Here is a 56966-nt window from a genome sequence, read left to right on the forward strand (position 1 = left end):
GCCAATATAACGGGAATGATGATGAGGTGTCAAGCGGTTGAAGAAAAAAAGTTTTGAAAACGGATAAGAGGCTTACTGTGTGGGGCTCACAGGTACTTTAAAGTAGGTTGGCGTGTAAGCATGTACGTGAGCGCACGCTATGGGAAGAAGATTTCTTGCTAGCCAAAAGGTAAGGGCAGAGACCAGGCGTAACAGTAGAGACGAAATTCGGGTAGTACCAACGCTGTGATACCGATTATTAGTGCCTGCCATCTTAATTGCAGTTCAACTGTATAGAGGGCAAAGCTGACGAATGGAAATTTGAGAAGCTCAGGAAGTAACCTAACAGTGAAGGCAAGGGTAAAAAGTTGGGGTAACTGAGAGAAGAGACTTCCGCAGTTCTGTTTGTAACAGGAGACAGTGATCGTGGCACAGCAAAAAGTGATCGCTGAACTGAAGATACAGGCAATCAGTGCGTAAGGTATGATCTTTTGGTCACGCATGGTAGGAAATTCTTCAGACCAACAACTGGGTTTGCTGTAGCTTGGCAGGTAGATAATAGTTGAGTACGTTTTGTACCATCTAGGGTCTGACCAGTGGAAACTTCTATAGGTGTTTTGCCACCCTTTCTAGTGTTAGATCAACTGCTGCAAGGTTGGTTACTGGAAGATATTGGGCGGGGCGATCGCTCGACCTCTCCCCTGTTTATTAATCAAGCGCCCACCGATAGAGCGGAGTGGGTTGCGAAAGAAGCTGGCGTGGTTGCTGGACTCCCGATCGCCGCTAGAGTCTTCAAGCTTTTGAATGAGCAAATCCGCTTTGATGCGAAGGTGGCTGAGGGAGAAGTGGTAGAGAAGGGGCAAACGATCGCGCTAGTCGAAGGTGCTTTGGATGCGTTGCTCACAGGGGAACGGGTGGCGCTGAATCTAGCGATGCGACTGAGTGGGATCGCAACTTTGACGCATCAATATGTAGAGCGGATTGAGGATTTGCCAGCGCAGTTAGTTGATACGCGCAAGACAACGCCGGGGTTGCGGGTATTGGAGAAGTATGCAACCCAGGTAGGCGGAGCGATGAACCATCGGATGGGATTGGATGATGGTGTGATGCTTAAGGACAATCACATTGCTGCGGCTGGAGGAATTGGGTCGGCAATTGCCCTTGTTCGTCAAGCGGTGCCGTACCCACTCACGATCGAAGTGGAAACAGAGAGTCTAGAACAGGTTAATGAAGCCCTACAGCATAGAGCAGACATTATCATGCTCGACAATATGTCCCTGGAAATGATGAAGGAAGCGGTGCAAATCATCCGAGAGGCAAGCGATCGCGTCAAAATTGAGGCGTCTGGTAATGTCACGCTAGAAACGATTCGGTCTGTTGCGGAGACGGGGGTGGACTATATTTCGAGCAGTGCGCCTATCACGCGATCGACGTGGCTAGATATCAGTATGCGAGTAACAGGTTCTCATTAGACGAGCGGCTTACAGTCCATTTGGAAGCCCTGATGGACTGCCTTTAATGCTGGTGACGATTCTGCCCCAGCCTGCTTCACCACCTTGATCCCAGAAAATACGCTGCATCGTGTCGTAGCTGTAGGGATCAAACGCGCCACCAATGCCGATATCGTAATTGTCGCTTGCACCGTGACGGGTTCCATAGGGATCATGGACGAGCCAGACTTTATTGATAGGATCATGTCCAACAATGATGCAGATGTGCCCGGAATACTTGTAAGCAAAGCCAGCGATGACTGGAATACCTGCTTTGAGGGACAGCAAAACATCTTTTGCAGAAAGAGTGTAGCTGAAATAGGATTCAATCCCTAATTCTTTTAGCGCTTTTGTTTGAGCGTCGTGGTCAGTTGTGTCGCCATACTTTGCCACAACTCTCATATAGACCGACTCCGGTTCTGAAAATCGTTGTTCTTTGGCTTTATTTGTCAAATCACCCTTGAGCAAATAGTTTGCCAGCATCGTGTTGCTAGTGGTATTGCATTGCCGCCAATCGTACCAAACTTGCCCATCTCTAACAATTTGTTCGTTTCCTAACTGGCTGGCATAGGCGACATTTAATTTGATGCTTTGGGGTACATCGTCACTTTCAATTTGAATGTGCGGTTCGTAGGCGTAGACGGTCTGTAGCTTTGTGACACCATCTTTAGCCGTTAAGGGAGAGGCTGGTTTGAGAAAAACGTGCTGGTTGCGATCGGGTGCCACTTCAGTCGCTAAAAAACTGCTGCCTTTTGTCACGAAAAGCTTTTCAGCATCTGCTAAATCGGCTGCGCCTAAAACTCGTTTTTTGAGAAAGGTGTCAGCTTTGATAATTACTTTTGGCATAATAATAGACCTTCGATAGACTCGTTCAGTTGTAACAATTAACCACTCAAAAACTGCCGTTTCTTTAGCGCGTGAATTTGAACGTACAGCACTTGCAGTTGATTAAAGGCTGGCTTGAAGCGATGCAACACTCTTGCAGTGCTCAGGTAAAGTGCGATTACTCTTTTAGAGAAGCACGATGAAGCTCGCACATATCTCTATAACGTATCAGGAAGTGCCTTTTAATCGTTGCGAACAGCTTAAAGTTTAATTGCTTGACGCATCCACTCAGGGTTAGCTGATAGAAACCGCTGCTTTAACGTTCCCTGGTTTTCGTGCTGAGCAACAATGAAGGTTTAGACTTTCTGAGCGTGCGTGGTCGTACCAATACCAGCTCATGCTCTTACAAGGACAAACGGGAAAGTGATTGGCGAAAAATGCGATTGGACAATGCGATCGAGTGTACAAGCAGAGTACGCTGAGGGAAGATTGCCATGTTTGGCGCTTAGATTCTGTTTTCTTCTCTATGAATTTTACGATCGCTCAATTGAAAGACCGCTTCGAGCAAGCGTTGACTGCTGCCTTTGGTGCTGACTATGGATCGGTTGATCCCCTTCTTGTGCCCGCTAGCAATCCCAAATTTGGTGATTATCAGGCGAATGTGTCACTGTCGCTGGCGAAACCGTTAGGTAAAGCACCGCGCGCGATTGCGGAGCAGGTTGTGCAGCAGCTTGATGTGGCTGATCTATGTGAAACGCCAACGGTTGCAGGACCCGGGTTTATTAACCTGACGCTGAAAACGAGCTATTTAGAAGCGCAGATCAAAGCGATTCAGTCTGATCCGCGGTTGGGAGTGGCACCGATCGACCAACCACAGCGCGTGATTGTGGATTATCCCAGTCCCAACATTGCGAAAGAGATGCATGTTGGGCATTTGCGCCCAGCCATCATTGGAGACTGTCTTGCTAGCATTCTAAAGTTTATCGGGCATGATGTTTTACGCATTAGTCACGTAGGCGACTGGGGAACCCCCTTTGGGATGCTGATTGCTTATCTACGCGAAGCTTATCCTGAAGCGTTGACAGCAAATGAGTCTCTCGATTTGGGCGATCTGTCCACGTTTTATCGGCAGGCGAAACAGCGGTTTGATGCGGATGAAGAGTTTCGTGAAGCGGCGCGGTTGTCTGTCGTACAGCTTCAGGCTGGCGATGCGGAAACGTTGCGTGCCTGGAAAATTGTGTGTGAACTATCCAGCCGTTCCTACCGCGTCATCTATGATCTGATGAGCATTGCTCACGTCCTTGAGCGGGGGGAGTCGTTTTACAATCCTCTATTGGAAAGCGTGGTTGAAGATCTGAAGGCAACGGAACTATTGGTGGAGGATGACGGCGCACAATGCGTGTTTCTGGAAGGGTTTACCAATAAGCAAGGTAAGCCACTACCGCTAATTGTGCAAAAGTCGGATGGTGGCTACAACTATGCAACAACGGATTTAGCTGCCATTCGCTATCGGGTGAAAGAGGACAAAGTACAACGGGTGATCTACCCAGTTGGGATGGAGCAAACCAATCATTTTGCTCAAATTTTCCAGGTTGGGCGACGGGCAGGCTGGATTACAGAGACAGTGGAATTCATTCACGCGCCATTTGGTCTAGTGCTGGGCGAAGACAACAAAAAATTGAAGACGCGATCGGGTGAAGCGGTTCGGCTTCAGGATTTGCTGGATGAAGCGATCGCTCATGCCCGTGCTGACCTTGAAGCGCGACTGAAGGAAGAAGGTCGTCAAGAAACGGAGGAATTTATTGCCCATGTTTCTCAGGTGATCGGGATTAGTGCGATCAAATACGCTGACCTAAGCCAAAATCGTATGAGCAACTACGTTTTCAGCTATGACAAAATGCTGTCATTACAGGGCAACACAGCGGTCTACATGCTTTATGCGTATGTCCGCCCTCAAGGGATTAGCCGTAAAGGTCAGATCGATTTTGAGCAGTTGGGAGCTAATGCTGCGATCGTGCTGCAAGATGAATCGGAGCTAACGCTGGCAAAACACATACTGCAATTGGATGAAATTCTGGCACAGATTGATCAGGATTTACTACCAAATCGCCTTTGTCAGTATCTCTTCGAGTTAAGCCAGAAGTTCAATCGGTTCTATGAGCAGTGTCCAATTTTGGATGCAGAGGAACCATTGCGAACCTCACGGCTGATTCTGGCTGACTTAACAGCACGGACATTGAAACTGGGACTTTCTCTCCTGGGCATTCCAGTGTTGGAACGAATGTAAAGATGAGGAAGTCGGGAGTCGGGAGTCGGGAAAGAAAGCTAAAAGAAGGCAAACGATCAAAGACAGCATCAAGTCAGATAACGGAGACGATCGATGACTGACCAATCACATAGCCAACCCGATCGCTCACTTGAGCAAACAGTTGCGGAACACAGCCGCGCCATTGCTCAGATTGATGCCATTCTCTTAGTGATCGCGAGACAGCAGCAGGTGAATGCACAGCAAATTGCTGCCAATGCGGAAGGAATCGCTGAGTTAAAAGCCATTCTGCGCGATCGCTTTAGCAACGAGCAAGCGCCGTAAAGCCATACATCGTTCTTATTGTAAGAGGCTATAGTGATGAACAGCGCGAGCGCCCTTCACTTTAGCGTTGATTCAAACGGTTAGGAGAGAAAGGTTGGATCGGTTTCGCCGTTGAGTTTCTTAGCCCGCCGTTAGGGCTGTTAGGAACCAGGAAACTACCAGAAGCATTAATCGCTCTACCATTCGTTGTGATGCGGCTGCCATCTGGGTAGTAATAGGTGTTGGAACCGTTTGCACCTGGAACGGTAACGCTGGGATTAACAACCGTTCCCGTAGGGGTCACGATCGCGCCGCCCTGATAAATCCGTGTGCCGGATGGGTAATTGAGCAAATTGCCACTGTTACTGGAACTAGCACGGCTGGGAGACATTTGGGCGCTCACCGCTTCTGTCGTAGCGATCCCAACCAGCAAACCAACGAAACTACGCAAAATCAGAGCTTTCATTGCGGAATCCTGTTGAACCACGTTGATCTTAGATCAAACGCCGCATCTACGTCTGTTTATCCAAAGTCAGGGTTACAACCAATCCGCATTCATCGTTTGACGTAGGCGAAAAAACTATGACTGATACATCGTCGCTGAATAAGTACACAACGACTGTAAGCAAGCCCGATTCGTATCCAAACTACTTTCAACTTCAACGTCAGCTTCGATCGCTCATTGACCACTACCTTTCTACCGAACATCTCTACGATCGCCTGCAAGAATTACCCATTCAATTTGCCAATCCACAACCCCGCCCCTGGCAGTCCATCAATTGGCATGCGATCGAGCGTCAGCAAATTGTGGGCATTGATCCTGATGTCTTTTTGGCAATTCTTGTTGGGGCGATCGAGACTGAAGCTCCCATTCGGCAATACACCCAGACCAGTCGGCAATACTTGGAAGCCCTGCATCCTCAGCTTGCACGCTTTGTAGGAGGCACGATCGCGGCGGACGGGTCACTGCTAGAACCTGGTTTGTGGGAGAAAGAAGAACGCCAGCATACTCCAGCACTGCTCAAAATCTATGCTCAGCTTACAGGTGAGAAAATTACTCCCACTCCCCACGAAGCGCGATCGTACCAGCCATCTGGCGATCCCCGCATAGCGCTCTATCGTCACGGATTGCATCGCATTGCCACTGAATATGGCGCAACCTGTCTCTATCTTTGGCTGATGGCACATACGACTGGAGCGTTACAGGCTGTACTGAAAGAACTGACGCGGGACGAAATCAACCATATGACAAAATTCTGGGGATTTGGTCTGTGGGCGTACCCTGAAACGTCGCCACTGCAACTTTGTCGCACTCTGCTACAAACAACTAAAAAGCCATCCTACAGCCGCGATCGCAGCAGTCTCATTGGCACCTTACAGCGCATGACAGGCGTTCTCCACTGGCAAGATTGGATGTGGACAAACCGCGCCACCTTCGCCTACACATGCACTCGAATCTTGCAACGCTTGTGGAGTTGGAGCAACAGTCTAACACCGGAGTATTTGGAAGGGCTGTTTGGGGAGAGGTTTTGAGGTTTGAGTTGAGCAGAATTGTGGCATTTATGGCTTTAGAGCTTTGAGTAAGGGAAGTCCGTAACGTCGAATAGCAGTTAAGCGGCTCAGTGCACAAGTAATAAAAGCCTTTTGAGGATTCTTATGGAACGTTCAAAATTATAGTGATTGGGAGATATTGATAGAGCATAAAATCTACAACTCTTTTTAGAGTCTGGGGAAAGAATGAAGGTAGAAAACGTTCCAGAAGATTTATTCAGTCCTGTTTACTTCCGTGCTAAAGAAACACAGCGACCCAACGGCATCATCAAAGACTCTCTAGCAGTCAAAATTGTAGAGCAGATGTCACCTAATTGCTTGGTTGTAGATGATTGGGCGATTCAGTTTGGTATTGCAATACATACATTGATTGTCGATGATATTGTTAAACAGTTTTTACAGCAACATCCCAATGCAGCCATCGTCATACTTGGAGGTGGACTTGCTACTCGACCACTTTTAATGGATAACAATCGGGCTGAGTGGTTTTGCGTTGATGCTCCATACGTTGAACTATTTTGGAGTCAACTGGTCGGAGAATCGCAACGTAATCACTTCATTGCTTCGGTCGTTACAGATTTAAGCTGGATGAATCAAATTTCTGAGGCAGGGCGAGCAGTATTGTTTGTAGCCGAAGGGATATTCCTATATCTGACAGAAGCTGAGGTTAAGCAAGTCATTTTTTCGCTACAACAGAGATTTCCAAATTCAGAAATTGTAATAGAAGTCATTGGTAAATTTATTTTAAAGAGCACTCAATTTTTTCGCTCTAAAGCCGTTCCTGGTGGTCGATTTCAGTGGGGAATTAATGATTGTAGCGAGATGGAAACCTGGAGTTCAGGGATTAAGCTCATCAAAGAGTATTTCTGTTATGACTACTACAAGGAGCGACAAGGAATTATGAGATTTCTTCCGTATTTAGTCGGTGGAAAACAGAAACTACTGAAGGTTGCCCATTTTCGTCTTTTCAAATAAGCAATTTATTCTAAAACGAGTAATAGTTAAGTCGTCGATGTCGTGTGCTGAATCGCTATATGACAATCCTGCTGAAGTAGAACAAACTAAACTGTTGTTGAAGTATAAGCGTCATCTGCGTCCGATGGGCAGGAACGTTAACAGCTATTGGCTATTTGGGTCAGCCTCGATCGCCCCTCGCCATCGATAGGTGCGGAGGTTGATGCGTCCTTGAGTGTTGAACTCGATACCTTCGGCTTCGAGGAGCGATCGCTGTAAATAATCGCTGCCATACCGCACAGGTGACTCAGAAATCTCGCCCTTCGCATTAATCACGCGATGCCAGGGAATATCTGCCTCTGGCGCAACCCGAAACAGTGCGTAGCCCACCAATCGCGCTCGTCCTGGCAAATTGGCGAGTTCTGCAATCTGTCCATAGGTCGCCACTTGACCGTAAGGAATTTGCTGCACGATCGTATAGATTGCTTCGTAGGAAGACATGGAGAAGAAAGGCTAAAGGCTAAAAGAAAGGCTAAAGGCTAAAGGATGAAGGCTAAAAATTTTATCCTTTATACTTTAGCCTTCATACTTCTCTCTTCCTCCTTGCCGTCGCCAGAAGATCGCCACTCGCTCTTCCCACTGCTGCCAGTAGTGCGCGATCGTGTCTAAATCGAACCAGAAGACTTCGGCGGGACGATCGGGAATGGCGATCGCCAGCAGCGCATGATGCAAATTCAAGTCATAGTCGTGATAGGTATGCTGGACAGCACCCCAGTAAGCAACCACTTGTAGAGGGTAATCGTTCAGACGCTCTAAGGATTGTTTGGGGCGATCGGCGGTTTTCCATTCGCACAGGCACGCAATGCCGTCATAGCTGGCGATACAATCGACTTTTCCGGCATAGCCAAGGTCATGATGAAAGACGGTGCCTTCGACGAGCCGCACCTCATCCACCGCTAAAATCACGGGTTTGATGCTTTCCCAATACGGTTTAATGCCATCAGGACAGGACACAACTTCCCCTTGCAGATAACGCTGTACCTGTTTATGTGTCCCAGTGCCACGCCGACTTGCTGTACCGCTGATACGAGCCGCTTCCTCAGTACCCACCCGTTCTTTCCAATGAGCTAGGGCATCTCGCTTCTGTTGCGATCGCGTGGCGTTGAGAATTGTGCTGACGCTGGGCAAGCGATCGCCGCGATCGTTCACATAATACTGTCTACCGTTCTGCCGCTCTTGCTTAGCACTGAGCACCGGAAGTTTCTGAGAATCAGACATAGCGTTGCAAGAATGGCGTTAAGTTGACCTGTCTGGATTGTAGTCCTTCTGTACTGTTTCACCAAACGCCACTAGCCGCAGTAACACAGGGCGAACGGCTAGAAAAAGCAGCAACCGTTGGCAACTAAAACATAAATCGCAGTTATTTAATTGACTTTTTTCATAATCTATTCTTAATCTACTGTTCACCGATAGATTTACCGTCTATTATCTTGAAACATCAATACGGCTGACCTCGAACGCTAGTACAGCTTGATGACCAGGTTGAGTATTTTTGCAACATGTTGCCGATTCATCGCGTCTCGGCGGTTGTTTGGCGAAGTATTAGCGCGATCGCCGGAAGGCAGAATGTCCAAAGGAGTGACTGTGAAGAACGTAAGACAAGTCAGTGAGAAGTTGACCGTAACCGGACAAGTACAACCAGACCAACTTAAACAAGCAATTCAGGAAGGGTTTAAGTCGGTTCTTAACCTACGATCGCCCGACGAGCTAGGTTTCGCAAAAGATGAACAGCAGCTTGTAGAGGCGTTAGGGCTGCATTACGTGCATATGCCGTTGAAGTTAGAAGCGATCGACGAAGACTTGATCACTGCAATTCTCAACCAGTTGGAACATATTCCTAAACCCGCGATCGTGCATTGTGCGGCTGGGTTTCGCTCAGCCTCGATCGCTATTTTGAGTATTGCCATTCAGGAAGGGTTAACCTCAGAGCAAACCCTGGCAAAAGCGCGACAGCTTGGGTTTGATTTTTTCGACTACGCGTGCATTAATCCTCAGTTAAAGCAACGCTTTATGCAGTACGTGAACAGCCACGCTCAAACAGCTGCGATCGCGAACTAGTGAATGAGGACTCAGTATTGCATCACGCCTTAAATCCACTGCCTTACGCATGATTAGCCGCCGAGACGCATGCGCAACAGAGCCAGGTTTTGGCGTTCTTTGCGTCTCTACGATGATCTTCAATGTTTGTTTAATTCTAGTTCCCAAGATTCCCGCTTTCTGATCGAGTTCATGGATTCATTCCACTCCCTACTCCCCATTCCCCATTCCCCATTCCCCATTCCCCATTTCCTAACGATGGTTTTGTACACCTACTTGCTGGCACATCTCAAGCAGTGGACAAGTCGAACAACGGGGTAAATCTCCAGTGCAGATGTGTTTGCCAAACGGCACTAAACGTTCATTAATTTCGATCCAGTAGCGCTGAGGCAACTTCGCTTCCAGGGCTTTCAATGTTTTTTCGGGGTTGCGCGTTTGCACGTAGCCCCAGCGGTTTGTAACGCGATGCACGTGGATGTCTACGCTGATAGATGGCTGCTTGCAAGCAATACCTAGCGTTAGATTGGCACACTTGGGGCCAACACCTGCAAACGAGACGAGCGTGTCAAAGTCGCATGGAAGTTCGTCACCATAGGTATCGACAATGTGACGAGCGATCGTCCAAATTTGGGATGCCTTCGGCTCATGAAAAGTGGAATCACAAATCAGATCTTCAATCTCTTCTGTGGTGAGGCGCACCATTGCGGCTGGTGTGCGGGCACGATCGAATAGCTTGATGGCAACCGGAAGTGACGTTTCATCCCGTGTGCGAATGGAGATGATACAGGCAATCAACTGCTCAAACGGAGACGTGTAGCCCAGTTCTGCCAGCGCAAACATCGCCGCTTTCGGAAACGGTCGCACTGCTTCTCGGAGCCAGATCATTGCCTGATCAATATCAAAGAGTTGCTGATTCAAACGGCTAAAAACGAAGGGTTACACTTTTTATCCTTCATCCTTTCGCCTTTAGACTTCCTTCAACAGGTAGAATATCTACGACCAACCTAACGAAACCACTATGTCTCAGGCAGCGATCGGCATTATTGGCGGCAGCGGACTCTACAAAATGGAGGCGCTGAAAGAGGTGGAAGAAGTGACGATCGACACGCCTTTTGGCAAACCGTCTGATGCCATCATTCTGGGGACGATCGACGGTACACGGGTGGCATTTCTGGCGCGGCATGGCAGAAATCACCATCTCACGCCCTCAGAACTGCCGTTTCGCGCCAATATTTACGCGATGAAAAGCCTGGGTGTGCAGTATTTGATCTCTGCATCAGCCGTTGGCTCGCTCAAGCAAGAAGCCAAGCCATTAGACATGGTAGTTCCGGATCAGTTTATCGATCGGACTAAAAACCGGATCTCCACCTTCTTTGGGGATGGCATTGTGGCCCATATTGCCTTTGGCGATCCCGTTTGTCACAACCTGGCAACTGTTCTAGCCGATGCGGTCGCTAGCCTTAATCTCACCGATGTCGCCCTCCATCGCGGTGGCACCTACGTTTGCATGGAAGGCCCCGCCTTTTCGACCAAAGCCGAATCCAACCTGTATCGCAGTTGGGGCGCAACCATTATTGGTATGACCAACCTGCCAGAAGCAAAGCTGGCAAGAGAAGCCGAAATCGCCTACGCCACGTTAGCGCTCGTCACTGATTACGACTGCTGGCATCCAGACCATGACAGTGTTACAGTCGATCTGGTCATCGCCAACCTTCAGCGGAATGCCGTCAACGCTCAAAAAGTGATTCAAGAAACGGTGCGCCGTCTGACTGAGAATCCACCCACATCAGAAGCCCATTCTGCCCTCAAGTACGCCATCCTCACACCATTGGATAAAGTTGCGGACGCAACAAAAGCAAAGCTCAGTTTGCTGCTTCAAAAGTACTTGTAACGGCAGACGTAGCGTTTCGCAAGCGGCAAGTTGGCAGGAGTCAGGAGTCAGAATTTTGCTTGACCGATTCTCCTGTGGCAGTATGCATGTTGTTCAGGGTACACCGTAGGCTCAAACGCACTGATGGACAGGGGTTTCCCTTCTGTCTCCTGCCCTCTGCCTTTGCGATAACGAGTTGGTTCACAATTCCCCCAACTCAATCACATTGCCATCAGGGTCTTGGGTAAACAGTGCCGCACGACCAGACGCACTCATTTGAGTGGGGCAGTTGTTGCTGACAAGTTGTTCTTTCGCCGCTTCTAAATTGGCAACCGAGAACGCGAGATGTCGGTTACGTCCCCATTTTTCGGTGTTGTATAACTCGTTAGCTAACGGGTCAGCGGTCATCAGATGAATCTGAAAGCCAGCAACTTCATACCACGCACCGGGGAAGCGGAGGGCGCGATCGACTTTCTCTAACCCCAGCACTGTGCCATAAAAATGCTCCGATCGCTCCAGGTCTGAAACCAACAGTGCAGCGTGAAGGCAGCGAGTAATGTTCATAGGCTTGCTCAACAGGAGGGCATCTTCAGGATACCGGAACTCATCATGGCAACGCTTCTAGCTGCCTATAATCTCCATAACACAGTCTGCAATGCGTTTAGCCGCTCCAGGTGCACCCATACGACGACGACCGTTTTCGGCGATCGTTTGCAGCGCATCAGGATTTTGCAGCAGGGATTGAATCACAGCGGCGACGCGATCGGGTTCCTTGACCAACAGGACGGACGCACCCAGCAACCGGGTTTGCGCTTCGGCAAAACGAGGCGTAAACTGCGGGCCTTTGCCGGGAATGATGATTGCAGGTTTACCCAATCCCACAAACTGCTCTGTTGCGGTGCCAGCCATTGCGATCGCCACATCCGCTCGATGCAAACACTCCGCAAACCGCCGCTGCGCCAACACTAACGTCGCTTTGCGATTGCCCAACCCAACTGTATACATCTCTTCTGTCACCTGCTGCCAGCGATACGCCATCAATGCTTGGTGAAGCACGTCTACTTCCAGACCAGGTGCGATCGCCGCTAAAAACGTCAACGGTCGAGGCATCCGAGCAATCATCCCATTCACCGCTTGCAGGATCGTATCCCAGTTGGCATAGGCTTCCGGTGGGCGCGAACCGGGAAGAAGGGCGATCGTGAGGGATGAGGGATGAGGGATGAGGGATGAGTTGCTTGTTTCATCTTTCATCCCTCTACTTTGATCCCTCCAATCCAGCCCATCCATCATCGGGTTTCCCATGTCAAACGCTGGAATGTCACGTCGCTTGAGGCTCATTGCGGTAATTGTGTCTCTAGGAAACACCGCTTTACAGTGGGGATGGCACATCAACCAGCGTTCCCACGGATGATAGATACAGCCTGTCCAGCGTTCGAGGCGATCGTCCCACCAGGAGTCACGCGGCAACCAGCCACACTCATCGCGCAGATAGTATTCTGACTTTGCCGTACCCACAAACGCGTAAGGAAGCCCACTGAGACGGGCGAAGAGGAGGGGGACGATATCGCCAACTGCGAGGATGAGGGGGTGTGTGGGGTGTGGGGTGTGGGGTGTGGGGGTAGCGGCTTCTTGTGCCCAGGCTTTGATGGCGCGAAGTTGAGCGAGGGTGAGTTGGAGTAAGCCGCCCCGGATGTCACGCGCAAGTTGTCGCCCGTCCTGGTAAATGAAGCCACCAGACGGCATGGTTTTGACAGAACCGATGCGAGGAATGCCGTTGTCGATATAGGCATGACCTTCACCCACGATCGGTAACGCTGCCAGTGCTGGTGGGTTTGGCTGTTGCTGAAGTTCGCGCAAGATGCGGAGGGCGATCGCATCTTCACCATGACCATTGCTAAGACAGAGTACACGCATGAGAAGCTGAAGACTGAGGACTGATGGCTAGAATAGGGCAGATAGACGACCAACGGATGGATTAGTGCCCATCATGATTAATGACTTATTGAGCCACTTGAAGTCTCCATAGGGGCTTGGTCGCAAAGCTATTGATTAGCACTTAGAGAGGTGATGCACGGTAGACACACCCTGTTAGTTGAAAAAATAGCGCAAGTATAATTTTGAACAAGCCTAGTTTAGGCAGGGTTAGATTCTTTTTAGTGTCAACAATAAAACTTTAGGAGTCAAACGCTATGAAGAGTGGTGATGCAGTTGCTGCTGGTGCTGCTGGAGTTGCTGGTGCTGCTACAGGTGTCGTAACAGCTTCTAGGTCTATGGAGGCGCAATCGCCGCTGCAAATGCCGCTGGTATATACGGAGCCGCAGCTACAAGTTCTGCTTTAGCAACTTTAGGTGGCGGTGCTCTTGCTGCTAGCAGTGCTGGTATGGCTGGTGGGGTTACAGTTCTCGCTGTATCTGCCGCCCTACCTGCTGTTGCTGTAGGTGCAGTCGGGTTTGGTATTTACAAACTATTGCAGCCGAAGCCCAAAAACAAGATCTCACAGCCGAAACTCAAAAGCCTGAAGATGTAGAACCGGAACCTGAAATCACAAAGCCTGAAGATGTAGAACCAAAGCCTGAAGATGTAGAACTAAAACTTGAAGATGCGGAGACTGTAGCCGAAACTCAAAAGCCTGAAGATGTAGAACCGGAGCCTTGAGATAGTTAAAGTGATTAGCTACAAAAGTGAAGTAGGGGACAGTAACTTAAAAAGGAGTTGTTCTGCTACCTCTCCGATTTTTAAAGCGATAAGCTACTTGCATAAAAATATTGCTTATGGAGTTAATTCGCGACTACCAGACGTTGCTTCCGCCTTGGTTACCGCCAGCGTGCCGATTTCAGCCAACGTGTTCGCAGTATGCGCTGGAAGCGGTCGATCGCTGTGGTACGTCACACGGCAGGTGGTTACTTGTTTGGTGCTTTTGTCGCGATCGTCCGTTGCATTCTAGTGGCTAATCTTCAGTTAACAATCGCTCCAGCAGGCTTGGTGCAACCCAAAAGCCAACCTCCCTCAACTGTGCAAAGGTTGTCTCTAAATCCAGTAAGTTGCTTCTGGCAGCACTTTTTACAATACCTAGAAGTCCAATCACAGTTAATCCTCGTTCTCGTGCCATTTGTCTTGCGGCTTTGTCGTCCAAAATTACCAAATCAGCTTTCAACTGCTCGGCAAGTAAAATTGCCTCTCGCTCACCGGGATCGAGCAGCTTCAATGCATCACTCTGAGGCAGCACAGCAACCTGTATCTGTAGCCAATTTGGAGGAACAGCAAGCCAATCTTTCACAACAGACGGTGTTTTAGGCGCGCTCAGTTCTTTTGCAACCGCTTGAGGAATGATGACAACTCCGTATAAAGCTTGGAGTACATCAATCTGGTTAATTAACCGCAAGTAGCAGAGCGGTGACGTATCAGAAACGACGATCACTGTGCTCTAAACGCTTTGAGAGTTTGCAGATCGCGGTCTAGTTCAGCTTCGTCGTAGTTCAGGTAAACCCCCATCTGCCTCAAAAAAGCGTGCGTTTCAAGGCGAGAAGGTAGTTGCAGTATCTGGCGCACTTCAGCAGTACTCACTTTTCCACAGCGGTAAGCATCCGCAATAATTACCTCCAGGAGCCGTCGGGAAAGAGTCCCCCCTCCTAGATCTAGTCGCTGGGCAACGTCATCTGGAATGTCAATTGTGACCTGCATAGAGCAATTTTCATCAGGTTTACGCTTGAATCTATCGTAGGCGATCGCAACTCAACAAGGCAGTCATGCAAACAGACCAGCGGTAGTCGGTTACTCTTCACCGCGATAAACTGGCAGTATGAAACTCTTATTGATAGGACTAATTCGCGGCTACAGGATGTTTCTTTCGCCGTGGTTGCCACCAGCGTGTCGGTTTCAACCAACGTGTTCGCAGTACGCGCTGGAAGCCGTCGATCGCTTTGGTGTTTTGCAAGGCAGTTGGTTAGCCACACGACGCATTTGTCGTTGTCATCCGTTCCACCCTGGCGGTTATGATCCTGTACCGTCAAAGGTTCAATCCGAGCATTTGGAAGGGGACAAGCCGTAACTAATGAAGCCCTATCAATCCACTGCGATCGTCGAGTGTGGTGAGCCGCTGCTGCCCATTCCTGACGCTTTCTTTGCGTTGGTATCGCCTCATCCGTATGAAAGTCTGTGCGCGCCCTATGGCAACAAGTCGCCTTTTTACTTACGTGAAGGGGTTATTAAAGGTTTGATAGAAGCTCAAGCGCTTTTGCAGAAGGAGCGTTCGGGCTGGCGGATTCAGGTCTTTGATGCCTATCGCCCGATCGCCGTCCAGCAATTTATGGTGAACTATACGCTGCAAGAAGTTGCCCTGGCAAAAGGTTTGCAGGTCGAGCATCTCACTGAATCGCAGCGCGAAACGCTTTTGCAACTGGTCTACGAGTTTTGGGCAGCGCCAAGCCATGATCCAGCTACGCCGCCGCCTCACAGTACGGGTGGTGCAGTGGATATCACGCTCGTTAATGGGAACGGTCAGACGATCCGCATGGGTTCGCCTATTGATGAAATGTCGCCGCGATCCTACCCAGATCACTTTGCTGTTAGTGATGATCCGAGCAGTCGCCTCTACCATCACCACCGACAACTGCTGCGATCGATTATGCTTGCCGCTGGTTTTCAACAACATCCCAACGAATGGTGGCATTTTTGCTTAGGAGATCAAATGTGGGCATGGCTGACGAAGCAAGTGGCGCGGTATGGAGCGGTGGTGGAGGGGTAAAGATAAAGGGCAAAAGGTAAAAGGCTGAAGGTAGAAGGCTGAAGGCTAAAACGCCGACTGCTAGACGCTTAAAGCAACTTAAAGCTCTTACCCTACACCCCATACCCTATACTCACTCCCCCACCCCCTCTATCGATACCCTGCGGCTTGCAGCGAAAACAGTTGGGCATACCGTCCGTTCAATCGCACCAGTGCCTCGTGAGTGCCATGCTCAACGATTTTGCCTTCCTGAAGTACCATAATTTGGTCTGCCATCCGCACGGTAGAGAAGCGGTGGGAAATGAGGATCGCCATCTGGGTCTGTGTCATCGCGCGAAAGTGGTCGAAAATGCGGACTTCGGCTTCGGCATCCATCGCGGATGTGGGTTCGTCCAGCACCAGAATATCGGCCTTCGATCGCATAAACGCGCGCGAAAGGGCGATCTTTTGCCACTGTCCGCCTGATAGCTCACGACCACTTTTGAACCAGCGTCCAAGCTGCGTGTGGTAGCTCTCTGGCAAGGTTTCAATGAAGGGTTGGGCAGTGCCTTTGTAAGCGGCATCGTGCCAGCGGGCTTCATCCTCCAGATAAGCAACATCCCCTGCGCCAATGTTTTCGCCAACTGTAAATTGGTAGCGCACGAAGTTCTGAAAAATCACGCCGATGCGTTGCTGGAGTGCATCTCGATCCCACTCGCGCAGGTCTAACCCATCCAAAAGAATGCGTCCACTGTCGGGTGTATACAGCCGGGTCAGTAGCTTGATCAGCGTCGTTTTGCCAGAACCGTTTTCACCCACGATCGCCAGTTTTTCGCCCGGTTTCAAATGCAGCGAGATGTTTTGCAGCGCAGGCTGAGTGCTACCGGGATAGCCAAAGCTGACGTACTCAAAACGCAGCCCGTCACCGGGTAACAGTCCTTGTGTAGCCTGCCCGATGGATCTGGGAATAGGCTGTTCCAGGTATTCGTAGAGATTTGAAAGGTACAGACTGTCTTCGTACATGCCCCCGATCGCACTCAGCACGGAAGCAAACGTCGCCTGCCCTTGCCGAAACACCACCAGATACATCGTCAGGTCGCCAAGAGAAATGGTGCCTGCGATCGCTTCCAGCACAATCCACACATAGGCTGTATAGAAGGCAAGGGTACTCAAGAGTCCCAAAAAGTAGCTCCACAGCCCGCGCCGAATGGTCAAGTCTCGGTCTTCACCATAGAGCTGACGGAAGATGGCACGGTAGCGGCGCAACAACATGGGACCCAGTTGATACAGCTTGACCTCCATCGCCGCTGTATCGTTCGACAACAGCCATTCCAGGTAGTTCTGCTGCCGCGTTTCGGGAGCACGCCAGCGGAAGAGGCGAAACGCTTCTCCAGCAAAGCGCGTCTCGGCAATAAAGGCAGGAATCGCAGCCACCATCAGCACCAGCACCGCCCACGCCGAAAAGTGCAGCAGTAAACCACCATAGGCCAGCAGCGAAAGGGTGTCTTGTACTAAGCCAAACGTGCGATTGACCAGACTCAGTGGGCGACTGGAGGCTTCTCGCCGTGCCCGTGCCATTTTGTCGTAAAACTCTGAATCCTCGAAGTGCGAAATATCAAGGGTCAACGCTTTTTCTAAAATCAGCACATTAACCTTGTGCCCCAGCAAAGCGCGTAACAGCGATTGGCACAGCGCCAAGCCTTGCTTACAACCTGCCTGTAGCGCAATCAGCCCTGCTTCAATGCCTAAAAACATCAAGGTGTGCCACCGATCGCTCACCAAGCCCGATCGCGCCGCCTGTACGACCCCATCCACAATCAGCTTGCCCACATAGGCGATCGCCCCCGGCAACAAGCCCGCAATCAAGGTGAGAACGATTAGAGCAATGGTAAGTGCGCGATTGGTTGTCCAAACCAGGGCGATCGCGCGCCCGCAATATTGATACATCGACAACGACTGCCGTAAACTCTGCCAGCGCTGTCTCAGCCGATTTTGTTGAAAATTCCTCATACTACTACGATAGCTTTTGGCAATCAGGGTTAGGGGAAACCGGGCGGCAGAGGAGGCAGGGCAAGCAAGGGAGGCAGGGCAAGCAAGGGAGGCAGGGGAAGGCTGCCTACTGAACGTTAACCACAAAACGCTTGAATACATCGTGCCTTGGCCTTTGGCATCCCAGCAAGAGGACGTGTTCTTTGCAGGACGAGTACAACTCAAAGTTCCCCGCTCCCCCTGCTCCCTCCGCCTTCATCCCTCTCCTCACAACCGCGTCTGCACAATCTGAGCAAACGTCTCACGGTTGTCTTTTAAGCTGCGGGGAGTGCCCTGCGGATAGGTTTGAGTGATCAGCGTTTGTAAGCGTTTGACGCGGTTATCGGGGCTGGGGTGAGTGCTAAAAAAGGCGGCTGGCTGACTGTTCTGACGTGCAGCACTGAGCATTTGCATGAGTTGCACAATGCCCTGGGGATCGTAGCCTGCCTCGGTCATAAAGCGTAAGCCCAGCCGATCGCCCTCCAATTCATCGTCACGTCCATAGCGAAGACTCACTAGCTGATTGATGGCTTGCTTGAGTGCCTCTTCTTGTTGTTCGCTTTTCTCGGTTGCCTTTGCGGCTGCATCAATAGCAGTGCCCAAGATGGGACTGAAGGACTGTTTCGCTAAATGCTCTGCCCCATGACGCGCAACCACGTGCCCTACTTCATGACCTAGCACGGCTGCCAGTTGTGCTTCTGAGGTTAACCGCTTGAGCAGCGCCACGGTTAAAAAAACCTGCCCTCCTGGCAGTGCCACGGCGTTGATGGTTTGAGTATCGTGCAGCAGATGAAACTCAAAGGGATAGGGAGTTTTAGAGGCGGACGATCGCGCAACGACCTGCTGACCAACCTGGCTCACATACTGCTGTAGCAGCGTATCTGGATGAAGGCCACCATACTGAGCCGCCATTTGCCGTTTTGCCCGCCGCCCCAGAAAGATTTCCTGCTGCGCTGAAAGCTGCACGTGTTGATTTTCGCCTGTCAACAGGTTTCCAGAGGTATTGCTGCAATAGGTGATCAACCCAAAGAGCACGATCGCAAGTACAATCCCAAGCCGAACCAGTGACTTCACAGCGCTAGCCTTCAGTGACGCAGATAAAATTAAAGGATAGCGGAGTCTTGTGGTTCGTATGAAACACGGCAGATGAACACAGCAAGAAGAGTGACTTCGTTTACCCCTCACGCTTGAACAGTCTCAAGCTCAGGGTCTAAAGTTTAGAGTCTAACCTTCAAATCAGGTACTTATGAGTACTCCGGTTGTATCAGCGGCATGGCTTTTTGAGCATCTTAACGATCCGCACGTGGCGATCGCCGACTGTCGCTTCTCTCTCATGCAGCCAGCATTGGGACGTGAGCAGTACCAGGCAGGCCACATTCCAGGAGCCGTTTATCTGGACTTGAACCAGGATCTTTCTAATCCTGTTGGTGAACATGGGGGACGGCATCCGTTGCCAGATGTGGCTCAATTATCCAAAAAGCTTTCAGCAATGGGCGTTGACTCAACACCAGAAGCACAAACGCTGGTGGTTGCTTACGACGACTCACGACTCGCGTTTGCGTCGCGGTTATGGTGGCTTTTGCGCTACCTGGGGCACGATCGCGTCACCGTCCTTGATGGTGGTTTCGCGGGCTGGAAGGCCGTAGGATATTCCGTAACGCAAGCTGTTTCCGCCCCAAAAGCCGGAGCCTTTGTGCCGCAATTGCGCTCAGACCTGGTAGTAGGAATTGGCGATGTCAAAACGCGGAAAGCTTCACCTGAAGTCATGCTGGTCGATTCTCGTGAAGCCGAACGGTACCGGGGTGATCACGAACCCATCGACCCGATCGCAGGCCATATCCCCGGAGCTGTTAATTACCCCTGGCAAGGAGTAACGGATGCAGACGGCTATGTGCTTCCAGTCGAGACCCAGCGTCACCGATGGCACGATCTCGAAGCAGCGCACGAACTTCTGGTCTACTGCGGTTCTGGCGTAACGGCCTGTGTGAATTTACTCTCTCTAGAGCTAGCAGACATTCATACGGGCAAACTCTATGCCGGAAGCTGGAGCGACTGGTGTTCGTATGAGGAAGACTAAAGTTCGTATGAGGAAGACTAAAGTTCGTATGAGGAAGACTAGAGGATGAGGGATGAAGGCAGAAGGCTAAAGGCCAAAAGCTGACCGCTGACCGCTTGATTAACTCAAAACTTTTTATCCTTCATACATAACTTCATCCCTTATCCTTTCTCTTTCGAGAGCATATCGATCGCATCCCCTAATGCCGTTGTCAACCCTTTGCGTGTCTGTGCGTGGTTCGCTTGCTCTAGCTTGAGGGCTTGCGCCAGGCGATCGCGTTCCGTCAATGCTTCAAGGAGCTTTTGCTGAAGCGCTGTCACCGTTTGCAGCTTTTCAACTTCGGCTTGAATGGCTGATGCATCAGTCGGGATGCCTTCCTCTAATGGCAACGTTCCCTTAAGCTGCTGGAGTTCTTGCGTCAGGTCAGCGATCGTTTGCCGTGTGCGTGCGGCTTCTTGCCGTCTTTGTTGAGCTTCAGTTTCATACAGCCGCTGCCAATTGGCTGCACTGGTATACGCCTGCTCACGGTCTTGCTGGGCCTCTGCCAACTGCTGCCGCAACGCTTTAATCTCAGTCAACCACTGGCTTACGTCGTGGGTCATCAGCACCGACTCCTTATGCGATGGTAGAGAGTGTAGCGGACTGGCGAGAGAAATTCTATAGCAATGGGGGTGAGGAGAGGGAGAGAAAGTTTTGAGTTTTAAGTTTTGAGTTCATTCAGCCTTTAGCCTTCATCCCTCATCACTTCATCCTTACTCCTCCAACTCGATCGCCCCCAACGCCTCGTATGCCTCCTCAACGAGCGATCGACCGCGTAAAAAGCCAATATTCGCTCCGGGGCAAACCCATTGCAGGGTTTCTGGCTGGAACTGATGCAAAAGCTTTTGCACACTTTTAAGCTGCCTGCGCCAGTGGAAGGTCTTGGGCGTTTTGAGGGGCAGCAGGTTGCCTTGAGGATTGGGCAACAAGTGGCGACCCGAAAACAACACGCCTCCGTAGCCGCTGTAATAAAGACAAGAGGAGCCAGGAGAGTGTCCAGGAGTCCAAAGCCCCTGACTTTGTGGTGTTAAGACCAGGGTTTGTGCAAACGGAGCGACCGTCAACCCTGGGAGCAAGTAGGCTTCCTGTTCTTGCATCACAATCTCACAGCCAAAAGCTTGTTGAATCGCCCTCGCCTGCCCAATGCCGCCACGGTGGGTGAGAAAGAGGATGTGAACGCCTCCCTGGGCTTGTAAAAAGTCCTGGGTGGTGTCATTCCAGGCAGGGCAGTCTACAAGAATGTTGACGGACTCAACGAGCAAATAAGCCGTTCCGCCTAGGGTATCCCGATTGGGTGGAAACGCGAAAATGGCCGCGCGATCGTCCGACTGGTGCAACAGCCGACGCGGTTGTTTAGCCGCAGCAGTGGGCTGGCTTGGCGCTAGTTGAGACGGGCTTGGCAAAGCGGACTGAGGGTAATCTGAAGACACAGGCAAGTAAGGGCGAAGGAAAACGCTTGTGGAACCCGATCGCGCGATCGATCTGACTGAAAAGCCGTTTCGTTGACTTAAATCACAACTGACTCAGAAAGCAGACGCTTTAAGCACTCAGGCCGTTTTAGCATTTAGGCTGCATCCACAGCGGAGTTAGCGTTCAAACCACACGCAGTTCCAAAGCTACAAAGTTCTCAAGCAAACGATGCAGCACATTGACTCCATCGTAGTTCACCTGGGTGAGTATAAAGGCGCTGTAGTACCCTGCATCACTTACCCTTAAAAATCTCAGCGTATCTCAGCCTTTACAGCCTTTGATCAGTGCATCATGTGGCAGAACTCCTTTAGGATGGCTATAGAGCTGTGCATTTCTGTCTGTTCGCTTTTAAACTAGATGAGTTCTGGCGGAGGAGTCTGCTGAATCAAGTTTCTGGATGTCGGTGAAGAAAATTTGAGCGGCACGTAAGCAAGCACAACGGAGATTGTTATGATGCTTTCTTTGTGCCCTACGGTTCACCGTATTCATTTAACCGCTTGGCATTGTTTCAGGTCTTACGTTCTTCCAGCCCAATGAGGCTAGGCACATGAATCCGTTAATCTTGCTGTTTCTGTTGGGGCTAATCACGTACTTTATTGTGCAGCGTGTGGCAAGCGTCACGCGATCGCCCGTTTGGTTGCTCTGGCTAGTGGCGATGGCTCCAGCGATCGTGTCAAGCGGTTGGGTCTTGGCAAAAGGGAAACCCATGCCATCGCAGACCATCCTTATTTTGTCGGGGGTTTGCCTGCTAGTGTACTGGTTTCTCATTCAGCGCAATCGTATTTCACCCCCCCCAGTCAATTCAACCGCAACAGAAGGACAAGAACCACCAGCAGAACTGCCGAAAGAGGCGGTCAGCCTCCCAGCCAGCCCACGACCGATCGACAAGGCAGAAGAAACCAGCCTGCAAAACTGCTTTCCCTGGTCAATTTACTATCTGCAAAACGTCGAATATCGGCCACAAGCCGTGATCTGCCGTGGACAGCTACGCAGCAAGCCAGAGGTCGCCTATCAAACCATTCAGGAGAATGTGGCGGAAGCCTTTGGCGATCGCTTCTACCTGGTGTTTCAGGAGGGTGTCAACCAGAAGCCGTTCTTTGTACTGGTGCCAAACCCACACGCCCAGGCAGCAGCAGATACGGCGGCGCTACCTGATGCCAAGCCACGCAAGGAACCGATCAGTCGCCCCTTTTTGGCGATCGGCTTATTCATTGCCACTTTTTTCACCACCACGCTGGCATGGCTGGATTTAGAAAAAAAAGCAGTCCAGCTTTCACTGACGACATTGGCAACAGGACTGCCCTATGCCTTAGCGCTGATGGCAATTTTGGGCATTCATGAGTTAGGGCATTACCTTACGGCTCGTCGGTACCGCATTAAGGCGACGTTGCCTTACTTCATTCCCGTCATTCCCATTCCGCTGTTTCCCTTTGGCACGTTTGGCGCGTTTATTCAAATTCGATCGCCCATTCCCAATCGTCGTGCCTTATTTGATGTGGGTATCGCCGGGCCGATCGCGGGGTTTGTAGTCACCTTGCCCTTGTTGCTGTGGGGCTTGGCTCATTCAGATGTTGTACGGCTGCCTGAAAAGTTCGAGGTATTTAACTTTCAGGCACTTGACCCCAGCTTTTCAATCTTGCTAGCGCTGCTCAGCAAATTAGCACTGGGGAGTGCTCTGACAGATGGCTTTGGCATTCATCTTCATCCGGTTGCAGTTGCTGGCTTCCTGGGTCTGGTCGTGACAGCGTTTAATTTGATGCCAGTGGGTCAATTAGACGGTGGTCACATTGTCCATGCTATGTTTGGGCAGCGTGCTGGGGCCGCGATCGGACAGATTGCCCGTTTATTGCTGCTCACGCTCTCTCTCGTCCAGCCGCATTTGCTGGTTTGGGCCATCCTTCTATTTTTGATGCCTGCTACCGATGAACCCGCGCTGAATGATGTGACGGAATTAGATAACCGCCGTGATTTGTGGGGCATTTTAGCGCTGGGGCTGCTGTTGCTGATCATTCTGCCCATGCCAGCCGTGCTGACATCCCTGCTGCATCTTTAGGCTTGAGAAGAGAGGCACGGTTTGAGCGCAAGCAAGACAGCAGGATGCCAGGTCTTGAAGGTTGAAACAGCATCAGTCCACAAACAAAACCAATTTCTGCCCACGCTCTAGAACGAAGTGCAGCGCAGATACGGCATAATGGGAGGGTTTTCTAATGCTCAAGAAACGCTGGACAACGCTTGATTCACAGTCAGCGTCACTCGCTAAACTGAACCCAAGACTTCTTAGTTGAGGGGGAAAGTAAATGGGAAAAGGATGCAAACCAAGTCTTTCCCTTTACCCAAACAGTACCGAGATCAAATCTATCATCCTTACTTCAGCAACTTTCCACCTGCCATGCGAACCCATTACTGCGGTCAACTCCGAGCCGAACACATTGGAGAGACAGTGAGCCTTTGCGGCTGGGTCGATCGCCGTCGCGATCATGGCGGCGTCATTTTTGTAGATTTGCGCGATCGCAGCGGCATTGTGCAAATTGTCAGCGATCCCGAACGCACCCCTGGTTCATACCAGCAGGCAGGCGATTTGCGAAACGAATACGTTGTGCAAATTTCCGGTCGCGTCACGAAGCGTCCTGATGATTCACTCAATCCGCGTTTGGGCACAGGCGAGGTCGAAATCTACGCCGATCACATCGAAATTCTCAACGCCGTGCGCAAGCAACTGCCCTTTCAGGTCTCTACCGCTGAAACGGAAACGGTGCGTGAAGAGTTGCGCCTCAAGTATCGCTACCTTGATCTGCGGCGCGAACGCATGAGCCAGAACTTGCAACTGCGCCATGCGTTGAATCGAACCATTCGCCGCTATCTAGAAGACGTAGAAGGCTTTACCGAAGTCGAAACGCCGATTTTGACGCGATCGACGCCCGAAGGTGCCCGCGATTATCTGGTTCCTTCAAGAGTTAACGCGGGTGAATGGTACGCGCTCCCGCAATCACCGCAGTTGTTCAAGCAACTATTAATGGTGGCAGGGTGCGATCGCTATTATCAAATCGCCCGTTGCTTTCGGGATGAGGATTTGAGGGCCGATCGTCAGCCCGAATTTACTCAACTCGACATGGAAATGAGCTTCATGTCGCAAGAAGAAATTTTGAACCTCAACGAAGGCTTAGTCTGCCATCTGCTCAAAACCCTCAAAGGCATTGAGATTCCTCGTCCCTTTCCCCACCTCACCTACGCCGAGGCAATGGATCGCTACGGTTCCGATAAGCCTGATACCCGGTTTGATCTCGAATTGGTGGATGTCTCGGATGTCGTGAAAGATTCTGGCTTCAAGGTGTTTGCCGATTCGGTGTCTAAAGGTGGCATCGTCAAAATTCTGCCCATTCCCGGCGGCAACGACCTGGTTTCTAATGTGCGGATCAAGCCCGGTGGTGACTTGTTTAAAGAAGCGACTGAGACAGGTGCAAGAGGCTTGGCATATATTCGCGTGCGGGATGATGGCGAGATCGACACGATCGGAGCCATCAAAGACAACCTCACCGATGCTCAAAAGCAAGAAATCTTGACTCGTACAGGTGCAAAAGCCGGACACCTGCTGCTGTTTGGTGCGGGTGATACCGCAACGGTCAATAAAACGCTCGATCGCCTCCGTCAAGTCGTCGGTCGCGAACTGAATCTCATCGATGCCAACAAAATCAATCTCTTGTGGGTCACAGATTTCCCCATGTTTGAGTGGAACGCTGACGAAAAGCGTCTCGAAGCACTCCACCATCCCTTTACCGCACCTAACCTCGACGACCTCGATGACCTGAAAACCGCTCGCGCTCAGGCATACGATCTTGTATACAACGGTTTTGAGGTGGGCGGCGGCAGTGTGCGAATTCATCAATCCGACATTCAAGCCCAGGTCTTTGAACTGATTGGCCTATCTGAAGAAGAAGCGCACAATAAGTTCGGCTTTTTGCTCGAAGCCTTTGAGTACGGTGCCCCACCCCACGGTGGCATAGCCTACGGACTCGATCGCTGGGCGATGCTGCTCAGTGGCGAAGAATCCATCCGCGACGCGATCGCTTTCCCCAAAACGCAACAGGCTCGGTGTTTGCTCACAGGCGCACCCTCCAGCGTTGATGGCAAACAACTCAAGGAACTCCACGTTGCCTCTACGCACAAGCCCAAGCCAGCCACGCAGAATTAACGGTTTTGCTGTCATGTTTAAATAGAGTTAGAGCGATCGCGCCTCACGTTGCTTTAAGGAGGTTAGATGCAGTCAGAGCTTACCTTACATCTGGATGCCGAGTTAATCGCTAAGGTCGAACGCTGGGCAGAAGCGCGTAACTTGACACTCTCTGATGCCATTGCGACCCTGCTTAAGCAGCTACCGGATCAAGACCAACCACTAAAGCTGACTCCCTGGACGCAGCAACTGGTTGGGGTACTAGCGAACGTGGAAGATCCCAATAGAGAAAATGCCTTACAAGAGGAGTACGTAGACTACTTAGAGGATAAGTACCAGTGAAACGGGTACTGTTTGACACTGATGTGCTGTTGGATGTGTTTCTGCAACGACACCCCTACTTCACGTCTTCCGCGATCGCTCTCGATACAGTGGGGCAAGGCAAAATCGAAGGCTATATTGCTGCCCATGCCGTGACAAATCTGTTTTACCTGCTCAAACGGCAGTTGGGACGTGACCAGACCCGCAGCCTTCTGGCGACATTGCTGTCAAAAGTGCATATTGCTGCTGTGACGGATGCGGTTGTTCGAGAAGCGCTGGCAAGCTCATTCACCGATTTTGAGGACGCGGTTGTCCATGCGGCGGCTAGAAGTATTGGTGTCGAAGCCATCGTCACTCGAAACATTCAAGACTTCCGTTCAGGAACAATCCCAGCAGTGTTACCGGAAGTTTTCTTAGCAACGTTCAACTAAGTGAGAGAAGCCCATCTCCTAGCACACGCATTAGATGCATTCTCTTTGCGATCGAACGTTTGCTCCAATCGAACAAGAGGGGTTTTCGATCGACTGTTCCCTTTTGTAGAATCGTGGGGATCTACAAGCAGATGGTGCATCCTTCAACCGCCGAAGGTTAAGTGCAGCCGAAATGGTACGTCACAGTTAATTTTTCTGAGACAAGTCCCTTATCTTTAACTAATACATGGAAACGCTTGACTTGCTGCGATCGGGTCAGCTTGAGGGGACGAAAAAACTCAACCTTTCCTGCGGCTTAACTCAATTTCCAGCCGAAATTTTTGCGCTGGCAGATTCGTTAGAAGTGTTGGAACTCTCAAACAACCAGTTCAAAACCCTGCCAGACGAGTTTGGGCAGTTGAAAAAACTCAAAATTGTGTTCTTCAACAACAATGAATTTGAAGAAATACCAGCGGTGCTGTCACAATGTCCTGCACTCTCGATGGTTGGCTTTAAGGCGAATAAAATCAAGCATTTCGGTGCCGATGCCCTCCCACCGACCGTCCGTTGGCTTATTCTGACGAATAATCGACTTGAGCAACTACCGGCTTCGATCGGCACGTTTAGCCGTCTGCAAAAGCTCATGCTGGCAGGCAACCAACTGCGATCGCTCCCCAATGAAATGGCAGACTGCCTGAATCTAGAGCTGATCCGCCTGGCAGCAAACCGTCTCACGGTGTTACCTGACTGGTTGTTTCGGCTACCGCGTCTCTCCTGGCTAGCCTATGCAGGAAACCCGTGCTGTAAGGTGGAACCTCCGGTTGAGCGATCGCTCCCAGAGATTCGCTGGACGGATCTAAAGATAGGAGACATCCTGGGGCAAGGGGCTTCGGGCGTGATCTCGAAGGGTGTCTGGGTCATCAAGCAACCGGAAGCACAGCCGCCACACACAAAAGACGTTGCCATCAAAGTCTTCAAAGGGGAAATGACCAGCGACGGGTTGCCAGCGGATGAAATGCGGGCGTGTATCGCGGCTGGAACGCATAACAATCTGGTACGTGTGCTGGGCAAGCTGACCGACAACCCTGAAGCCAAAGCCGGACTGGTGTTTTCCTTCATCCCGCCTGACTACAAAAATCTGGGCGAACCACCCGATCTCGATACCTGCACCCGCGATACCTATCCAGCCAATCCCGCATTCTCTCTAGCCGTCATTCTACGCATCGCGCAGGGAATTGCGGCAGCGGCGGCTCACCTCCACGATCGCGGTATTATGCATGGCGACCTCTACGCTCACAATATTTTGGTCAATGAAACGGGCGCGAGTCTGCTGGGAGACTTCGGAGCCGCGTCTTTTTACAATACGACCGATCTCCCGATCGCTCAGGCAATGGAATGGTTGGAGGTCAGAGCCTTTGGCTGTTTGCTGGAGGATTTGTTAGACCATTGTGCGCTGGAGGACGGCACTGTTCAAAAAGAAACCTTCGATCGCCTGCGTGCCCTACAACAAGACTGCATGACTCCCACGCCTTCCACGCGCCCTCTGTTCAGCGACATCTGCGATCGCTTAGACGCTTTAAGTGCAGCCGTTATTACTGCCTAAAGTCTCCCAGAAGACCAAGGCTAAGTAATCGCGGCTTTTTGGCGAGTGGGGCGTTTGTGATCGGATTTTTTCTTCAAACCTATAGCTTAGTCTTCTGGCGGGGTGATCTGTTGCGAACCATGTAGCACTGCCAGAATGTCGATTTGCTCAGGTCTGATGTAATAAACGATCCGGTAGGAGCCTTCAATGACTTCACGAATTTGCTCGGTGGCGAACTCTGACACCACTCGCCAGACAACGGAAAGGTAGCGATCTGCTGCGATCGCCTGGTTAAGCGGTCAATCGTTCTCTCAGCGTATTTGGGCGAGTTTTGAGCAATGTAAGAGTAGATGGTTGAAAGATGCTGCACAGCCGTCTCTGTCCAAAAAACGTTCACTCCGAGAGTCCAAACTGCTTACGAACGTCCTCAATCGATAACACTCGACCCGCGTTGCTATCAGCTAATCCCGCTTCAATGGCTTGCCGCACATAAATTTCTTGCATCAGATCGTCCCAGGTCGAATTTTCTGGTAGTTGATCAATCAGACGGTGTGCTTCGTCTTTAATGCTGCGAGTTTCCATAAGCTGCGTTTGAGTAAGCTAGCGTTTTGTTCAATAGCATTGTAAGCGATCGCTCGTTTGCGCCTGGGAAAGAGCTTGCGATCGCACCCGACTTGAACTCACAAGCATTGTTTGCGAAAGCACCGCTAATCTGGATGTATCTACAGGCGATCGGTGTTCCTCACATCACTACGGCAGGATGCTCAAAAAGATAACCGCTTCAGCATTGAGCGATCGCTTACGGTCGTTGAATTCTTCCAAGCAAGCATTGCTTCGTCGCACCAAGCAGGGAGTTTTCATTCTCATTGCGTTTGGTGGGCTATACGTGATTACGCCACCGCTTTGGAATGCAGTCGTTGTGAGTCCGCAGCAACGAGTTGAGCCACTAGCAAAACGTATCAACGACCTAGACAAACAAATCAAAACGTCACCAACGCCTTCAACCGCAGACCTCAAAGAGATTGCTACCCTCGAAAAAGGTCGCATCGATACCGAAAACACGATTCGGACAAGCCTCTTTCAAGCCGTTGGCGGTTTACTGGTCTTTGTCACGCTCTACATTTCCTGGCGAACGCTGCAAGCAAATGAAGCGAAACAGGTCGCGGAGCGCTTTAGCAAAGCAATAGAGCAACTAGGAAGTGAGAATATTCATGTGCGCTTAGGCGGCATTTATGCGCTAGAACAAATTGCAAAAGATGCCGAGGAGAAATATTACTGGCAAGTGATGGAAACGCTGACTTCTTATGTGCGGGAGCGATCGCCCTGGAATAAAGAAAAAGAAGCACAAGCTGAACAAGAAATTCCACCGTTACCAACTGATATTCAAGCCGTAATGACCGTCATTGCCCGACGTAAACACAGCTATGGTCATCTGCTCGAACGCAACCCCCTTGATTTAAGTAACGCTGACCTGCGACGATTGCAGCTTCCGCCAAACACTCAACTCAATCACGCAAACTTTATAAACACAAACCTGCAAAGCGCATTCCTACAAAAAGTGAATTTGCAACAGGCAATTTTCTGCAATGCAATCCTGCAAGGGGTATTTCTCAACAAAGCGAGTTTGCAACAGGCAATTCTTACGAGAGCCAATTTGCAGGAGGCGGAACTTGAAAGTGCGGAGTTGCAAAAAGCAATTCTCTGGGAAGCTGATCTGAAAGAGGCCATCTTTAAAGGAGCAAATCTGCAAAAGACAATCCTTGACAAAGCGAATCTGCAAGGGGTGCATCTCAAAGAAACAGTTGGGCTAACACGGGAGCAACTTAACGCGGTAGCGTCCCACGAAGGAGCAGTTCTGCCAGATTACCTGCTAACGCAACAGCCACAAGCAGAAATGACTTCATCCGCCATACAAACTACTGCATCGGCACAACCCGAAAGCGAAACGTAAGCACCACCAGCGAAAACGCAATTAGTACCACCAGAAGAAACGTAGTGAGCTAATGGGGTGACTGGGGAAAGGGCGATCGCGAACGCTAAGACCGAATCTACTTTTTAAACGACCGTTTCACGACTACCTGAAGCTAAAGGGTTGGATTGCATGAGAGGGACGATCGCCTCAGTTAAACTAAGAGCAACGAATGATCGAGGACAAACCATGCCAACCCGACAACCTCGATACAGCAAGGAAGAATTTGCTCGCCGTGGCAAGGCGCTTTACGATACTCAGATTCGTTCTCAGGTTGAAGCAGGGAATCAAGGCAAAGTTGTAGCGATCGACATCGAAACAGGAGCCTTTGAGGTTGGCGATGATAGCCTTACTGCCGCCAAACAACTGTTGAAACGCTACCCTGACGCACAGATTTTTGGGATTCGGATTGGGCATCGTGCGGTTCATCGCTTCGGTTTTCGCTCTCCCACTACTTCTGCATGATTATTGGCAATGTGAATCACGATCGAGAGGCGATTGTGCAGTTAGCCGTGCTTGGCGAGAATCAACAACGTCAAGGAATTAGGGCAATCATCGATACTGGATACACTGGCTTTCTGACCTTGCCACCCTCCGTAATTATGGCTCTAGATCTTACTTAGTTCATGCAGCAGGAAGGCTTTTTAGGCGACGGAAGCTTATGTATGTTTAACGTGTATGAGGCATCTGTCATTTGGGATGGTCAGGTCAGAACTATTGAAATCAATGAGTCAGAAACAGATCCATTGGTGGGAATGGGGTTACTTGAAGGGTATGAGTTGACTATTCAAGGTATTGCCGGAGGGTTGGTGACAATCAAAGCATTACCTTAAGTGATCGCCGCAGCCCACAAAACCCACAAATTCTGTAGAAAACCCATAGAACATTTGTTCTAAAAGTGTTATGAATAGAGGCAACAGCGATCGCCAGACAGCGGTAAGCTTGAGCGATCTTTAGACAACCGTGATCTTTCCGTTCACAGCATCGCTGAGAGGCTACACTAAACACTGACTTTTCTCCCTTAAACGGCTTGCTTACCAGGTGTACATCAAGCGTCTAGAACTCTCCAACTTTAAGTCCTTTGGTGGCACAACGCCGATTCCGTTGCTGCCAGGGTTTACAGTGGTGTCTGGCCCGAACGGTTCTGGCAAGTCGAATTTGCTGGATGCGCTGCTGTTTTGCCTGGGGTTGGCAGGGTCAAAGGGTATGCGGGCAGAGCGCCTTCCCGATCTGGTCAACCATACGCAAAGCACGCGTGGTCGTTCTACCGTCGAAGCCAGCGTCACCGTCACCTTTGACCTGTCCGATGAACCAGAACTGTTAGAGGATGCGATCGAACGGCAAGTCAATAGCGATGGCTCTCTGCGTTCAGACGAATCGCCAAATGGTTCTGACGGCAACGGACATTTAAATGGACATGCCGAAAACGAACATACCCAGAATGGACATGCCAAAAACGGACATACCCAAAATGGGCACGCTCAAAACGGCAATGGTGCGCGTCCCATCCGCACCGAATGGAGTGTCACCCGCAAACTCCGCGTCACCCAGCAAGGCACCTACACCTCCAACTACTACATCAACGGCGAACCCTGCACCCTGACAGAGCTGCACGAAGAATTAAACCGTTTGCGCGTCTATCCCGAAGGCTACAACGTGGTGCTACAGGGGGACGTGACGCGCATTATCTCGATGAATGCCCGCGAACGACGCGAAATTATTGATGAACTGGCAGGTGTGGCAACCTTCGATCGCAAAATCAACCAGGCTAAAGAAAAGCTGGATGCCGTTAAAGATCACGAAGATCGCTATCACATTGTTGAAAAAGAACTGATTGACCAGCGCGATCGCCTCGCCCAGGATCGCATCAAAGCTGAAAAGTACAAAAAGCTGCGGCTGGAGCTGCAAACCAAAGAACAGTGGGAGATTGTCATCCGTTATCAGCAGTCATTTCAAAGCGCTCAGCGACTCCGCGAACAGCTTGAAGGGGGCGATCGCGAACATGCTGACCTCAGCACGCAGCTTACCGCTCTCACAACCACCATTCAGCAAGCAACGACTGAGTTAGACCAGTTGAATGCTCGCGTCCGTGCGTTGGGCGAAGACGAACAGTTGGCACTCCAGTCCACACTGGCAACCCACGAAGCAGAACTGCGCCAACTGCAACGACAAGAGCACGATTTGCAGGCTGCCAGTCAAGACACCGTGACCAAGCTGGCGCAAACTCAGCGGGAACTTCAGGAACACTTACAGGCGATCGACACTTTTACGCAACAGCAAACGACCGAAGCACAACACCTTACCACCCGCCAGCATGATCGGGATCAGGCACGTCAAACCCTGGAGCAAAACCGCGAAGCCGCAAATGCCTCCGCTGCCAGTGCCGAAGCCTGGGTGCAAGAGCAAACGACCCTGCACCACCACATCGAAACGCTTGTCAATGCCCTAGAACCACAGCGAACAGAGCAAGCACAGCTACAGGAGCGCACCCGTCAGCTAGAACGCCAAATTCAGGAACAGACGCAAACTGTAGAAACGTTACAGCAGCGGCTGGCAGAGCAACAAACCCAAAAGGCAGAGGTTGAAGCACGCTTGACCGCAGTTCAAGAGCAGATCCAGGCGATCGCCCAGAATCTTGCGGCGGCTGAACAAGAACTTCAGATTCAGCAAGAAACTCAGACGCGCTTATTGCACGAACAGCGCGAAAAACAGCGTCGGCTGGATAAGCTGGAAGCTCAAACCCAGGCCATCCAAGAAGCTCAGGGCACTCATGCCACTCAGGTCATTCTGCAAATGGGTCTGACAGGCGTTTGTGGCTTGGTGGCTCAGTTGGGGCGGGTTGATCCCCGCTATCAATTAGCGTTAGAAACCGCAGCAGGCGCTCGGTTAGGAAATTTGGTGGTAGAAGATGATGCTACGGCTGCCGCAGGGATTGAAATCCTCAAACAAAAACGAGCGGGACGCGCCACCTTCCTGCCCCTCAACAAGATTCAAGCAGGGCGAATGCCGTCGAGTGGCGTGCGATCGCTTTCTGGCTGTATCGACTATGCCGTGAATTTAGTGGAGTTTGACGATCGTTACCGCAACGTGTTCGCCTATGTCTTTGGCACCACGCTGGTGTTTGAAACCTTGAGTGACGCGCGTCGGCACATGGGGCAGCACCGCATTGTCACCCTAGACGGCGAACTGCTGGAAACCAGCGGTGCCATGACTGGCGGCAGCACCAGCCAGCGTCAGGCCATCCACTTTGGCACTGTCGAAGCGACCGAATCGGCAGAAGTGATTGCCCTGCGCGATCGCCTGCACGAAATCGATCGCATCCTCGCACGCTGCGACCATAGCATTCAGCGAGCCACCCAACTGACCAAAGAACGGACTCAAGCACTGGCAGAAGCTCGACAACAGCACCGTGAGGCTCAGCTTCAAACCAAGCAACTGGACACTGAACTCCAGACACTCATCATGACCCTGACTCAGGTGCAAACCCAGCTTGCACAAAATACTCAGGAGTTGGCGATCGCCCAAACCCGTCTACACACCTTAGAAACCGAAATTCCCGCGCAAGAGCAGCAGCTACAGACCTTGCGACAGACTCTGGCAGAGCTAGAACAATCCCAAACCCACAGCGAATGGCAGCAAATTCAAACGGCCCTTCGCGCCCAGGAAGCGGAACTCTCGCAGCGAGACTTGGCGGTACGGGCGATCGAACAACGCTTGCAGGATCTGGACAACCAGCGCCAGCGATCGCAGGAAAAAGTCCAGCAGGGGCAGGAGCGCTTACAGGACTATCGAACGCAGCAGACGGCACAGATGCAGGAGCAGTCAGCGGTCAGCGGTCAGCAGTCAGCGTTGAAGGTGAAAATTGGCGAAACTCAGGCATCTCTGGCGGCGTTAGAGCAACGGTTAGGGCTGGAGAAGCAAGCCCGCGATCGCGCCGAACGTCAGTTGCGTGACCAGCAAACGCAGCAGCAGCAGATCACCTGGCAGCAGCAAAAGCTGGAAGAAACCCAACAAGCACGTCGAGCCGAATTAAGCGAACTGACCCTTCAACTGGAGGCACAGCAGCCCGATCTACCTGACCCCTTGCCAGAAATTCCCGACACGGCGACCCGTGACCTAGTGGAATTGCAGCACGAACTGCGATCGCTCCAGAAGCGCCTTCAAGCAATGGAACCTGTGAACATGCTGGCGTTGGAGGAGTACGATCGCACCCAGGCGCGCCTTGAAGAACTCACCGAAAAACTTCAAACCCTGCAAGAAGAACGCACCGAACTCCTCCTGCGTATCGAGAATTTCACCACGTTGCGTCAACGCGCCTTTAAAGAAGCCTTCGATGCGGTTAACCTCAACTTCCAATCCATCTTTGCCACGCTTTCGGATGGGGACGGTCACCTCCAACTCGAAGACCCCCAAGATCCGTTCAACGGTGGGCTGAATCTAGTGGCTCATCCCAAAGGTAAGCCCGTTCAGCGTCTTGCTTCCATGTCTGGGGGTGAAAAATCCCTCACCGCACTCAGCTTTATCTTTGCCCTCCAGCGCTACCGTCCTTCGCCCTTTTACGCCTTTGATGAAGTGGATATGTTTTTGGATGGGGCAAACGTAGAGCGATTAGCTAGAATGATCAGACAGCAAGCACAGGAAGCGCAGTTTCTCGTGGTGAGTCTACGGCGACCGATGATTGAGTCTGCCGATCGCACGATCGGGGTTACGCAAGCACGAGGGGCTTACACTCAGGTTTTAGGCATTAACCTCTTACCACAGAGTGCCTCCGTATAAGCAGCCTGCTGTATGATTTGACCACTGTATGCTTTGATAGTGATCAGTTTGTTAACGATCAGGATTTGCGAATCAGGATTCGACCCATAATGGCATTTGAAGAGATCCGCCAACGCTCAGACCTTCTTGGGACACAAGTGATCACCCGTGATACGGGCAAAAAACTGGGTGTCGTGAGTCAACTTTGGGTAGACATTGACCAGCAGGAAGTGGTAGCGCTCAGCTTGCGTCCCAACTTGCTCTACGGCACACCTCAGCCCATGCTGTTAAGCAGCATTCGGCAGATTGGGGATGTTATTCTGGTCGATAACGACGATGTGATTGAAGATATTGATGTTGAGTCCTACAGCAGCTTGATTAACTGTGAAGTGGTCACTGAAACAGGCGAACTGCTAGGCAAAGTGCGCGGCTTTAAGTTTGATATTGATAATGGCAAGGTTACATCCCTGATCCTGGCATCGATCGGCCTCCCCCTCATTCCTGATCAGGTCGTCAGTACCTACGAATTATCGGTAGACGAAGTAGTAAGCAGTGGCCCTGATCGCCTGATTGTGTTTGAAGGCTCGGAAGAACGTCTGCTGCAACTATCTGTCGGCGTGTTGGAACGTCTCGGCATTGGCACCCCTCCCTGGGAACGTGACGAAGAAGATACCTACGTGGCTCCTGTTCGCGCTGATAACCAGCTTGGCACAGGCTTGCGTACCCCGATCGCCACACCCGTGCGCCAGAAAGAGCCTGCTATCCAGGAAACGTGGGATGACGACAACTGGAACAACTCACGTCCTCAACTACGGCAACCGCAACGTCGGGCTGAGTCACTCTACTACGACGAGGAAGAGGAAGACAATTGGAGTGAGGCAACGCCTGCGCGCGATCGCTATGCTGCACGTCCCGAACCTCCACAACCCTATCCAAACGTTGATTACGAAGACGAAGATCTGGACGGTGATGCCTGGGAAGACGAGGAGCAAAAGCCTCTACCACCCTACCAAGCTCCTCGCATCAATCTTCCTGAGAAAACAAAAGCCCCTGAATACGAAGAAGAGGGCTATTAAGGGACTATTGTCTAAGTAGGACTAAAAGCCTCGGATTCTTGAAGAATTCGGGGCTTTTGTATAATCGCGTTTTCGCTTTATGGCGTTCCGTACAATTACCTTTGAACTCCTGATGCATTCAGGATAAACTTGCATTCTTTCTGGTCGTTAAACTATGCAGGCGCTTCAAGCTGCGGTTAGTGTGTTTTGGGCAAACTTAGAATAGTGCGTCGTTGAAAGCAACACACCAACTGTGGAGGCGAACAGGTTTTTGCTCTTCGAGTTGTCTGGTGCACAATGGCAAACTGCTTTATTTTTCCAAACTGAAGGGTTCTCTACCGCAATGATGCATCCGCATACAGAGGTTCGCTTTATTAATGCTGCGATCGGCTACGGTGTTTTTGCCACTCAGCTCATTCCAAAGGGCACGATTATATGGATTTTGGATGAGCACGATCAGGCGTTTGATGAATCCTATCCAGCAACCCTTGACCCCGTGCAGCGCAGATGCTTTCTCAAGTACAGCTATCGGGATGAACGAGGATTCTATATTCTGTGCGGAGACATTGCCCGGTTCGTCAACCATAGCTTTCATTCGAGCTGCATTGCGACTCCCTACAAGTTTGAGCTAGCCTCACGAGACATTCATCCCGGCGATGAATTAACGGATGATTACGGGTACTTTAATTTGGATAAGCCGTTTTACTGCTTTCCAGAACTGGGTACTGCTCGTACCAAAGTCATGCCCGACGATATTCTGCACTATTACCCAGAGTGGGATCGTCAGGCGGCTGATGCGATGCGTCTTTTCAACAAGGTTGAGCAACCGTTGAAACACTTGATCGACCATAAATTTATGGCAAAGGTGACTGCGATCGCTGCAGGAGACGCGAAAATGGATTCTATTCTGGCGTGTTACTACGATCGCACTGCAACGTTAACAGCGGTTAGCTAACGTCATTGCCAACCGCCGTTACAGGCAAACCTGATTGACCGGGCAAGTTTCATGGCTTTGCCGCCTTTGCTCAGCCGTTATTACTTTTGCTCAGCCGCTATTTATTTTTGCTCAGCCGCTACTTAGAGAGTCCCAGGAGACCCCCTATGCAGTCCATTGCCTCGGACTCTGCGCCCCCAAAGCCTCGGCGGACATCCCTTATGCGTTCCGTTGGGTCGCGACTTTTTCTATCGGTGGTGGGCGGTTCGCTCGTTGGCTTAATCGGTACCGCCTTCTTGACCTATTGGGAACTGGCGCGACAGTCGGAAGCAGAATTGCGATCGAGCCTTCAGGTCAAAGCCGAGAACCTGGACGGCGACCTCAACACGTTGGAATACTCCACCAAACTGGTCGCCGATGCAATCAAAACTCTGTATGACGCAGGTGAACGGCGAGAGCAGGTCTATGTCAACTTGCTCGATCGCGCGCTCGTCACATCTCCTCTTGGTACGGGGATAGGCTTTGGACAGCCGCCTGGCAATCGTCTCATTTTGCCAACGCGGAAATTTGCCTATCCCTACGCAGCACGTAATCCTCAAACGGGAATCATTGAGGCGCAAGGCGGAGAAGCCTCGCAAAGCAACTTTCAGGAAAACTACTTTACGCAACCGATCAGCGCAGGCAAGCCAATTTGGTTAGAGCCAGTACCTTACCTGGAAGACACCCTCAAGCCACCCCAGATGCTGGTTAGCACGGCCTATGCCATGCCGTTTTATAGCAATAGGGGGCAGCTACTCGGTGTCCTGAGTCAAGACCTGGAGTTAGGTTTTCTTAGCAAAAAGCTGTCGATTCAAGTCATGCGCGATGCAGGCTATTTCATGCTGGTCAGCGCGAAGGGCGGTTTGATCGCCTATCCACCCGATCCTCAACTGGTCTACCCCAGCGATACTCAAAGAAAAGCAAGCCTCAAACAGTTCCCCAGCCTGAACAACTACGCAGGTCTATGGCAGCGCATTCAAGATGAGTTGAAAACGGGCAACGATAGCGGTGTGACGCAGTGGCAGGATACCCAAGGAAAGCGCGAATACTGGGCGTACCAGCGGATTCCTAATAACAACTGGGTGCTGATGGCGATCGTTCCTGAAGGCGTGGTGTTGGGGCCTGTTGCACGCTTTACCGCGATCGGCGCGTTAGGTTCCATCATCGGCGTCTCGATCGTGCTGGGAATCGTGGTCGCCATGTTTGTCAAACGGCTAAACCAGCGGTTGCAGCCAATTATGGACGAGTGCAACCGTCTAGCAGAAACCAGCGCCAAAAGCGAAGCACTTATGAGCCGTGAAGATGAGTTGGGACGACTCACCATTTCGTTTTATGCCCTGCTCGGACAGGTAACCGTCAATGAACGCAAGCTGCGGCAAGAGATGTCGAAATCGGCGCAGGCGTTTCAGGTGTTGCAACAAACTCAAGCACAGTTGATTCAAACCGAGAAAATGTCGAGCCTGGGACAATTGGTAGCAGGCGTGGCCCACGAAATTAACAATCCCATCAACTTTATCTACGGCAACCTGCCGCACGCGGCGAACTATACCAAAGATCTACTGACGTTAATTCAGATGTACGAGCAGCGGTATGCCGACCTTGATCCCGAAATTTGTGCCTATCGCGAAGATATCGATCTCGATTTTCTGATTGGTGATCTACAGAAGATGCTGGATTCGATGAGCATCGGGGCCGATCGCATTCGCGAAATTGTCCTCTCCCTACGCAATTTTTCGCGTCTAGATGAATCCGACATGAAGCGCGTCAAGATTCACGACGGCATTGATAGCACGCTGCTGATTTTGCAAAATCGACTGAAAGCTAACTCCGGGCAGGCTGCGATCGAGGTCATCAAACAGTACGGTGATCTCCCTCCCGTTGAGTGTTACGCCGGACAGTTGAATCAGGTCTTTATGAATATTTTGAGCAACGCGATCGATGCCCTAGAGAAGTACAACGACGGGCGATCGGCGTCTGAGGCGATCGCGAACCCAGCAACAATCACGATTCAGACAGAAGCGGTTAGAGGGCAGGAGGCAGAAGGCAGAAGGCAGAAGGCAGAAAGCAACTCATACCCTGCACCCTACACCCCACACCCTACACCCGCTTCCGTCGTCATCCGCATCCGCGATAACGGTCCCGGTATTGCTCCAGAACACTACGCTAAGCTGTTTGATCCCTTCTTTACCACCAAGCCGATCGGCAAAGGGACGGGATTAGGGCTATCCATTAGCTATCAAATCATCGTCGAAAAGCATCACGGCGTTCTGAAATGTATTTCTGCTCCCGGAGAGGGCGCTGAGTTTTGGCTCGAAATTCCAATACGGCAGCAGGTGGGAGTGAAGACAAGCAGTAGCCAGTAGGCAGAAGGCAAAAGGCAGAAGGAGGTGATCGAGCCTGCGCTGAGTGCTGACCGTCCTTACACGTCTCATGAAATTCTTTATATCCAAATGGCTGGAGGCCGTATCGTGAAAAAATTCAAGCATGTGGTTAGTACAGGTCTCATCGCACTTTCTGGCAGTCTCATTCCATTCACCATGCCTGCGCTAAGTGCGCCGCCTCCAGTGCAAGTGGGAAAATGTGCTGATACGTTTATTAAAACGGTTGGCACACGCCTGGTAGATGGTTCGACTGGCGCACCGATCGAGGGTAGTGGTACCAGCGTTGAACTGACGAATGGTATCTATTTAGTTTCTTATGACGAAGTTCCAACGCTGAAACAAGCGATCGTGGGCGAAAAAGTCAACGTGTGTCTGGTTTCCATTCCTAAAAACTGCCCTCCGGGTGACAATCGCGGGCGCACTTATCGTCTTTTCAATTACAGAACTCGTCAAACGGTGACACTGCCCGACTCTCAGCATATGTGTGGGGGTGCTTAAGTCGCCTCATTATCCACAGCATTGCTCTATTTTTAGCCCTGTGCCTTTAGCAGTTAGCGATCAGCCGTCAGCCGCCAGCGATCAGCGTTCTTCTTACAACCAACTACTTTTCTGGTATGCCCTTTCCTGTATGCCTGAAAGACTTTAGGGCTTTACAACCAACAACTTCTCTAGAGAACGGTTCTCTTCACTTGGGTTGTCTTACGCTAGAGACTACAATAGAGGAGAAAATATAACGTTTTGTAACGTGGATTCAACAAACTTACAGCAAATTTCTATTCAGCTAGAAAGCCAAAGCATGAAGGATCGCATGCTGGGGCTGGTGTCTCTACGCGATGTCTCCGCAGAGGCGGCGGTGCCGCTTATCAAAAAAGTGCTGAATGATGAGAGCCTTCAGGTGCGATCGATGGCCGTTTTCGCGCTGGGACTCAAGCAAACAAACGAGTGTTACCCCTTACTGCTCGACATTCTCACCAATGAGCCTGATTATGGCATTCGAGCTGATGCGGCTGGAGCGTTGGGTTACTTAGAAGATCCAAGAGCCTTGGAACCGCTTGTCAGAGCTTTCTACGAGGATACTGATTGGTTAGTTCGCTTTAGCGCTGCTGTATCGCTCGGCAACTTGAAAGATCCGCGTGCTTATGATGCGTTAATTCAGGCGCTTGACGGCGATGAAGTGGTGTTACATCAGGCCGCGATCGCAGCCTTAGGTGAAATCAAGGCGATCAAGGCCGTTGACCATATTCTGCGGTTTGCCCAGGCAGAAGACTGGCTGGTGCGTCAGCGTTTAGCCGAAGCACTCGGTAACCTGCCAACACCAAAGAGCGTTTCTGCCTTGAAATACCTGGAGAAAGATAGCCATCCACAGGTTGCTGAAGCTGCCAGAATTGGTCTACAGAAATTGTCAGCGTAGCCTACTATCAAGAAGACCTCCGACTTCAAGAGTCGGAGGTCTGGGTAAGCCGTGACGTCTTATGGATCTTTTTCAGCAGCATCGTTTAGACATCACTGAGGCTGAAGCGCCGTTGGCAGCACGGTTGCGTCCCCGCACGTTGGATGAGTTTGTGGGTCAAGATGCGATCGTCGGGCCTGGACGGTTGCTGCGACGAGCGATTCAAGCCGATCAACTTTCTTCGCTCATTTTCTACGGGCCACCAGGAACGGGAAAAACGACACTGGCGCAGATTATTGCCAATACAACGCAAGCGCATTTTATTGCCATTAATGCGGTGCTGTCTGGGGTCAAAGAGATCCGAGAGGCGATCGCCGCTGCTCAAGACAAACGTGGCCTGTACGGTCAGCGCACCATCCTGTTTGTCGATGAGGTGCATCGGTTCAACAAAGCCCAGCAGGATGCGTTGCTACCCTGGGTCGAAAATGGCACGGTTGTTCTCATTGGTGCGACGACAGAGAATCCCTACTTTGAAGTGAATAAAGCGTTGGTCAGTCGATCGCGGCTCTTTCAGCTGAAGCCGTTAGAAGAATCAGACTTGCGAAACGTTGTACAGCAGGCATTACAGGATGTCGATCGCGGCTACGGCAAACTCAACGTGCAGTTAGAGGCAGCCGCGCTTGATCATCTAGTGAATGTGGCAAACGGTGATGCGCGTGCGTTGCTAAATGCGCTGGAACTCGCTGTGGAAACCACATCACCAGATGCAGCAGGCATCATCCACATCACCCTGGCGGTTGCAGAAGAATCCATCCAGCGTCGTGCTGTGCTGTACGACAAAGAAGGGGATGCCCACTTTGATACCATCAGCGCGTTTATCAAAAGTGTGCGTGGGTCTGATCCCGATGCCGCACTTTATTGGCTGGCGCGGATGGTTTATGCCGGGGAAGATCCACGCTTCATTTTTCGTCGATTGCTGATTTTGGCTGGCGAAGATGTGGGCATGGCAGACCCCAATGCGATCGCAATCGTCCATGCCTGTGCAGAAACGTTCGATCGCGTCGGCTTACCCGAAGGACGTTATCCACTCGCCCACGCGACTCTCTATTTAGCAACGGCTCCCAAATCCAACAGCGTCATGGGCTTTTTCGATGCGTTGTCTGCAGTAGAACAAGAGCGAGAAGGGGATATTCCCAATCCCTTAAAAGATGCCAATCGAGACAAAAAAGGCTTTGGGCATGGCGCAGGCTACCTCTACCCCCACGCCTACCGTGATCACTGGGTAGCTCAGCAGTATTTGCCCAGCAGCCTACAAGGGCAAGTCTTTTACCAACCATCAAAGCAAGGTTTTGAGGCCACCATTCAAACACAAGTAGCACGACAGCGTGAGGCGCAACTGGCCGCACTAGTAGACGACACAACCGCATCAGAAGCGCTGACCTTTAGCCCTGTCGATTCTGCCCAGGAACGCTGGCTTCAGCGCACGTTAGGGCAGGCTGGAGAACGACTTGGGGCCTTGCGCGATCGCCTCTTCACCCTTGCCGCGCCCCAACGCCATCATGTAGTGCTGGATCTCAACGCTGGCAGTGGGTTACTAACCTGGGAAGCGGTTCGCCAGGTGCCCGAAGGCAGTGTCGTTGCCTGTGTTCGCACCCCAACCGATGCAGAGGCACTGACTCAACAAGCTGCTGCCCTACCAGAACTCACACGCCCGATCGTTTTGCAAGCCTCCCTCACAGAGTTGCCAAGCGTTCTGAAAACACAAGTAAGCGATGTACGGTTTGACCACATCATCGGACGTAATGCACTCATGCGAGAAGTTGATAAGGCGGGTGTGGTGCGATCGCTCGTAGACTGGCTACAGCCCAATGGCACCGTCACGTTAGCAGAAGCGGTTCCTCATCAAGCACAGCGGCTTTACCAACTGCTTGACCCCATCTGGCTGAGCGCCAAACTTTATCAAAAACTAACCGAGTCAGAAGAAGCCATCTACACGCAGCCCGAAGACCCAATGGTGAATTGGGACATCCAGGATTTACAAAGCATTTTTGAAGTGGCTGGCGTTACGGTAGCAATGCAAGTCGAGTCACTTTCTACAGACACATTAATCACAACAGCGTTGATTGATCGCTGGTTCACTCCCACCGACGCTCAACCAACCTACGCAACGCATCTCTCGCGGCAGCTTTCTCATACAGAGATTACAAAAGCGCGATCGGCGTTTATGCGACTGGTGCATCAAACCGTGAAATGGCATAGTACAATTGTCTTAATTCATGCTCATCGTTAAGGCGCGCGGCATTGCAGCGAACAAGCGGATGCGTCATGCTAGGTTAAATTCAGAGTGGCTGCTCTGGTTAAATCCAGCTTATCAACCGTCAGCGTTATGTGACCTCAGCTCAAAACAACTGCAAATCCACAAATCATTTACCCCGACAGCGACGGTAAGCCGATGGCAGACAACACAAAGCAGTTCCGCTGGATTGTGGTGATTCAGCAGAACCTGGAGTGGCTGTTTGCTGCTGAGGCCAATATTTTTGTGGCGGGTGATCTGCTCTGGTATTCCGTCGAGGGAAGTAACAACATCTGTACAGCTCCAAATGTCGTGGTGATTTTTGGCAGACCGAAAGGCGATCGCGGCTCCTATCAGCAGTGGCAATAAAACACGATTGCGCCGCACGTGGTGTTTGAGATTCTTTCTTCGAGCAGTACTCGCACCGAAATGGATAAAAAGCTAGTTTTCTGCAATCGCTACGGAGTGGAAGAATATTACCTATACGACCCTGATCGCAACGATTTGAGCGGCTGGCTTCGGAGCGAGAATGGGTTGGATGTGATTGATCCAGTTGCAGGCTGGGTCAGCCCTCGGCTTGGCATTCGGTTTGATACCTCTGGTGCCGTGCTGCAACTCCTACGACCAGATGGTGAACCCTTTGCAACCTACACAGAGATTGCTCAACAGCTTCAACAAGCACAAACTCGCGCAGAGCAAGAACGGCAACGTGCAGAGCGGCTAGCAGAACGGTTAAGAGCCGCTGGCATTGACCCTGAGCAAGTTTAGAGGCGCGATCGAATTAGCTTTAAACTTTCAAGCACTCAACGCTAAGCCTCAGAGCACCAACGCTGCATTTTCGTCGTCATTTTTACTGAATATGTGTCAGAAGAATGAGTTCAGCCTCAGCTATGCCTGCCTCAATTGCTGCAATGATTGAGAGAGTACTGAGCCTGCTGACTTCGCGAAAACAACGGCAAGAAACATGCCAACTCCGATATCTGGTAAAGGTGAGTGCGTCAGATAAACCAACCCTGCTGCACTTAATACAGAAGCGTTGGCAATAATATCGTTGCGAGAACAGAGCCATACTGAAGACATGTTGATATTGTCGTTGCGATGTTGAGTAAGGAGATACAGGCAAACTAAATTAGCACAGAGAGCGATTAGGCCAATACCGCTCATCGCTCTCAACTCTGGAGGGGTACTCAAAGCGAGTTGATAGGCAGCTCTGGCAAAGACGAAAACAGCCGATAAAAACATAATGCCGCTTTTGAGTATGGCGGAGCGGGCCTGAGCCTTGCTTCCCATGTTGATGACGTAAAGACTGCTGCCATACGCGATCGCATCACCCAACATATCCAGCGAATCACCCGTCAATGCTAATGAGTTTGACCATATCCCTGCAAGCAACTCAACACTAAACATAACCGCATTGATACCGAGTACGACCCACAGGATCTTGCTTTGCTGCTTGGAGAGGGCTTCCAGTTCACTAGATTTTTTTTGACAACAGTGATCTGACATAGCTTTACTCTCAGACTTCTGGTTAATACAACTGTACGGTGTCGTCCGTTGCCGCTTCAAGACGTCCCAAGTTCTTACCAGGAGTCAGCCCACGCCGCCCTTCTACTTGCGATCGACGTAAAAATTGCTGCAAATGAAGTAAGTGCTCATTGTCGGGCAGCGAATCGATTTTTTCTAACGACTGTTCAAGCGAGAAGCCCGATCGGTAGAGCAAACGAAAGGCTGTTCTCAACGTTTGAATGACCTGCCCTTCTTTTTCACTGGCTAAGCCTGCGCGTTTGAGTCCCACCCGATTCAACGATCGCACCCGTGCAGGTTGACCTTCTACTAGCATGTAGGGTGGAATATCGCGAGTAATTTGATGCATGAATGCCACCATCACCAAGCGCCCAACGTGGACAAACGGATGAATTTCACCAATGCCGCTAATAAATGCCCGCGATTCAACGTGTACATGCTCACCCAAAATGACCGCATTGGCAATCACCACCTGGTTTTCAATCATGCATCCTTGAGCCATGTGGATATACGCCATTAACAAATTGCGATCGCCAATGCTTGTAACTTCATCGGCATGGTTGGAACGGCTAATGGTGACGTATTCTCGAATTTGATTGTCGTCACCAATCTTGACCAGGCTGTGCGCACTCGTGGTAGATGGATCTTGCGGCTCTACCCCGATCGCCGCACCCGGAAAAATTTGGTTACGTGCGCCAATTTCAGTCCAACCATCAAGTACCACATTCGGGCCAATGATCGTTTCAGGTCCTATTTTTACTTTCGCCCCAATCACCGCATGGGCACCGACTTGCACAGTAGGATGCAGTTCAGCATGGGGATGAATCGTCGCCGTTGGATGCAGCAAGGTAGTCAAGCAAACGCTCCTATCGAAAAAATGCATTAAAAGGTTAACTGACCCGTTACCTGTCAATCGACTGTACTCTTGCTTGAGTGCCACGTCTTACCTGAATGCCAAGTTGTTTTAAGAATTTAATTCTAAATTAAGAATCTTAGTCGAAAAGCGATCTGTCGGCTTACACTCTCTGAAGCAATATCATTCTGTCTATTTATTAATAGAAAACTATTCGCGACACAGCTTTAGATTGCGATCATTCGCAAAGCCTTAGACGAGTTTACAACTGTATTTGAGCCGTCAAGAAAGATTTCACTTTAAATATCATTCAGTGGCTCTCTTAAAGGATGTTTGAGACGTTGCGATCACCTTGCGTCGGGGCGTGACATGCGGCAAATCATCCCCTCAGTCCTCGAAACATGATTGTTTGAATGCCGCGCCCTGAAAGGTTTTGACTATGAGCTATACCTTTAAGACGCCCTCTTAGAGTATAAATTATGGCAGCAGAAAAATAGCTGTTGAGATGTCTATCTTTGAGAACGACGATCGCTCGATACCAGGCCAAAGCGATGACTGCTGAACTCTAGACACAGCAGACCAAAGACGGCTTCAAGTACGTTACTGAAGCAGCATTACACGGCTTACCACACCGATTTCTGCCCGGTTGACTCGTCAAGCAGCAGGTTTCGCCCTATCTACAGGCAAAACAGGGCGCTATCTAAGCAACTGACCGACTGCACGAACGGTAGCAACCACATTAAGAAATAAGGCATTAACCGTGAATCATTGTTTACAAGTACAAGGAGCTAGTAGCTGGCATCCGCGTCTTTACGGAATCTTGTGCTAGGCTTGCAAGTAAGGATTATTTTCGGCTGTGTAATTCGTTTTACGAGCGTCCTCCGGATCTAACTCTCCATTTTCTGATTCGGGAGATTTCTTATGTCTGTTGTACGTTGGCAATCTGTCCTACGAGGTTACCCAAGACGACCTCAGCAAGGCGTTCGCCGAATATGGCGAGGTTAAGCGTGTGCAGTTGACAATTGACTGTGAGACTGGCCGCCTTCGAGGCTTTGTCTTCGTTGAAATGGGCACAGGAACCGAAGAATCAGCCACGATCGCAGCCCTTGATGGCGCTGAATGGATGGGCCGTGATCTTAAAGTGAATCAAGCAAGACCACGTGAAGAACGTGGCTCTCCAAAGAGCACTGGTCAAACAACAATCGCTCCTCTAGAGCTTACTAAGCACTGAGAAAAAAGCGTTCACTCTAGAGTCTTGAAAGCGGTTAAGGCTCTGTCTTTTGAGGTTGAGATATAACTGTAGCAACGCCCATCTCAACCTTGTATTCATCCCTGTTCAAAGAGGTCGGATGACTCAAAGTATCTTGGAAAAAGCGAAGGTATCAATTCAGTTTTGCATCGCTTTACAGGGTGCTGTTTCAAAAGCATGCATCTTTCCAGACCTACATAAGCATCAACACTTTGAAGCACCGATCGAAAAATGAAAGCCCAAAGCACTCGCCCAGTATAAGCAAGTGAAGCGGAGATTCGACCAATGACTGTTGGAGCATCACCCCCACCCATCGATCGCCTCATTTTAGAGGCGCTTCAGCGAGGAGATCAAAACCGTGGGCAACTCTTTGATCTCACTGGCAAAAGCTATCCACTTTTAGTGAATGCTTTGCAACGGCTTAAAGACCAGAACCACATTGAAACGTATTTTGTTCCCACCGGGGATGTGTCTGTACTCACCTATCGCCTGCGCACTTAGCGTTGACACTTTTGTTGTGCTACCTCTTACCCTCAAAAACCCCATGAATACGAAAGAACTCATGAGCCGCTACTCAGCAGGACAACGAGATTTTAGAAATCTCAATTTAATGGCAGCAAATCTCAGAAATTTGAATTTAAGTGGTGCAAATTTAAGTGGCGCTAATTTAACAAAAGCAAATTTGACTCGCACAAATTTAAGCTATGCGAACCTCACGGATGCGATCGTGGTCGGAGCAAATTTGACTGAAACAAATTTGACCAAAGCGAATCTTACCAATGCTGATTTGAGTGATGCTAATATGAGCGATGCCAATCTTAACAATGCCTCCTTGCGTGGCACTAAAATGACTGATGGAGTGAGTTCCAGTACTGTAACACATCGTTAGAAATCATTTTCATACCGCTAAACCGTCTAGATACTGGCTTATAGCGAGAGAGGTAGACGATCGTCTACCTCTTCCGTTCTCGTTACAGAAAGTCCTTCAAGACGCAACTAAAACATCCATTCAAGGTTAAGGCCCACTCGGCTATCGCTACGAAAGCGAGAATTCTGCTTTTGAATATCCGTAGAGAGGCGAAGGTTGTGCGTAAGTGCATAGCCAAAGGATAGCGTTGTCAACCCCACTTCATCCTGCCCCCTTGGCGCAACCCAACTCTGTGTTAAAGCCAGATCAGCCGCCCCCGTGCGCGAAGGCACCAACAGGAAACGCAGACCCACATTCATCCCCTCTGTGCTGTAGCGGGTCGTTGTTAAATGACGGTAACCCAGTACTGGAGCGATATTAATCACACTACCCAGCGGCCGGATGTAATAGCGTAAATCACCTCCCCAAGCTTCTCGTTGACCGTTAAACGTAGTCTGGTAGTCAGCACTAAGCGTCAAGCCCGATCGCCCCACAAACACATCTTCAAGGCCCACGTTTAGCCCACTTGCCTGTTTTGAGGAGGGGAATTGGGTGTAGCCTAGGCGCAACCGCGTCCGAAAGCTGGGATCGCGCTTGATATCAGTTAAAACGTTCGGCACCTGCTTTAACCAGCGTTGCAGAACAGGACTGCTTTCGAGGAGGTTGGGATCAAGGTCAAGCGTAGAGGCGGGAGAGCTTTTGAGGTTTAAGGTTTGAGGGTTGGTTTGAAGGGGTTCTTGGTCAGGGGAACCCACTGGTACCGTCTGTCCTGACTCCTGATTCTTCATTTCTGATTCTTGGCTCTTTCTAACGTGGTTGACTCCTGCTTCAGTTGTGGAACCCATCACGTTAGCTTCTGACTGCATATCCTCCACCGCGAAGTTGCTCTCTAAGGGTGGGTTTTGCTTCACGAGGTCAATCGCCGAGCGGGATACTACTTCAGTCGGCAGACTCCAAGCAGGGTAGATAGTGAAGACACCATTAACAAGCAAACAGGCTTGTAAAAGATAGCAATTGAGGAATAAGTGCGATCGCAACAGGGTTTCTCAGTTCATGAACACGTTGATTGTGACAGACTCCATATTGTTTCCACAAAAAGTTTCCGCAAAAAACGGCTTTGCACCTGTAAGTTGCAGGTCATGCAAAGCCGCTAAAACCAAGGGCAAACGCACTAACTAACGAGCTGTTCCCTGTAACGGGGCAGCATCAATTGGCTTCATCACGTAAAGCTGGAAGAGGTGCCACGCATTCGACGCGTAGTAAGGTAGCTTTTGGAAAAACTGCACAAACTTTGAAGTATCGGCGTTGACGATCGCTGTTAATTTGGCGTTGTTTGCCACGCAGTGATCAAGACGCTGGTAGAATTCGGGATTCTGAACATCCAAAACCACTGGAAAGACTTTTGCTGTGCTCTCGTTGGTTTTGTTGATGACATGAATGTCGTATTCGCGCGCATCCAGTCCCAGCGCCTTGTAGAAGCCCGATCGCTGGATGTCATTCAAGTACATGGTGGCAAAAACCGATAGTAAGAAGAAGCGGCACCACAGTCGCGCTTTCCAATCGTTCAAAATCTGGGGCTGCGATCGCATCATGGCATCAAAGAAATCGCCATGCCGATTTTCATCCTGGCACCAGTTTTCAAAGAACCGGAAGATGGGATAAATCCGGTCTTCGGGATGCGCTTCAAGGTGGCGGTAAATGGTGATGTAGCGCCAGTAGCCAATCTTCTCGGATAGGTAGGTCGCGTAGAAAATAAATTTGGGTTTGAAGAACGTATAGCTACGGCTCTTGGTTAAAAAGCCCAAATCAAGCTGGAGGTTAAAGTCTGACATGGCTTTGTTCAAGAAGCCTGCGTGACGGGCTTCATCACGAGACATCAGCGCAAAGCACTCTGCCAGCACCGGATTTTTATCTTTCAGCTTGCGCGCTAGTTCCTTATAAAGCAAAAAGCCAGAGAACTCAGCCGTACAGGAGCGCTCCAAAAATTCAATAAACAATTGGCGCGTTTCTCCATCAATGTGCTCCCAGGACTGGTCAAACTCAGCCGTGCGGACAAAATGATGACGGTTGTAATCGACTCGAAACTCTTCCAAAATGGCGAGTAGTTCATCTTCGTTGGGTGAAATATCCATCGCCGCAACGGCATCGAAGTCGGTTGTATAAAACCGTGGCGTGAGAATCGTCTCCTTCGCCGGAACTTTTACTCCAGGACGTATTTCTTCAAAGCTAGGCTTTTTAAGGGAATCTACCATGAGTCGTTTCGTTCTTTTTACAGATTCTGCATCGAAGGGATGGTGCGTCGGTCTTCGCAGTGTACCACTATCAAAGTGAAGGGTAGTACAGATGCGATCGGATGTTCAAAACACTCTGAAGCGATTGGCGTGCAGAGATTCAAACGCGCATAGACGACACCACAGCGATGATTACGTAGACAAGTCTACCAAGGTAACTGGTGACGAAACTCAGCGATCGCGTTAAGAGTTGCAACAGGTCGTCAACTTTCGTAACACCTTGACAGGGTTCGCCTGCTCCCCTGCCTGCTTTGGAGCAAAGTCTTTATCATTTAAAGACGTGGAGACGAGAGCATCCTTTGAGGACGAACAACGTGGAAACGAGAGCATCCCAAACAGACATGAATAAAATTGGCACAGCCTATCTTCTTTGGCTTGGCTGTTTGCTTCAGGTGCATGGGCTACATCGTCTCTATAACGGCAAGATTTTGACTGGGCTGCTGTGGATGTTCAGTTTTGGGCTTTTTGGCTTTGGGCAACTCATCGACCTCTTGCTGATCCCCAACATGGTCGATGAACACAACATCAAACTCAGAGCAGGTCAGGGCTTAATACCCGGAGCCTCTCCTCACCAGGCAGTTATTCAACGCGTTATCCCTGCTGATACGATCTCCGTACCAACCAGGCTAGAGTCTAATCCATTGCTTATGAAGCTTCTACAGGCCGCAGAAGCCAGAGGAGGCAAACTATCTGTCACTCAAGGAGTAATGGCAACTGGCACAAGTTTCGCTTACGTAGAAGCTACCCTTCTACACATGGTGAGAGAGGGTTATGTTGAAATCACCAACGATCCAGAAACGGGCGTCGTCACCTATGAATTTAAGGAGCTGTAAGGCAAGGCTGAGGGCTTAAGTAAGCGATAGCTCTGCTTGGCGTTAGGGCTTATGCAAAAACGGACGCCGTTCGTTCCTGAGCTTGATTGGACCACCCAAAGAGAAGAGCAAAGCCATCCGTTGCTGTTTTAGCTTTCAGCCTTTAGCCCCATCTCTCAGTTTCTCACCAGCCATTTTTGGGCATTCAACCGTTGCAGTGTCCAAAAAACGAGCAGCCCCAAATCAACCTTGCGCTCATCAATCCGAAACGATTCCAGGGTGCTGGCCTTGCCGCCACTCTCGGAATAGGAAAAGCCTTTCTGCCCATTAATCTTTTCATCGAAAAAATAGATGCTAAACTCCCTGGACTGCTGAGCATCGCTTGTCAAACGACCGACCACTTGCCAGCATTCGGGGGCTTGAGCAAAGCCAATCACATTAATCTTGCGCTTCTCAAACGACAGATCAGCGTCAGCAATGTCTTGCTTTGCTAAACCCGCTTTGAGTGCTGGCAGGTAGTCCTGCTGAATGAAATCGGCAAAAGGTTTGTCTTCCAACGCTGGAGGCTTTTCTTTTTTAGCCTTTGCGGCTGGTTTTTCAGCACCGTCAGCATCAACGTCAGCTTTAGGTGCTCGCTTGGCAGCAGGCTTAGCGTCTCCATCTCCTTCAGCCTCTGCTTTTGGTGGTCGTTTGGCAGCAGGTTTTTTTGGCGCTGTATCGGTCTCTGGCGCATCCGAAACAGCATCTGGTTTAGCGATTTCTGGCTCCGGAGCATTTGCCGTAGGAATGTCGGTTGCTTTCGCTTCAGTATTAGTAGGAGCCTGTTCAGGTTGGTTTGGCGTTGTTTCTTCTGCCATGCTTCGGGTCAATCCTTATTTCAAAGTTGCAACGATCGCAGCCCTGTACAGGGGAGATGTACGAGGAGAATAGCTTAGGAACACGGAAGTACTGTAACGAGGGACTCTAAAGACTCTTCAAGGAAAGGGCAACACCCTTTCTTTGTTGGAGCGCACTCCCTGCGTTTTATCTTAGTGGAATGCAGAGGTGCGGGCTAGAGGAAATGCCAACCGTTAGCATAGAGTTTGTTGCTTATCCGCCGCTTTTAATTAATCTGTGCCTCAATCATCTTCACAAGCAATCCACCTCCATACGTTAGTCCAAGGACAGGGCTTTCCCATTCTCTGCTTGCACGGACACCCAGGAACAGGACAAAGCTTGTCGGTGTTTACCCAGCATCTATCCACACGCTTCAGGACGATCGCGCCTGATTTGCGGGGGTATGGTCGTAGTCGTGCGGCAACTGCGTTTGTAATGACTGACCACCTGAATGATCTAGAGACACTGCTCGATCAGTATGCCATTGCTCGCTGTCTGGTTTTAGGTTGGTCGTTGGGTGGCATCTTAGCGTTAGAGTTGACACTACGGATGCCAGAACGAGTCAGTGGCTTAGTTTTAGTGGCAACAGCAGCACGTCCCAGAAGCAATCATCCAGCCATCCAATGGCAAGACAACGCCTACACTGGAGTCGCGTCGATTTTGAATTGGTTTAATCCCGGCTGGCAGTGGAATATGGATACCTTTGGGCGGCGATCGCTTTACCGCTATCTCATTCAGCAACACACTCCAACCGCTTATCAATACTTAGCTAAAGAAGCCTTACCAGCTTATCTACAAACGTCTAGTCGAGCCACGCAGGCTCTATCAATGGCGCTACAGCGAGGCTACAACCGTTTGTCGGATCTAGCAGCGATTCAATGTCCCTGTCTTGTGCTTGCAGGAGCAGACGATCGCCACATTACAGCCGCCTCCAGTTTAGAGACCGCGCAGGCACTGCCTCAAGCCGATTATCACTGCTACCCTAACGCGGCCCACCTCTTTCCGTGGGAGATTCCGGCTATTGTGAGAGCAGACATTGATCGCTGGCTTGACCAAAATCCAACCGTCGTGACTCCACTAGAAGGGTTTCATGCAGCCTCTACCGACCTCTAAAGCTCAGCTATAAACATTGGTAGCGACCCCTCTCTTGTCAAAACAGTTTTCCAACCTGGATGCAGCGTGAGGGCGATCTTAAAGATCAATTTCAATCGACGATCGCACCCAATGCATTCGTTCAAGTATGAATCCCTGATAAAGCTCTGATAAAAGACTTTGTTTGTTCGACAAATGTTGTGTCGATGGCGGATCAACCCTCCCGAAAAAGACACCATAATGCGAGAGTCGAAACCGCACCTCATTCTCAACTAGGTTCCTCAACGTGATGCAAGAGCCGTCGATTGTGCCCTTACTCGAAGATTTAAAGAGTCCTGACGAAGCTGTGCGCGATTGCGCGACCCAAGCACTCTGGCACATCTGGTTTGGGCAAAAAGGGATGCTTGGCTTAGAGAGGCTCCGACGTGCTCAAAGTTTGCTTGAAGAAGGCAACCCCTCTGAAGCAGAGGCGACTCTGACAGCTTTGGTGCAAGATCAACCTGATTTTGCAGAAGCCTGGAATCGACGAGCGGTGCTCTACTACGTTCAGGGTCAATATCAAAAGGCGATCGCAGACTGCGAAACGGTAATCTACCTCAATCCGGTTCATTTTGGTGCTCTACACGGTTTGGGCTTATGTCACGCAGCGTTGGGTTGTTATGCAGACGCCATTGAAGCTTTTCAGAAAGCGATCGCAATTCAACCGTATGGCCTAGCGAATCAGCGATTACTTCTAGAATGCACACTGCATCTTGGCTAGCCAGCTAAGGCAATTTACTTTGTAGCGTCACCTTTTCCCATAGTTCCGTGCAAACTCAGGGTGCTGTCTCTCCATCACAAACGGCTTAATGAACCACCAGTTCATCGTCTAAATATGTAAAGCTCGTGTAAGTTTTTATACGCTCAAGATGCAATTCATCGCGATGAGTCGCTCGTTGAAAAGCAGCCGACAAACAATCCAACCACGAGCGGATGCAGCATTCGTAAAGTTCTGGCTCAATGCTTTCTAAGCGTATCCGTTGATCAAGTTGCTGGATTAAAGAAATGTCATACGGCTTTCCGCGCTACTCCCCTCTAAGTAGTGATCTAAATCACTCTTACGTCTAGGGCTGGATCACTTCAATCCTAAGGCAACCAGTAGAGAATTTACGCAGAGCTCCTGCTAATCAAAATGAAAAGAACAGCAATGATCCGGCACCTTGTCCAGAAAGCCTTGTACGTCAAAAAATTGACTCCTGACATTGAAAACGAGATCAACTACGAACTCACACGCTTAGGGCACATTTCAGATGTTGATTTTGAAGCGCTTGAACTTCTGATGTCCGAGATGGATGCTGGGCGCATTCAATTGGTTCCTAGCCCCTAAAGGCAGCGTCCCTTATCACATCTCTCCGCTATCGCTGAGTTACTTTGAGGAATTGACACCTCTAGAGTTCTAATGAGTGTAATGTTCGATGCAATGCACTCTACAAGCTTAATTTTGTCTGGTTGATTTAGCAGCCACTGGTTTCATCCTTTGGGTTGCTGGCTTTATGCCAACAGCAGCGTTAGCTTGATTGCAAAGTACTTGCCATGCGTTGAAGTTTTCTACCCACTTCTTCCATTGTGTAGAAGAAGGTGAAAAAGCGTAGAAGTTCATCGATCGGGTAATCTGCTTGCTCTATACGCTGTAAATGCTGCACCTGCTCGGTCGCTTGCGACAAGCTATTTTCCAGGTTTGGTAGCAAGAGATGCGTGTCATGTGCTTTCACGGCTGTTGCTAGAGAAAGCAGGGCGATTGTGGTTTCCTGGGAGAGTTGAGTTAAATAGGGTGATAGCCGTTGCCAAAACGTATCCTGCTGCCTTGCCAGGATGGTGTGTTCCATCGTGAGGATATGCTCCCAAAGGCGGCGCACAAGAAACTCCCAGGCTTCATTGACTTGCGTTGCAGACAATACACCCGCCCGCCCTTCGCGCATCTCCTGCAATAGCGCTCGGCTTTTTTGAAGTGAGCTGATGATTGTAAGCTTTAAGGCATCAACGTTGAGACGATCGTACTCTCCTGTCAGCGCACCAGTCATCACCAGCTGATAAAACTGCTCAAGGCTTACTAACGTCTCCGCTAAGCAGCGCCGCAGTTCATCATCGACACGAGAGGGAAAGATAAATTGATTAACCAGCAGCGCTGAACCAATTCCCAGTAGTGTTTCTAAGGCTCTACCCCACGCATACAGCCAGGGGGAGTGATGGTAATTTAAAATGACGATCGCCGAAATATAGCCCGACAGCTTTGCGGCTTCATTAAATTTCCAAACCGAGGAGAGAAAAATGGTGAGGAAAACACTGCCTATTAAAGACCAGGGGCTGCTACCAAATAACGTGGCGATGAGCGCGCCAATGAGCGCACCAATGGCCGTTCCAATCAACCGTTGCACACTCAGCGTTACGGTGCTGCCAGCTGTCGATCCCATGACAATAATGGCTGCAATGACCGCATAAAATGGGTATTCCCAGTGCAGCATTTGGGCGAGAATGTAGGCGAGTGCTGCCGCGATCGCGGTCTTAAGCGCCATTTTGCCCAGCAGTAGTAACGCCAGCCCGTTTGGAGATTTTAACCACTCGTACCAAGCAGTGAAACCAGGGCGCTTGCGCTTAACAGCGCAATTGGGGACTTGCTCCTGGCATCTGGCATCTGTCTCTGGCCCTCTCACAGCTTACCCCTCACACTTCTTCAAGCACAGAATGCCCTAGCACTGCAAAAATCTGGCGCTGTTCAAACAGCTCAACCAAATCGTAATTGAGTTTGGATTGCACTGCTTCTTGCCGCAAGATTTTTAGCGCTGTTGGAACCGAAAGGCTGCGTTTATAGGGACGATCGCCTGCTGTCAGGGCATCGTAAATATCCGCGATCGCCATCATCTGCGACTGAATGGGAATATCCGGTTGCTTTAAGCCTAGCGGATAGCCACTACCGTCAAGCTTTTCATGATGACCATAGGCGATCGCGGGCACATTCTGAAGCTGCTTGGTCCAGGGAATTTGCTTCAAGAAATCGTAGGTATGGGTCACGTGGGATTGAATCGCATCCCGTTCCAACGGTGTGAGCGTACCGCGTAGTATTACAAGCTGCATCATTTCCTCTGGAGAGATTAACGGCTTGAGCTGACCATCAACATCTCGGTAGGTGTAATGGGCTAACTCACGCAGTTGCGCTAATGGTTCTTCAGCCAGAACTCGCGGTTCGTTGGTTTCTACCAGCAGCGTCCAATAGTGATCAAGTTGGGCAATCGCCCGCTCCAAGGTTTTATCCAGCATGTTGAATTGCTGACAGTGGGTACAGTCAACCTTGCCATCTGGTGCCGCTTTGTGACTGGGATGTTCGACTAAATGCTTGAATTTTGCTTGAGCACATTCCATCTCTAGCGTTCGCTGGGCAAGCGCAAACCGATTGCGGATCACTTCAAGCTGCATCGGAAACAGTTTCTTCTGTTTGCCCAGAATAGCCTCTGGCACGCCAACCTTGCCAAAGTCATGAAGCAAAGCAGCGTAACGGATTTCCTGAATCTGCCGCTCGTTGAAGTAAATTGGCTGGAGTGCGCCGATCGTAACCGCATTCGCTTCCTGGCTGAGCCGTACAGTTAGATCAGCGACTCGCTCTGAGTGACCAGAAGTGCATGGATCGCGGGCTTCAATGATTTGCACTGACGCTTTGACAAAGCCTTCAAACAAATGCTCAATGCTTTCTTGCAGTTGGTTGCGCTCAATGCAAATAGCCGCCTGACTGGCAAGCGATTGCAGCACTCGCTTCTCCCAATCCAAATAGGGTTGCGTCTCGTCTATAGCGTTCTCAGCCGTAATTACCGTTTCTGGATCACGCTTACGGTTGATGAGCTGAAGCACGCCAATCATCTCGCGCTCCTGATTCTGCATCGGTAGCACCAGCACCGATCGCGTCCGATAGGAGATGCTGCGGTCGAAGCTGCGATCGAGTTGATAAGGCACCCCTTCTGGTAAATCGTATGCATCTGGGATATTTAAGCTTTCCCCCGTCAAGGCGACATAGCCAGCTAGACTTTTAGGAGTCATCGGCATGGCAAACTCTTGAAAGGAAGCGGCTGGTTGGGAAAAGTTTTGCGCAACTTTGAACCAAAGCTTCGGTTCATCGCCCGTGCGATCGACCAAGTAAACACTACCCGCATCGCTACAGGTAATTTCACGACTTTTGGTCAAAATCAGAGTTAATAGAGCACCTAAGTCATGAGTACTGGAAAGCGCCGTGCCGATCGCCAGAAGTTGTTCAATTAATCCAGAGCACTCAGTCGTTTCCTGGGACTGATCCCGGCTATCGGTCATATCCAACCTCGGAGGGCGAGCAGTAGAGAGCCTGAGCTGTCAAAAGGGATGTTGAAAGCCACTTCAAGCAAGCAATGTCAAGCAGATGAAGCCATGAAAAAGC

Annotated in this window: 59 protein-coding genes and 1 pseudogene; 38 read left to right on the top strand and 22 right to left on the bottom strand. The window is 50.4% G+C overall.

Annotation, left to right across the window (positions count from 1 at the left end):
- The first annotated feature begins 575 nt into the window (after window positions 1-575).
- On the top strand, window positions 576-1451 hold the full coding sequence (nadC, locus tag AC5JLP_RS18490) for a carboxylating nicotinate-nucleotide diphosphorylase (RefSeq protein ID WP_496069411.1): 876 nt from the start codon (window positions 576-578) through the stop codon (window positions 1449-1451).
- A 9-nt stretch (window positions 1452-1460) separates the two neighbouring features.
- On the opposite strand, the gene AC5JLP_RS18495 is transcribed toward nadC, so the two are convergent.
- Window positions 1461-2315, bottom strand: coding sequence for a C39 family peptidase (locus tag AC5JLP_RS18495; RefSeq protein WP_496069412.1), 855 nt, complete (start codon window positions 2313-2315; stop codon window positions 1461-1463).
- Window positions 2316-2820: 505 nt separating this feature from the next.
- Here AC5JLP_RS18495 and argS point away from each other — a divergent pair.
- Complete coding sequence (gene argS, locus AC5JLP_RS18500; RefSeq protein ID WP_496069413.1) at window positions 2821-4581, top strand: arginine--tRNA ligase; 1761 nt, start codon at window positions 2821-2823, stop codon at window positions 4579-4581.
- A 93-nt stretch (window positions 4582-4674) separates the two neighbouring features.
- Window positions 4675-4884, top strand: a complete 210-nt coding sequence (locus tag AC5JLP_RS18505; protein WP_496069414.1) for a hypothetical protein — start codon at window positions 4675-4677, stop codon at window positions 4882-4884.
- 61 nt (window positions 4885-4945) lie between these two features.
- Here the strand turns inward: AC5JLP_RS18505 and AC5JLP_RS18510 are convergent, their stop codons facing one another.
- Window positions 4946-5329: a hypothetical protein gene (locus AC5JLP_RS18510; RefSeq protein WP_496069415.1), complete on the bottom strand. Its 384-nt coding sequence runs from the start codon at window positions 5327-5329 to the stop codon at window positions 4946-4948.
- 116 nt (window positions 5330-5445) lie between these two features.
- Between AC5JLP_RS18510 and AC5JLP_RS18515 the strand changes: the two genes are divergently transcribed.
- Together AC5JLP_RS18515 and AC5JLP_RS18520 are read left to right on the top strand one after the other, a co-directional pair.
- Window positions 5446-6396, top strand: coding sequence for a ferritin-like domain-containing protein (locus AC5JLP_RS18515; protein WP_496069416.1), 951 nt, complete (start codon window positions 5446-5448; stop codon window positions 6394-6396).
- A 204-nt stretch (window positions 6397-6600) separates the two neighbouring features.
- Entirely contained in the window at window positions 6601-7389 is a 789-nt protein-coding gene (locus tag AC5JLP_RS18520) for a class I SAM-dependent methyltransferase (protein WP_496069417.1), read from the top strand.
- A 144-nt stretch (window positions 7390-7533) separates the two neighbouring features.
- Here AC5JLP_RS18520 and AC5JLP_RS18525 read toward each other — a convergent pair whose 3' ends face one another.
- A complete protein-coding gene (locus AC5JLP_RS18525) occupies window positions 7534-7869 on the bottom strand; it encodes an MGMT family protein (RefSeq protein ID WP_496069418.1) in 336 nt (111 codons plus the stop codon).
- Window positions 7870-7944: 75 nt separating this feature from the next.
- Window positions 7945-8646 (bottom strand): exonuclease, encoded by a 702-nt coding sequence (locus AC5JLP_RS18530; RefSeq protein ID WP_496069419.1) that lies wholly within the window; start codon window positions 8644-8646, stop codon window positions 7945-7947.
- Between the two features lie 366 nt (window positions 8647-9012).
- On the opposite strand from AC5JLP_RS18530, the gene AC5JLP_RS18535 reads away from it, so the two are divergent.
- Window positions 9013-9486: a protein tyrosine phosphatase family protein gene (locus AC5JLP_RS18535; RefSeq protein ID WP_496069420.1), complete on the top strand. Its 474-nt coding sequence runs from the start codon at window positions 9013-9015 to the stop codon at window positions 9484-9486.
- A gap of 231 nt (window positions 9487-9717) precedes the next feature.
- Here the strand turns inward: AC5JLP_RS18535 and AC5JLP_RS18540 are convergent, their stop codons facing one another.
- Entirely contained in the window at window positions 9718-10383 is a 666-nt protein-coding gene (locus AC5JLP_RS18540; RefSeq protein ID WP_496069421.1) for an endonuclease III domain-containing protein, read from the bottom strand.
- 100 nt (window positions 10384-10483) lie between these two features.
- Between AC5JLP_RS18540 and AC5JLP_RS18545 the strand changes: the two genes are divergently transcribed.
- Window positions 10484-11356: an S-methyl-5'-thioadenosine phosphorylase gene (locus AC5JLP_RS18545; protein WP_496069422.1), complete on the top strand. Its 873-nt coding sequence runs from the start codon at window positions 10484-10486 to the stop codon at window positions 11354-11356.
- A gap of 180 nt (window positions 11357-11536) precedes the next feature.
- On the opposite strand, the gene AC5JLP_RS18550 is transcribed toward AC5JLP_RS18545, so the two are convergent.
- Both AC5JLP_RS18550 and AC5JLP_RS18555 read right to left on the bottom strand, forming a co-directional pair.
- On the bottom strand, window positions 11537-11899 hold the full coding sequence (locus tag AC5JLP_RS18550; protein ID WP_496069423.1) for a VOC family protein: 363 nt from the start codon (window positions 11897-11899) through the stop codon (window positions 11537-11539).
- 57 nt (window positions 11900-11956) lie between these two features.
- Window positions 11957-13249, bottom strand: a complete 1293-nt coding sequence (locus AC5JLP_RS18555) for a lipid-A-disaccharide synthase-related protein (protein WP_496069424.1) — start codon at window positions 13247-13249, stop codon at window positions 11957-11959.
- A gap of 275 nt (window positions 13250-13524) precedes the next feature.
- On the opposite strand from AC5JLP_RS18555, the gene AC5JLP_RS18560 reads away from it, so the two are divergent.
- Both AC5JLP_RS18560 and yidD (AC5JLP_RS18565) read left to right on the top strand, forming a co-directional pair.
- Window positions 13525-13674, top strand: a complete 150-nt coding sequence (locus tag AC5JLP_RS18560; RefSeq protein WP_496069425.1) for a hypothetical protein — start codon at window positions 13525-13527, stop codon at window positions 13672-13674.
- Window positions 13675-14106: 432 nt separating this feature from the next.
- Complete coding sequence (yidD, locus tag AC5JLP_RS18565) at window positions 14107-14286, top strand: membrane protein insertion efficiency factor YidD (protein WP_496069426.1); 180 nt, start codon at window positions 14107-14109, stop codon at window positions 14284-14286.
- On the opposite strand, the gene AC5JLP_RS18570 is transcribed toward yidD (AC5JLP_RS18565), so the two are convergent.
- Window positions 14283-14753, bottom strand: coding sequence for a PIN domain-containing protein (locus tag AC5JLP_RS18570; RefSeq protein WP_496069427.1), 471 nt, complete (start codon window positions 14751-14753; stop codon window positions 14283-14285). The genes yidD (AC5JLP_RS18565) and AC5JLP_RS18570 overlap by 4 nt on opposite strands.
- On the bottom strand, window positions 14750-15016 hold the full coding sequence (locus AC5JLP_RS18575) for a UPF0175 family protein (RefSeq protein ID WP_496069428.1): 267 nt from the start codon (window positions 15014-15016) through the stop codon (window positions 14750-14752). Before AC5JLP_RS18575 ends, AC5JLP_RS18570 begins: the two co-directional genes overlap by 4 nt.
- A gap of 118 nt (window positions 15017-15134) precedes the next feature.
- On the opposite strand from AC5JLP_RS18575, the gene yidD (AC5JLP_RS18580) reads away from it, so the two are divergent.
- Both yidD (AC5JLP_RS18580) and AC5JLP_RS18585 read left to right on the top strand, forming a co-directional pair.
- Complete coding sequence (gene yidD / locus AC5JLP_RS18580; RefSeq protein ID WP_496069429.1) at window positions 15135-15383, top strand: membrane protein insertion efficiency factor YidD; 249 nt, start codon at window positions 15135-15137, stop codon at window positions 15381-15383.
- A gap of 3 nt (window positions 15384-15386) precedes the next feature.
- Entirely contained in the window at window positions 15387-16079 is a 693-nt protein-coding gene (locus AC5JLP_RS18585) for a M15 family metallopeptidase (protein ID WP_496069430.1), read from the top strand.
- Between the two features lie 129 nt (window positions 16080-16208).
- Here the strand turns inward: AC5JLP_RS18585 and AC5JLP_RS18590 are convergent, their stop codons facing one another.
- Both AC5JLP_RS18590 and AC5JLP_RS18595 read right to left on the bottom strand, forming a co-directional pair.
- Window positions 16209-18047, bottom strand: coding sequence for an ABC transporter ATP-binding protein (locus AC5JLP_RS18590; protein WP_496069431.1), 1839 nt, complete (start codon window positions 18045-18047; stop codon window positions 16209-16211).
- A 246-nt stretch (window positions 18048-18293) separates the two neighbouring features.
- Window positions 18294-19139 (bottom strand): M48 family metalloprotease, encoded by an 846-nt coding sequence (locus AC5JLP_RS18595; RefSeq protein WP_496069432.1) that lies wholly within the window; start codon window positions 19137-19139, stop codon window positions 18294-18296.
- Window positions 19140-19311: 172 nt separating this feature from the next.
- Here AC5JLP_RS18595 and AC5JLP_RS18600 point away from each other — a divergent pair, with 172 nt between their 5' ends.
- On the top strand, window positions 19312-20142 hold the full coding sequence (locus tag AC5JLP_RS18600; RefSeq protein WP_496069433.1) for a sulfurtransferase: 831 nt from the start codon (window positions 19312-19314) through the stop codon (window positions 20140-20142).
- Window positions 20143-20282: 140 nt separating this feature from the next.
- Here AC5JLP_RS18600 and AC5JLP_RS18605 read toward each other — a convergent pair whose 3' ends face one another.
- Entirely contained in the window at window positions 20283-20723 is a 441-nt protein-coding gene (locus AC5JLP_RS18605) for a hypothetical protein (protein WP_496069434.1), read from the bottom strand.
- 150 nt (window positions 20724-20873) lie between these two features.
- Complete coding sequence (locus AC5JLP_RS18610; protein WP_496069435.1) at window positions 20874-21590, bottom strand: MBL fold metallo-hydrolase; 717 nt, start codon at window positions 21588-21590, stop codon at window positions 20874-20876.
- Between the two features lie 587 nt (window positions 21591-22177).
- Here AC5JLP_RS18610 and AC5JLP_RS18615 point away from each other — a divergent pair.
- The 5 genes from AC5JLP_RS18615 to AC5JLP_RS18635 all read left to right on the top strand — a co-directional run bounded on the left by AC5JLP_RS18615 (window position 22178) and on the right by AC5JLP_RS18635 (window position 28132).
- Window positions 22178-23683: a site-2 protease family protein gene (locus AC5JLP_RS18615; RefSeq protein WP_496069436.1), complete on the top strand. Its 1506-nt coding sequence runs from the start codon at window positions 22178-22180 to the stop codon at window positions 23681-23683.
- A gap of 255 nt (window positions 23684-23938) precedes the next feature.
- Complete coding sequence (gene aspS / locus AC5JLP_RS18620; RefSeq protein ID WP_496069437.1) at window positions 23939-25819, top strand: aspartate--tRNA ligase; 1881 nt, start codon at window positions 23939-23941, stop codon at window positions 25817-25819.
- Between the two features lie 66 nt (window positions 25820-25885).
- Entirely contained in the window at window positions 25886-26140 is a 255-nt protein-coding gene (locus AC5JLP_RS18625) for a DUF6364 family protein (protein WP_496069438.1), read from the top strand.
- Window positions 26137-26550, top strand: coding sequence for a PIN domain-containing protein (locus AC5JLP_RS18630; RefSeq protein WP_496069439.1), 414 nt, complete (start codon window positions 26137-26139; stop codon window positions 26548-26550). The genes AC5JLP_RS18625 and AC5JLP_RS18630 overlap by 4 nt, the downstream gene beginning before the upstream one ends.
- A 226-nt stretch (window positions 26551-26776) precedes the next feature.
- A complete protein-coding gene (locus AC5JLP_RS18635) occupies window positions 26777-28132 on the top strand; it encodes a leucine-rich repeat-containing protein kinase family protein (RefSeq protein ID WP_496069440.1) in 1356 nt (451 codons plus the stop codon).
- Window positions 28133-28218: 86 nt separating this feature from the next.
- Here AC5JLP_RS18635 and AC5JLP_RS18640 read toward each other — a convergent pair.
- Window positions 28219-28508 (bottom strand): annotated as a pseudogene (locus AC5JLP_RS18640) (type II toxin-antitoxin system RelE/ParE family toxin).
- On the bottom strand, window positions 28505-28693 hold the full coding sequence (locus AC5JLP_RS18645) for a hypothetical protein (protein ID WP_496069441.1): 189 nt from the start codon (window positions 28691-28693) through the stop codon (window positions 28505-28507). The pseudogene AC5JLP_RS18640 and the gene AC5JLP_RS18645 overlap by 4 nt, the downstream one beginning before the upstream one ends.
- A gap of 26 nt (window positions 28694-28719) precedes the next feature.
- Between AC5JLP_RS18645 and AC5JLP_RS18650 the strand changes: the two genes are divergently transcribed.
- The 14 genes from AC5JLP_RS18650 to AC5JLP_RS18715 all read left to right on the top strand — a co-directional run bounded on the left by AC5JLP_RS18650 (window position 28720) and on the right by AC5JLP_RS18715 (window position 43695).
- The gene (locus AC5JLP_RS18650) at window positions 28720-28887 is read left to right on the top strand and encodes a hypothetical protein (protein ID WP_496069442.1); all 168 of its coding nucleotides are present in this window, start codon (window positions 28720-28722) and stop codon (window positions 28885-28887) included.
- Window positions 28872-30062 carry a pentapeptide repeat-containing protein gene (locus AC5JLP_RS18655; RefSeq protein WP_496069443.1) on the top strand — a complete coding sequence of 397 codons (1191 nt, stop codon included), beginning with the start codon at window positions 28872-28874 and terminating at the stop codon, window positions 30060-30062. The genes AC5JLP_RS18650 and AC5JLP_RS18655 overlap by 16 nt, the downstream gene beginning before the upstream one ends.
- Window positions 30063-30269: 207 nt before the next feature.
- Complete coding sequence (locus AC5JLP_RS18660; RefSeq protein WP_496069444.1) at window positions 30270-30545, top strand: hypothetical protein; 276 nt, start codon at window positions 30270-30272, stop codon at window positions 30543-30545.
- Entirely contained in the window at window positions 30542-30703 is a 162-nt protein-coding gene (locus AC5JLP_RS18665; RefSeq protein WP_496069445.1) for a hypothetical protein, read from the top strand. The genes AC5JLP_RS18660 and AC5JLP_RS18665 overlap by 4 nt, the downstream gene beginning before the upstream one ends.
- Before the next feature lie 42 nt (window positions 30704-30745).
- Complete coding sequence (locus tag AC5JLP_RS18670) at window positions 30746-30913, top strand: hypothetical protein (protein WP_496069446.1); 168 nt, start codon at window positions 30746-30748, stop codon at window positions 30911-30913.
- A gap of 208 nt (window positions 30914-31121) precedes the next feature.
- The gene (smc, locus tag AC5JLP_RS18675) at window positions 31122-34856 is read left to right on the top strand and encodes a chromosome segregation protein SMC (RefSeq protein ID WP_496069447.1); all 3735 of its coding nucleotides are present in this window, start codon (window positions 31122-31124) and stop codon (window positions 34854-34856) included.
- 89 nt (window positions 34857-34945) lie between these two features.
- Window positions 34946-35911 (top strand): PRC-barrel domain-containing protein, encoded by a 966-nt coding sequence (locus AC5JLP_RS18680; protein ID WP_496069448.1) that lies wholly within the window; start codon window positions 34946-34948, stop codon window positions 35909-35911.
- A 322-nt stretch (window positions 35912-36233) separates the two neighbouring features.
- Window positions 36234-36845 carry an SET domain-containing protein gene (locus AC5JLP_RS18685; RefSeq protein WP_496069449.1) on the top strand — a complete coding sequence of 204 codons (612 nt, stop codon included), beginning with the start codon at window positions 36234-36236 and terminating at the stop codon, window positions 36843-36845.
- Between the two features lie 146 nt (window positions 36846-36991).
- Window positions 36992-39226, top strand: a complete 2235-nt coding sequence (locus AC5JLP_RS18690) for an ATP-binding protein (protein ID WP_496069450.1) — start codon at window positions 36992-36994, stop codon at window positions 39224-39226.
- Between the two features lie 105 nt (window positions 39227-39331).
- Complete coding sequence (locus AC5JLP_RS18695; RefSeq protein ID WP_496069451.1) at window positions 39332-39742, top strand: hypothetical protein; 411 nt, start codon at window positions 39332-39334, stop codon at window positions 39740-39742.
- A 298-nt stretch (window positions 39743-40040) separates the two neighbouring features.
- Complete coding sequence (locus AC5JLP_RS18700; protein ID WP_496069452.1) at window positions 40041-40655, top strand: HEAT repeat domain-containing protein; 615 nt, start codon at window positions 40041-40043, stop codon at window positions 40653-40655.
- 61 nt (window positions 40656-40716) lie between these two features.
- Window positions 40717-42924: an AAA family ATPase gene (locus AC5JLP_RS18705; protein ID WP_496069453.1), complete on the top strand. Its 2208-nt coding sequence runs from the start codon at window positions 40717-40719 to the stop codon at window positions 42922-42924.
- Window positions 42925-43086: 162 nt separating this feature from the next.
- The gene (locus AC5JLP_RS18710) at window positions 43087-43296 is read left to right on the top strand and encodes a hypothetical protein (RefSeq protein ID WP_496069454.1); all 210 of its coding nucleotides are present in this window, start codon (window positions 43087-43089) and stop codon (window positions 43294-43296) included.
- An 18-nt stretch (window positions 43297-43314) separates the two neighbouring features.
- Entirely contained in the window at window positions 43315-43695 is a 381-nt protein-coding gene (locus AC5JLP_RS18715; RefSeq protein WP_496069455.1) for a hypothetical protein, read from the top strand.
- 120 nt (window positions 43696-43815) lie between these two features.
- Here the strand turns inward: AC5JLP_RS18715 and AC5JLP_RS18720 are convergent, their stop codons facing one another.
- Window positions 43816-44433, bottom strand: coding sequence for a cation efflux transmembrane domain-containing protein (locus AC5JLP_RS18720; RefSeq protein WP_496069456.1), 618 nt, complete (start codon window positions 44431-44433; stop codon window positions 43816-43818).
- Between the two features lie 22 nt (window positions 44434-44455).
- Window positions 44456-45307: an acyl-ACP--UDP-N-acetylglucosamine O-acyltransferase gene (gene lpxA / locus AC5JLP_RS18725; RefSeq protein WP_496069457.1), complete on the bottom strand. Its 852-nt coding sequence runs from the start codon at window positions 45305-45307 to the stop codon at window positions 44456-44458.
- A gap of 925 nt (window positions 45308-46232) precedes the next feature.
- Between lpxA and rbp the strand changes: the two genes are divergently transcribed.
- From rbp to AC5JLP_RS18740, 3 genes are all read left to right on the top strand, one after another.
- Entirely contained in the window at window positions 46233-46535 is a 303-nt protein-coding gene (rbp, locus tag AC5JLP_RS18730) for an RNA-binding regulator (RefSeq protein ID WP_496069458.1), read from the top strand.
- A gap of 303 nt (window positions 46536-46838) precedes the next feature.
- Window positions 46839-47054: a hypothetical protein gene (locus AC5JLP_RS18735; RefSeq protein ID WP_496069459.1), complete on the top strand. Its 216-nt coding sequence runs from the start codon at window positions 46839-46841 to the stop codon at window positions 47052-47054.
- 43 nt (window positions 47055-47097) lie between these two features.
- Entirely contained in the window at window positions 47098-47442 is a 345-nt protein-coding gene (locus AC5JLP_RS18740) for a pentapeptide repeat-containing protein (protein ID WP_496069460.1), read from the top strand.
- Window positions 47443-47549: 107 nt separating this feature from the next.
- Here AC5JLP_RS18740 and AC5JLP_RS18745 read toward each other — a convergent pair whose 3' ends face one another.
- Window positions 47550-48371 carry a hypothetical protein gene (locus AC5JLP_RS18745; protein WP_496069461.1) on the bottom strand — a complete coding sequence of 274 codons (822 nt, stop codon included), beginning with the start codon at window positions 48369-48371 and terminating at the stop codon, window positions 47550-47552.
- 264 nt (window positions 48372-48635) lie between these two features.
- The gene (gene acsF, locus AC5JLP_RS18750; protein WP_496069462.1) at window positions 48636-49712 is read right to left on the bottom strand and encodes a magnesium-protoporphyrin IX monomethyl ester (oxidative) cyclase; all 1077 of its coding nucleotides are present in this window, start codon (window positions 49710-49712) and stop codon (window positions 48636-48638) included.
- Window positions 49713-50065: 353 nt separating this feature from the next.
- Here acsF and AC5JLP_RS18755 point away from each other — a divergent pair, with 353 nt between their 5' ends.
- Entirely contained in the window at window positions 50066-50584 is a 519-nt protein-coding gene (locus tag AC5JLP_RS18755) for an NINE protein (protein ID WP_496069463.1), read from the top strand.
- A 155-nt stretch (window positions 50585-50739) separates the two neighbouring features.
- Here the strand turns inward: AC5JLP_RS18755 and AC5JLP_RS18760 are convergent, their stop codons facing one another.
- Complete coding sequence (locus AC5JLP_RS18760; protein WP_496069464.1) at window positions 50740-51420, bottom strand: DUF2996 domain-containing protein; 681 nt, start codon at window positions 51418-51420, stop codon at window positions 50740-50742.
- Window positions 51421-51676: 256 nt separating this feature from the next.
- Between AC5JLP_RS18760 and AC5JLP_RS18765 the strand changes: the two genes are divergently transcribed.
- The 3 genes from AC5JLP_RS18765 to AC5JLP_RS18775 all read left to right on the top strand — a co-directional run bounded on the left by AC5JLP_RS18765 (window position 51677) and on the right by AC5JLP_RS18775 (window position 53897).
- Window positions 51677-52552: an alpha/beta fold hydrolase gene (locus tag AC5JLP_RS18765; protein ID WP_496069465.1), complete on the top strand. Its 876-nt coding sequence runs from the start codon at window positions 51677-51679 to the stop codon at window positions 52550-52552.
- Between the two features lie 268 nt (window positions 52553-52820).
- Complete coding sequence (locus tag AC5JLP_RS18770; RefSeq protein ID WP_496069466.1) at window positions 52821-53291, top strand: tetratricopeptide repeat protein; 471 nt, start codon at window positions 52821-52823, stop codon at window positions 53289-53291.
- Between the two features lie 411 nt (window positions 53292-53702).
- Window positions 53703-53897, top strand: a complete 195-nt coding sequence (locus AC5JLP_RS18775; RefSeq protein WP_496069467.1) for a hypothetical protein — start codon at window positions 53703-53705, stop codon at window positions 53895-53897.
- A 181-nt stretch (window positions 53898-54078) separates the two neighbouring features.
- Here AC5JLP_RS18775 and AC5JLP_RS18780 read toward each other — a convergent pair whose 3' ends face one another.
- Both AC5JLP_RS18780 and AC5JLP_RS18785 read right to left on the bottom strand, forming a co-directional pair.
- Window positions 54079-55221 carry an FUSC family protein gene (locus tag AC5JLP_RS18780; RefSeq protein ID WP_496069468.1) on the bottom strand — a complete coding sequence of 381 codons (1143 nt, stop codon included), beginning with the start codon at window positions 55219-55221 and terminating at the stop codon, window positions 54079-54081.
- Window positions 55222-55231: 10 nt separating this feature from the next.
- On the bottom strand, window positions 55232-56863 hold the full coding sequence (locus AC5JLP_RS18785; protein ID WP_496069469.1) for an HD-GYP domain-containing protein: 1632 nt from the start codon (window positions 56861-56863) through the stop codon (window positions 55232-55234).
- Window positions 56864-56966 lie beyond the last annotated feature (103 nt).

The sequence above is a fragment of the Stenomitos rutilans genome, from assembly GCF_059505485.1.

What these genes read in the sequence shown, in the direction of transcription:
- AC5JLP_RS18655 (WP_496069443.1), top strand. Translation starts at nt 28,872, where the DNA reads ATGCTCAAAAAGATAACCGCTTCAGCATTGAGCGATCGCTTACGGTCG.
- AC5JLP_RS18505 (WP_496069414.1), top strand. Translation starts at nt 4,675, where the DNA reads ATGACTGACCAATCACATAGCCAACCCGATCGCTCACTTGAGCAAACA.
- AC5JLP_RS18690 (WP_496069450.1), top strand. Translation starts at nt 36,992, where the DNA reads ATGCAGTCCATTGCCTCGGACTCTGCGCCCCCAAAGCCTCGGCGGACA.
- AC5JLP_RS18520 (WP_496069417.1), top strand. Translation starts at nt 6,601, where the DNA reads ATGAAGGTAGAAAACGTTCCAGAAGATTTATTCAGTCCTGTTTACTTC.
- AC5JLP_RS18710 (WP_496069454.1), top strand. Translation starts at nt 43,087, where the DNA reads ATGGCAGACAACACAAAGCAGTTCCGCTGGATTGTGGTGATTCAGCAG.
- AC5JLP_RS18545 (WP_496069422.1), top strand. Translation starts at nt 10,484, where the DNA reads ATGTCTCAGGCAGCGATCGGCATTATTGGCGGCAGCGGACTCTACAAA.
- AC5JLP_RS18775 (WP_496069467.1), top strand. Translation starts at nt 53,703, where the DNA reads ATGAAAAGAACAGCAATGATCCGGCACCTTGTCCAGAAAGCCTTGTAC.
- argS (WP_496069413.1), top strand. Translation starts at nt 2,821, where the DNA reads ATGAATTTTACGATCGCTCAATTGAAAGACCGCTTCGAGCAAGCGTTG.
- AC5JLP_RS18555 (WP_496069424.1), bottom strand. Translation starts at nt 13,249, where the DNA reads ATGCGTGTACTCTGTCTTAGCAATGGTCATGGTGAAGATGCGATCGCC.
- AC5JLP_RS18670 (WP_496069446.1), top strand. Translation starts at nt 30,746, where the DNA reads ATGTTTAACGTGTATGAGGCATCTGTCATTTGGGATGGTCAGGTCAGA.
- AC5JLP_RS18665 (WP_496069445.1), top strand. Translation starts at nt 30,542, where the DNA reads ATGATTATTGGCAATGTGAATCACGATCGAGAGGCGATTGTGCAGTTA.
- yidD (WP_496069426.1), top strand. Translation starts at nt 14,107, where the DNA reads ATGGAGTTAATTCGCGACTACCAGACGTTGCTTCCGCCTTGGTTACCG.
- AC5JLP_RS18615 (WP_496069436.1), top strand. Translation starts at nt 22,178, where the DNA reads ATGAATCCGTTAATCTTGCTGTTTCTGTTGGGGCTAATCACGTACTTT.
- AC5JLP_RS18705 (WP_496069453.1), top strand. Translation starts at nt 40,717, where the DNA reads ATGGATCTTTTTCAGCAGCATCGTTTAGACATCACTGAGGCTGAAGCG.
- AC5JLP_RS18720 (WP_496069456.1), bottom strand. Translation starts at nt 44,433, where the DNA reads ATGTCAGATCACTGTTGTCAAAAAAAATCTAGTGAACTGGAAGCCCTC.
- AC5JLP_RS18740 (WP_496069460.1), top strand. Translation starts at nt 47,098, where the DNA reads ATGAATACGAAAGAACTCATGAGCCGCTACTCAGCAGGACAACGAGAT.
- AC5JLP_RS18635 (WP_496069440.1), top strand. Translation starts at nt 26,777, where the DNA reads ATGGAAACGCTTGACTTGCTGCGATCGGGTCAGCTTGAGGGGACGAAA.
- AC5JLP_RS18760 (WP_496069464.1), bottom strand. Translation starts at nt 51,420, where the DNA reads ATGGCAGAAGAAACAACGCCAAACCAACCTGAACAGGCTCCTACTAAT.
- AC5JLP_RS18575 (WP_496069428.1), bottom strand. Translation starts at nt 15,016, where the DNA reads ATGCAGGTCACAATTGACATTCCAGATGACGTTGCCCAGCGACTAGAT.
- AC5JLP_RS18585 (WP_496069430.1), top strand. Translation starts at nt 15,387, where the DNA reads ATGAAGCCCTATCAATCCACTGCGATCGTCGAGTGTGGTGAGCCGCTG.
- AC5JLP_RS18515 (WP_496069416.1), top strand. Translation starts at nt 5,446, where the DNA reads ATGACTGATACATCGTCGCTGAATAAGTACACAACGACTGTAAGCAAG.
- AC5JLP_RS18560 (WP_496069425.1), top strand. Translation starts at nt 13,525, where the DNA reads ATGAAGAGTGGTGATGCAGTTGCTGCTGGTGCTGCTGGAGTTGCTGGT.
- AC5JLP_RS18685 (WP_496069449.1), top strand. Translation starts at nt 36,234, where the DNA reads ATGATGCATCCGCATACAGAGGTTCGCTTTATTAATGCTGCGATCGGC.
- AC5JLP_RS18600 (WP_496069433.1), top strand. Translation starts at nt 19,312, where the DNA reads ATGAGTACTCCGGTTGTATCAGCGGCATGGCTTTTTGAGCATCTTAAC.
- AC5JLP_RS18770 (WP_496069466.1), top strand. Translation starts at nt 52,821, where the DNA reads ATGCAAGAGCCGTCGATTGTGCCCTTACTCGAAGATTTAAAGAGTCCT.
- AC5JLP_RS18680 (WP_496069448.1), top strand. Translation starts at nt 34,946, where the DNA reads ATGGCATTTGAAGAGATCCGCCAACGCTCAGACCTTCTTGGGACACAA.
- AC5JLP_RS18510 (WP_496069415.1), bottom strand. Translation starts at nt 5,329, where the DNA reads ATGAAAGCTCTGATTTTGCGTAGTTTCGTTGGTTTGCTGGTTGGGATC.
- AC5JLP_RS18605 (WP_496069434.1), bottom strand. Translation starts at nt 20,723, where the DNA reads ATGACCCACGACGTAAGCCAGTGGTTGACTGAGATTAAAGCGTTGCGG.
- AC5JLP_RS18660 (WP_496069444.1), top strand. Translation starts at nt 30,270, where the DNA reads ATGCCAACCCGACAACCTCGATACAGCAAGGAAGAATTTGCTCGCCGT.
- AC5JLP_RS18735 (WP_496069459.1), top strand. Translation starts at nt 46,839, where the DNA reads ATGACTGTTGGAGCATCACCCCCACCCATCGATCGCCTCATTTTAGAG.
- acsF (WP_496069462.1), bottom strand. Translation starts at nt 49,712, where the DNA reads ATGGTAGATTCCCTTAAAAAGCCTAGCTTTGAAGAAATACGTCCTGGA.
- AC5JLP_RS18625 (WP_496069438.1), top strand. Translation starts at nt 25,886, where the DNA reads ATGCAGTCAGAGCTTACCTTACATCTGGATGCCGAGTTAATCGCTAAG.
- yidD (WP_496069429.1), top strand. Translation starts at nt 15,135, where the DNA reads ATGAAACTCTTATTGATAGGACTAATTCGCGGCTACAGGATGTTTCTT.
- AC5JLP_RS18550 (WP_496069423.1), bottom strand. Translation starts at nt 11,899, where the DNA reads ATGAACATTACTCGCTGCCTTCACGCTGCACTGTTGGTTTCAGACCTG.
- AC5JLP_RS18590 (WP_496069431.1), bottom strand. Translation starts at nt 18,047, where the DNA reads ATGAGGAATTTTCAACAAAATCGGCTGAGACAGCGCTGGCAGAGTTTA.
- AC5JLP_RS18525 (WP_496069418.1), bottom strand. Translation starts at nt 7,869, where the DNA reads ATGTCTTCCTACGAAGCAATCTATACGATCGTGCAGCAAATTCCTTAC.
- AC5JLP_RS18530 (WP_496069419.1), bottom strand. Translation starts at nt 8,646, where the DNA reads ATGTCTGATTCTCAGAAACTTCCGGTGCTCAGTGCTAAGCAAGAGCGG.
- AC5JLP_RS18785 (WP_496069469.1), bottom strand. Translation starts at nt 56,863, where the DNA reads ATGACCGATAGCCGGGATCAGTCCCAGGAAACGACTGAGTGCTCTGGA.
- AC5JLP_RS18700 (WP_496069452.1), top strand. Translation starts at nt 40,041, where the DNA reads ATGAAGGATCGCATGCTGGGGCTGGTGTCTCTACGCGATGTCTCCGCA.
- aspS (WP_496069437.1), top strand. Translation starts at nt 23,939, where the DNA reads ATGCAAACCAAGTCTTTCCCTTTACCCAAACAGTACCGAGATCAAATC.
- AC5JLP_RS18645 (WP_496069441.1), bottom strand. Translation starts at nt 28,693, where the DNA reads ATGGAAACTCGCAGCATTAAAGACGAAGCACACCGTCTGATTGATCAA.
- AC5JLP_RS18495 (WP_496069412.1), bottom strand. Translation starts at nt 2,315, where the DNA reads ATGCCAAAAGTAATTATCAAAGCTGACACCTTTCTCAAAAAACGAGTT.